Annotated in this window: 48 protein-coding genes (1 of these 48 running past the window's edge); 39 read left to right on the forward strand and 9 right to left on the reverse strand. The window is 70.3% G+C overall.

What is annotated here, in order from left to right; genetic code table 11:
* Positions 1-398: 398 nt before the first annotated feature.
* The 3 genes from ACFXJ5_RS10175 (at position 399) to clpX (ending at position 3,184) form a co-directional block, all read left to right on the forward strand.
* Positions 399-1,013, forward strand: a complete 615-nt coding sequence (locus tag ACFXJ5_RS10175) for an ATP-dependent Clp protease proteolytic subunit (protein ID WP_384629580.1) — start codon at positions 399-401, stop codon at positions 1,011-1,013.
* A 98-nt stretch (positions 1,014-1,111) separates the two neighbouring features.
* A complete protein-coding gene (locus ACFXJ5_RS10180; RefSeq protein ID WP_127359463.1) occupies positions 1,112-1,735 on the forward strand; it encodes an ATP-dependent Clp protease proteolytic subunit in 624 nt (207 codons plus the stop codon).
* A 162-nt stretch (positions 1,736-1,897) separates the two neighbouring features.
* Positions 1,898-3,184, forward strand: a complete 1,287-nt coding sequence (clpX, locus tag ACFXJ5_RS10185) for an ATP-dependent Clp protease ATP-binding subunit ClpX (RefSeq protein WP_384629582.1) — start codon at positions 1,898-1,900, stop codon at positions 3,182-3,184.
* 91 nt (positions 3,185-3,275) lie between these two features.
* On the opposite strand, the gene ACFXJ5_RS10190 is transcribed toward clpX, so the two are convergent.
* Positions 3,276-4,103, reverse strand: coding sequence for a hypothetical protein (locus ACFXJ5_RS10190; protein ID WP_384629585.1), 828 nt, complete (start codon positions 4,101-4,103; stop codon positions 3,276-3,278).
* A gap of 108 nt (positions 4,104-4,211) precedes the next feature.
* Entirely contained in the window at positions 4,212-5,099 is an 888-nt protein-coding gene (locus tag ACFXJ5_RS10195; protein ID WP_384629587.1) for a hypothetical protein, read from the reverse strand.
* A gap of 130 nt (positions 5,100-5,229) precedes the next feature.
* Here ACFXJ5_RS10195 and ACFXJ5_RS10200 point away from each other — a divergent pair, with 130 nt between their 5' ends.
* The 25 genes from ACFXJ5_RS10200 (at position 5,230) to ACFXJ5_RS10320 (ending at position 38,198) form a co-directional block, all read left to right on the forward strand.
* The gene (locus tag ACFXJ5_RS10200) at positions 5,230-7,848 is read left to right on the forward strand and encodes a valine--tRNA ligase (RefSeq protein ID WP_384629589.1); all 2,619 of its coding nucleotides are present in this window, start codon (positions 5,230-5,232) and stop codon (positions 7,846-7,848) included.
* Between the two features lie 316 nt (positions 7,849-8,164).
* The gene (folC, locus tag ACFXJ5_RS10205) at positions 8,165-9,658 is read left to right on the forward strand and encodes a bifunctional tetrahydrofolate synthase/dihydrofolate synthase (RefSeq protein ID WP_384630060.1); all 1,494 of its coding nucleotides are present in this window, start codon (positions 8,165-8,167) and stop codon (positions 9,656-9,658) included.
* A gap of 10 nt (positions 9,659-9,668) precedes the next feature.
* Positions 9,669-10,004, forward strand: coding sequence for a DUF4233 domain-containing protein (locus ACFXJ5_RS10210; RefSeq protein ID WP_384629592.1), 336 nt, complete (start codon positions 9,669-9,671; stop codon positions 10,002-10,004).
* A gap of 61 nt (positions 10,005-10,065) precedes the next feature.
* Positions 10,066-10,479, forward strand: a complete 414-nt coding sequence (gene ndk, locus ACFXJ5_RS10215) for a nucleoside-diphosphate kinase (protein WP_384629594.1) — start codon at positions 10,066-10,068, stop codon at positions 10,477-10,479.
* A gap of 315 nt (positions 10,480-10,794) precedes the next feature.
* The gene (locus ACFXJ5_RS10220) at positions 10,795-11,814 is read left to right on the forward strand and encodes a rod shape-determining protein (protein ID WP_127359461.1); all 1,020 of its coding nucleotides are present in this window, start codon (positions 10,795-10,797) and stop codon (positions 11,812-11,814) included.
* Between the two features lie 123 nt (positions 11,815-11,937).
* Positions 11,938-12,879 (forward strand): rod shape-determining protein MreC, encoded by a 942-nt coding sequence (mreC, locus tag ACFXJ5_RS10225; protein ID WP_384629596.1) that lies wholly within the window; start codon positions 11,938-11,940, stop codon positions 12,877-12,879.
* 98 nt (positions 12,880-12,977) lie between these two features.
* Positions 12,978-13,574: a rod shape-determining protein MreD gene (gene mreD / locus ACFXJ5_RS10230; RefSeq protein WP_384629599.1), complete on the forward strand. Its 597-nt coding sequence runs from the start codon at positions 12,978-12,980 to the stop codon at positions 13,572-13,574.
* A 190-nt stretch (positions 13,575-13,764) separates the two neighbouring features.
* Positions 13,765-15,987, forward strand: coding sequence for a penicillin-binding protein 2 (mrdA, locus tag ACFXJ5_RS10235; protein WP_384629601.1), 2,223 nt, complete (start codon positions 13,765-13,767; stop codon positions 15,985-15,987).
* The gene (rodA, locus tag ACFXJ5_RS10240; RefSeq protein WP_384629604.1) at positions 15,984-17,183 is read left to right on the forward strand and encodes a rod shape-determining protein RodA; all 1,200 of its coding nucleotides are present in this window, start codon (positions 15,984-15,986) and stop codon (positions 17,181-17,183) included. Before mrdA ends, rodA begins: the two co-directional genes overlap by 4 nt.
* A gap of 47 nt (positions 17,184-17,230) precedes the next feature.
* Entirely contained in the window at positions 17,231-18,748 is a 1,518-nt protein-coding gene (locus ACFXJ5_RS10245; protein WP_384629607.1) for a CHAD domain-containing protein, read from the forward strand.
* Positions 18,749-18,813: 65 nt separating this feature from the next.
* Entirely contained in the window at positions 18,814-20,739 is a 1,926-nt protein-coding gene (locus tag ACFXJ5_RS10250) for a TIGR03960 family B12-binding radical SAM protein (protein WP_384629610.1), read from the forward strand.
* A gap of 128 nt (positions 20,740-20,867) precedes the next feature.
* On the forward strand, positions 20,868-21,086 hold the full coding sequence (locus ACFXJ5_RS10255) for a type II toxin-antitoxin system VapB family antitoxin (protein WP_384629613.1): 219 nt from the start codon (positions 20,868-20,870) through the stop codon (positions 21,084-21,086).
* A complete protein-coding gene (locus ACFXJ5_RS10260) occupies positions 21,087-21,512 on the forward strand; it encodes a PIN domain nuclease (RefSeq protein WP_384629616.1) in 426 nt (141 codons plus the stop codon).
* A gap of 11 nt (positions 21,513-21,523) precedes the next feature.
* Positions 21,524-22,063 (forward strand): GNAT family N-acetyltransferase, encoded by a 540-nt coding sequence (locus ACFXJ5_RS10265; protein ID WP_384629619.1) that lies wholly within the window; start codon positions 21,524-21,526, stop codon positions 22,061-22,063.
* Between the two features lie 9 nt (positions 22,064-22,072).
* On the forward strand, positions 22,073-23,080 hold the full coding sequence (locus ACFXJ5_RS10270) for a hypothetical protein (protein ID WP_384629622.1): 1,008 nt from the start codon (positions 22,073-22,075) through the stop codon (positions 23,078-23,080).
* 154 nt (positions 23,081-23,234) lie between these two features.
* Complete coding sequence (locus ACFXJ5_RS10275; protein WP_384629625.1) at positions 23,235-24,008, forward strand: TIGR03936 family radical SAM-associated protein; 774 nt, start codon at positions 23,235-23,237, stop codon at positions 24,006-24,008.
* 146 nt (positions 24,009-24,154) lie between these two features.
* Positions 24,155-27,979, forward strand: coding sequence for a ribonuclease E/G (locus tag ACFXJ5_RS10280; RefSeq protein WP_384629628.1), 3,825 nt, complete (start codon positions 24,155-24,157; stop codon positions 27,977-27,979).
* A 366-nt stretch (positions 27,980-28,345) separates the two neighbouring features.
* Positions 28,346-28,666 (forward strand): 50S ribosomal protein L21, encoded by a 321-nt coding sequence (gene rplU / locus ACFXJ5_RS10285; protein WP_384629631.1) that lies wholly within the window; start codon positions 28,346-28,348, stop codon positions 28,664-28,666.
* Positions 28,667-28,680: 14 nt separating this feature from the next.
* Positions 28,681-28,938, forward strand: coding sequence for a 50S ribosomal protein L27 (rpmA, locus tag ACFXJ5_RS10290; protein ID WP_127354698.1), 258 nt, complete (start codon positions 28,681-28,683; stop codon positions 28,936-28,938).
* A gap of 126 nt (positions 28,939-29,064) precedes the next feature.
* Positions 29,065-30,501, forward strand: coding sequence for a GTPase ObgE (gene obgE, locus ACFXJ5_RS10295; protein WP_384629635.1), 1,437 nt, complete (start codon positions 29,065-29,067; stop codon positions 30,499-30,501).
* A gap of 368 nt (positions 30,502-30,869) precedes the next feature.
* Positions 30,870-32,330, forward strand: coding sequence for an FG-GAP and VCBS repeat-containing protein (locus ACFXJ5_RS10300; protein WP_384629638.1), 1,461 nt, complete (start codon positions 30,870-30,872; stop codon positions 32,328-32,330).
* Between the two features lie 257 nt (positions 32,331-32,587).
* On the forward strand, positions 32,588-34,084 hold the full coding sequence (locus ACFXJ5_RS10305; RefSeq protein WP_384629641.1) for an SDR family NAD(P)-dependent oxidoreductase: 1,497 nt from the start codon (positions 32,588-32,590) through the stop codon (positions 34,082-34,084).
* A gap of 146 nt (positions 34,085-34,230) precedes the next feature.
* Positions 34,231-36,348 (forward strand): hypothetical protein, encoded by a 2,118-nt coding sequence (locus ACFXJ5_RS10310; protein ID WP_384629644.1) that lies wholly within the window; start codon positions 34,231-34,233, stop codon positions 36,346-36,348.
* 136 nt (positions 36,349-36,484) lie between these two features.
* Positions 36,485-37,276: a class I SAM-dependent methyltransferase gene (locus ACFXJ5_RS10315; RefSeq protein ID WP_384629647.1), complete on the forward strand. Its 792-nt coding sequence runs from the start codon at positions 36,485-36,487 to the stop codon at positions 37,274-37,276.
* A 94-nt stretch (positions 37,277-37,370) separates the two neighbouring features.
* Positions 37,371-38,198, forward strand: coding sequence for a hypothetical protein (locus tag ACFXJ5_RS10320; protein WP_384629649.1), 828 nt, complete (start codon positions 37,371-37,373; stop codon positions 38,196-38,198).
* A 2-nt stretch (positions 38,199-38,200) separates the two neighbouring features.
* On the opposite strand, the gene rfbD is transcribed toward ACFXJ5_RS10320, so the two are convergent.
* From rfbD to ACFXJ5_RS10345, 5 genes are all read right to left on the reverse strand, one after another.
* A complete protein-coding gene (gene rfbD / locus ACFXJ5_RS10325; protein ID WP_384629650.1) occupies positions 38,201-39,085 on the reverse strand; it encodes a dTDP-4-dehydrorhamnose reductase in 885 nt (294 codons plus the stop codon).
* Positions 39,086-39,186: 101 nt separating this feature from the next.
* Positions 39,187-40,632 carry an FG-GAP-like repeat-containing protein gene (locus ACFXJ5_RS10330; RefSeq protein WP_384629653.1) on the reverse strand — a complete coding sequence of 482 codons (1,446 nt, stop codon included), beginning with the start codon at positions 40,630-40,632 and terminating at the stop codon, positions 39,187-39,189.
* 70 nt (positions 40,633-40,702) lie between these two features.
* The gene (locus tag ACFXJ5_RS10335; RefSeq protein ID WP_384629656.1) at positions 40,703-42,115 is read right to left on the reverse strand and encodes a VCBS repeat-containing protein; all 1,413 of its coding nucleotides are present in this window, start codon (positions 42,113-42,115) and stop codon (positions 40,703-40,705) included.
* Positions 42,116-42,195: 80 nt separating this feature from the next.
* Positions 42,196-43,185 carry a dTDP-glucose 4,6-dehydratase gene (gene rfbB, locus ACFXJ5_RS10340; RefSeq protein ID WP_127354705.1) on the reverse strand — a complete coding sequence of 330 codons (990 nt, stop codon included), beginning with the start codon at positions 43,183-43,185 and terminating at the stop codon, positions 42,196-42,198.
* Complete coding sequence (locus ACFXJ5_RS10345; protein ID WP_384629658.1) at positions 43,182-44,249, reverse strand: glucose-1-phosphate thymidylyltransferase; 1,068 nt, start codon at positions 44,247-44,249, stop codon at positions 43,182-43,184. Before ACFXJ5_RS10345 ends, rfbB begins: the two co-directional genes overlap by 4 nt.
* Before the next feature lie 184 nt (positions 44,250-44,433).
* Here ACFXJ5_RS10345 and ACFXJ5_RS10350 point away from each other — a divergent pair, with 184 nt between their 5' ends.
* From ACFXJ5_RS10350 to ACFXJ5_RS10360, 3 genes are all read left to right on the forward strand, one after another.
* On the forward strand, positions 44,434-46,446 hold the full coding sequence (locus ACFXJ5_RS10350) for a glycosyltransferase family 2 protein (protein WP_384629659.1): 2,013 nt from the start codon (positions 44,434-44,436) through the stop codon (positions 46,444-46,446).
* Positions 46,447-46,459: 13 nt separating this feature from the next.
* Positions 46,460-47,056 carry a dTDP-4-dehydrorhamnose 3,5-epimerase gene (gene rfbC / locus ACFXJ5_RS10355; protein ID WP_384629662.1) on the forward strand — a complete coding sequence of 199 codons (597 nt, stop codon included), beginning with the start codon at positions 46,460-46,462 and terminating at the stop codon, positions 47,054-47,056.
* A 153-nt stretch (positions 47,057-47,209) separates the two neighbouring features.
* Positions 47,210-48,508, forward strand: a complete 1,299-nt coding sequence (locus ACFXJ5_RS10360; RefSeq protein ID WP_384629665.1) for an alpha/beta hydrolase — start codon at positions 47,210-47,212, stop codon at positions 48,506-48,508.
* A 10-nt stretch (positions 48,509-48,518) separates the two neighbouring features.
* Here the strand turns inward: ACFXJ5_RS10360 and ACFXJ5_RS10365 are convergent, their stop codons facing one another.
* Positions 48,519-50,252, reverse strand: coding sequence for a hypothetical protein (locus ACFXJ5_RS10365; RefSeq protein WP_384629668.1), 1,734 nt, complete (start codon positions 50,250-50,252; stop codon positions 48,519-48,521).
* 191 nt (positions 50,253-50,443) lie between these two features.
* On the opposite strand from ACFXJ5_RS10365, the gene proB reads away from it, so the two are divergent.
* The 5 genes from proB to ACFXJ5_RS10390 all read left to right on the forward strand — a co-directional run bounded on the left by proB (position 50,444) and on the right by ACFXJ5_RS10390 (position 55,316).
* Entirely contained in the window at positions 50,444-51,571 is a 1,128-nt protein-coding gene (gene proB, locus ACFXJ5_RS10370) for a glutamate 5-kinase (protein ID WP_384629671.1), read from the forward strand.
* 100 nt (positions 51,572-51,671) lie between these two features.
* Positions 51,672-52,127: a hypothetical protein gene (locus ACFXJ5_RS10375; protein ID WP_384629674.1), complete on the forward strand. Its 456-nt coding sequence runs from the start codon at positions 51,672-51,674 to the stop codon at positions 52,125-52,127.
* Positions 52,128-52,216: 89 nt separating this feature from the next.
* The gene (locus ACFXJ5_RS10380) at positions 52,217-53,530 is read left to right on the forward strand and encodes a glutamate-5-semialdehyde dehydrogenase (RefSeq protein WP_384629677.1); all 1,314 of its coding nucleotides are present in this window, start codon (positions 52,217-52,219) and stop codon (positions 53,528-53,530) included.
* Positions 53,531-53,594: 64 nt separating this feature from the next.
* Positions 53,595-54,077, forward strand: a complete 483-nt coding sequence (locus tag ACFXJ5_RS10385) for an SCO2584 family spore wall biosynthesis protein (protein ID WP_384629680.1) — start codon at positions 53,595-53,597, stop codon at positions 54,075-54,077.
* Between the two features lie 102 nt (positions 54,078-54,179).
* Entirely contained in the window at positions 54,180-55,316 is a 1,137-nt protein-coding gene (locus ACFXJ5_RS10390; protein ID WP_384629683.1) for an SCO2583 family membrane protein, read from the forward strand.
* Here ACFXJ5_RS10390 and ACFXJ5_RS10395 read toward each other — a convergent pair.
* Positions 55,243-56,319, reverse strand: coding sequence for a M48 family metallopeptidase (locus tag ACFXJ5_RS10395; RefSeq protein WP_384629685.1), 1,077 nt, complete (start codon positions 56,317-56,319; stop codon positions 55,243-55,245). The genes ACFXJ5_RS10390 and ACFXJ5_RS10395 overlap by 74 nt on opposite strands.
* A 93-nt stretch (positions 56,320-56,412) precedes the next feature.
* On the opposite strand from ACFXJ5_RS10395, the gene ACFXJ5_RS10400 reads away from it, so the two are divergent.
* The 3 genes in view from ACFXJ5_RS10400 to ACFXJ5_RS10410 are tightly spaced (at most 42 nt apart) and all read left to right on the forward strand, a layout consistent with a single transcriptional unit that may run on beyond the window.
* Entirely contained in the window at positions 56,413-56,574 is a 162-nt protein-coding gene (locus tag ACFXJ5_RS10400) for a hypothetical protein (RefSeq protein ID WP_384629687.1), read from the forward strand.
* Positions 56,575-56,616: 42 nt separating this feature from the next.
* Complete coding sequence (gene nadD, locus ACFXJ5_RS10405) at positions 56,617-57,219, forward strand: nicotinate-nucleotide adenylyltransferase (RefSeq protein WP_384629690.1); 603 nt, start codon at positions 56,617-56,619, stop codon at positions 57,217-57,219.
* A gap of 17 nt (positions 57,220-57,236) precedes the next feature.
* A protein-coding gene (locus ACFXJ5_RS10410; RefSeq protein WP_384629693.1) for an LCP family protein crosses the window boundary here: on the forward strand, positions 57,237-57,671 show its start. Its footprint extends 1,191 nt past the window's final position; the window shows 435 of its 1,626 coding nt (coding positions 1-435); its start codon is at positions 57,237-57,239; its stop codon lies off the right edge, out of view.

Below are 57,671 nucleotides of genomic sequence, written 5' to 3' on the forward strand. Positions count from 1 at the left end.
GGAGCGGCCGGGGGGACGGCAGGAGGGGCGGTGTGGCGCAGGGTGGGGATCCTTGGCCCGTACCCTGCGCTCAGAGCGAACAGTTCCGCGTAGGGCCCCTCTTCTCTGCCGTCCTCGCACCGCTTCGCGGGCTTCGGACGGCTGCGCCGGACTCCGTCCGTCGTGCCGGGGTGGGGGCTGCGGGAGCGGCCGGGGGGACGGCAGGAGGGGCGGTGTGGCGCAGGGTGGGGATCCTTGGCCCGTACCCTGCGCTCAGAGCGAACAGTTCCGCGTAGGGGATTGCTGGGCCCGACCTGCGCGTTAGGGTCCGTAAGTACGAGGGCAGAGTGCCCTTCACTCAGCCCACGAGAAGACCCTGAGACGGCTTGACGGCCGTCCGACAACGAGCAGGTGGATACGTGACGCTTCCGATGCCTTCCGCCGCCGGCGAGCCGACCTTCGGTGGCCTCGGCGACCAGGTCTACAACCGGCTGCTCAATGAGCGGATCATCTTCCTCGGCCAGGCGGTCGACGACGACATCGCCAACAAGATCACCGCGCAGCTGCTGCTCCTTGCCACTGACCCGGACAAGGACATCTTCCTCTACATCAACAGCCCCGGCGGCTCGGTGACGGCCGGCATGGCCATCTACGACACCATGCAGTTCATCCCCAACGACGTGGTCACCATCGCCATGGGCCTCGCTGCCTCGATGGGCCAGTTCCTGCTGACCGCCGGCGCCCCCGGCAAGCGCTTCGCGCTGCCGAACACCGACATCCTGATGCACCAGCCGTCCGCCGGCCTCGCCGGCTCGGCCTCCGACATCAAGATCCACGCCGAGCAGCTGCTCCGTACGAAGAAGCGGATGGCCGAGCTGATCGCACAGCACTCCGGCCAGTCCGTCGAGGTCATCACCCGCGACTCCGACCGCGACCGGTGGTTCTCCACCGAGGCGGCCAAGGAGTACGGCCTGATCGACGACGTCATCACGCACGCCGCCAACGTGCCGGGCGGTGGCGGCACCGGGGCCTGAGCCCCGTCCCCGACATTCCGCCACCCAGCCCACTGCTCATCCCCAGGACGGTGAACGTGAACCCCAACAACATCCCCGGCGGCGGCCTCTACGACCGTATGACGCCCGCCGAGGCCCGCTACGTCGTTCCGCGGTTCGTGGAGCGCACCTCGCAGGGCATCCGCGAGTACGACCCGTACGCGAAGCTCTTCGAGGAGCGGGTGATCTTCCTCGGCGTCCAGATCGACGACGCCTCCGCCAACGACGTCATGGCGCAGCTGCTGTGCCTGGAGTCGATGGACCCCGACCGTGACATCTCGGTCTACATCAACAGCCCCGGCGGCTCGTTCACCGCGCTCACCGCGATCTACGACACGATGCAGTTCGTGAAGCCGGACATCCAGACGGTCTGCATGGGCCAGGCGGCCTCCGCCGCGGCCGTGCTGCTCGCCGCCGGCACCCCCGGCAAGCGGATGGCGCTGCCGAACGCCCGCATCCTGATCCACCAGCCGTACAGCGAGACGGGCCGTGGCCAGGTGTCCGACCTGGAGATCGCGGCGAACGAGATCCTGCGGATGCGCGCGCAGCTCGAGGAGATGCTCGCCAAGCACTCCAGCACGCCGATCGAGCAGATCCGTGACGACATCGAGCGCGACAAGATCCTTACGGCCGAGGAATCGCTGTCGTACGGTCTGATCGACCAGATCGTCTCGACCCGCAAGACCTCCTCCGCGGCGGTCTGAGGTCCGCGACTCACGCCCCTCTTGCGGGTGGCCGAGGTTGTGCACGTCACCACCCAGTCACCGCAAGGGGGGCCCGTACGGGGGTCCCGGCAAGGTACCGTCGATAGGCAAGCACCAGGACTCGTCGTAGCCGACGGGACCCAGGCGAAGGGGAAACACCTCGTGGCACGCATCGGTGACGGCGGCGACCTGCTGAAGTGCTCATTCTGCGGAAAGAGCCAGAAGCAGGTGAAGAAGCTCATCGCAGGGCCCGGTGTGTACATCTGCGACGAGTGCATCGACCTCTGCAACGAAATCATCGAGGAGGAGCTCGCAGAGTCCTCCGAAGTGCGCTGGGAGGACCTTCCCAAGCCGCGCGAGATCTACGAGTTCCTGGAGAGCTACGTCGTCGGCCAGGAGCCGGCGAAGAAGGCGCTCTCCGTAGCGGTCTACAACCATTACAAGCGCGTCCAGGCCGGCGAGAACTCCGGCGGCCGCGGCCATGACGACGGCATCGAACTCGCCAAGTCCAACATCCTGCTGCTGGGCCCCACGGGCTCCGGCAAGACCCTGTTGGCCCAGACCCTCGCCCGGATGCTGAACGTGCCCTTCGCCATCGCGGACGCCACGGCGCTCACCGAGGCGGGATACGTCGGCGAGGACGTCGAGAACATCCTGCTGAAGCTGATCCAGGCGGCGGACTACGACGTCAAGAAGGCCGAGACCGGGATCATCTACATCGATGAGATCGACAAGGTCGCCCGTAAGAGTGAAAATCCTTCGATCACCCGGGATGTCTCCGGTGAGGGCGTCCAGCAGGCCCTCCTGAAGATCCTGGAGGGCACGACGGCCTCGGTGCCCCCGCAGGGCGGCCGCAAGCACCCCCACCAGGAATTCATCCAGATCGACACGACGAACGTCCTGTTCATCGTCGGCGGCGCCTTCGCCGGCCTGGAGAAGATCATCGAGTCCCGGGCGGGTGCCAAGGGCATCGGCTTCGGCGCCACGATCCGCTCCAAGCGCGAGATCCAGGCCTCGGACCAGTTCCAGGAGGTCATGCCGGAGGATCTGGTCAAGTTCGGCATGATCCCCGAGTTCATCGGCCGCCTCCCGGTCATCACCAGCGTCCACAACCTGGACCGCGAGGCGCTTCTCCAGATCCTGATCGAGCCGCGCAACGCCCTCGTCAAGCAGTACGAGCGCCTTTTCGAACTCGACGGCGTGGAGCTGGAGTTCGAGCGGCCCGCCCTCGAAGCCATCGCCGACCAGGCCATCCTCCGTCAGACCGGCGCCCGCGGGCTCCGCGCCATCATGGAGGAGGTGCTGATGTCCGTGATGTACGAGGTCCCCTCCCGCAAGGACGTCGCCCGCGTCGTCATCACCGAGGACGTCGTCCACTCCAACGTGAACCCGACCCTGGTGCCGCGCGAGCCCCGCACCATCGGCAAGGGCGAGCAGAAGAGCGCCTAGCGCTCGTACGGCGCGTAGCGCAGATAAGCGAAAGGGGGGCGCCCGGAATTCTCCGGGCGCCCCCCTTCGTGCTGTTGCTGCGGGAGCCTGCTTACTTCGCGACGCGCACGTCGCTGCGGAACTTCGCCGTGGTCTCGGCCCAGCTGGTGACGGACGGGGCCGTCGGCACGCTGGTGGCGCTGGTCGAGGCCGTCCACATCACCAGTCCGACCGTGCTGTCGTCGCCCCACACGCAGAAGGGCGCCTTGTAGACGCCGTAGTCCTTCATGCCGCACTTCATGACGTCACCGTCGAAGCCGGCCGGCGTCTGCTTGGTCGAGCTGGAGCCGGAGACGGCCGCCGTCAGCATCGTGTCCACCACGGTGTTGGGATCCGAGACCGAGCCGTACACCCCGGCGAAGATGAGCTCGTTGCTGCCGCTCTTCCAGGCGCCGCTGATGGACGTGCCGTTCGAGATGCCGTTGTCGCTGCCGGTCGTCGTCTTCCCCAGCTGCGAGGCCATGGCGGGGTCCTTGGTGTACGAGCCGCTGAGCACGGTGTCCGGTGTCGTCAGCTTGTAGTCACCACCGCTGCTGCTGCCGCCGCCCGTCAGGAAGACCACACCGGCGCCGATCAGGGCGACCGCCACCACGGCGGCGACCACGATGCCGATGATCTTGCCCTTGCCGCCGCCACTGGGGGGCGGCGGCGGGGTGCCCCAGTCGGGCTGGCCGGGCTGCTGGCCGTACGGCGGCTGCTGGCCGTAGGGGCCCGGCTGCTGCGGGAAGCCGCCCGGCTGCTGCTGGGGCGGGTAGCCGTAGCCCGGAGCGGGCGCGGCGGGCTGGGCCGGCGGGGCCGGCTGCTGGGGATAGCCGGGCTGTCCCCCGTAGCCAGGCTGGCCGCCGTAACCCGGCTGCGGCGGCGGCTGGTTGTAGCTCATGCGAGATTCCCCTCGTGATACTTCTGTCTCGCAGACATCCTCGCGGATTGTTTACCCCGTCCTTACACCGGGGCTGTGCGGGATTTGTAACGGCCGTGCGGGAGGCCTTTATCTGATCTCGACCCGGGTATCCGTACGCACTTCGGCGGTGAGCGTCGCGGCGGCGTCGGTGGAGGTGCTGCCGGAGATCGCGGTCAGCGGATCGAGGTCCATCACCATGGCGACGGTGCTGGAATCGCCCCAGATGCAGACCGGGATGTTCAGTTGGGTGCTCGACGAACCCGTCGAGGCCACCGTGGTCCTGAAGATCTGACACTTCATCACCGCGCCGCCGTCGAGGCCCTCCGGGGTGACCTTCGCCGGGCTGCCGAGGGCCGATGCCTTGTCGTCCTCGTCCTTGATCGAGGCGGCCATCACCAGGAACAGTGCGTCGATCGCCTGCTCGGGCTGCGCCACCGTGCCGTAGACGCCGCCGAACTGCAGGGCCGCCTTGTTGGCGCCCTCGTAGTCCGCGGAGACCACGTGGGGATCGGTGATGCCGGGGAGCTGCTCGAGCTGTTTCTCGTCCTTCGAGCTCAGATCGCTGTCGTTCTTGCCCGATCCGGAGCGCGTGAAGGTCTCCGCGACCGTCGCCGGCGTCGTGAGCTTGTACTTCTTGCCGTCGTCGGCGCTGCTGCCGCTCCCGGTCCCGCTCCCGCCTTCGCTCGTGAGCGCGACGACGCCACCGCCGATCACGGCTGTCGCCACGACCGCCGCGATGACGATCCCGATCGTCCTCCCCCTGCCACCGCGCCGGGGCTGCGGTGGGGGAGGGACCGGCGGGTAGCCGCCGTACCCCGGCTGGGGCTGACCGTAGGGCTGCTGCGCGTACGGCTGCTGCGCGTAGGGGTTGGCCGGCGGCGCGGGGGGTGCCTGCGGGGGCTGCCCGTACGGGCCGGGCTGGGCGCCGTAGCCGTAGCCGTAACCAGGCTGGGGTGGCGGCTGGTGGTAACTCATCGGAGGAATCCCCTCGTTCACTCGGCCGGTCGGCCGTGGGGCGTCATCCTTCCGGATCACTCACCCCGCCCCTGCCGCAGGGCGGATACGGATTCGTAACGCGGCACGGCGCGCCCGTAGACTGAGCGTCGTGACCGAGAACACTCAGCAGCCAGCCAGCACCCCCGAACTGCCGACCCAGTACGCACCGGCCGAGGTAGAGGGGCAGCTGTACGAGCGCTGGGTAGAGCGCGGTTACTTCGAGGCCGACGCGAAGAGCGACAAGAAGCCGTACACGATCGTCATTCCGCCGCCGAACGTCACCGGCAGCCTCCACCTGGGCCACGCCTTCCAGCACACCCTGATGGACGCCCTCACCCGCCGCAAGCGGATGCAGGGCTACGAGGCGCTGTGGCTGCCCGGCATGGACCACGCCGGTATCGCCACCCAGAACAAGGTGGAGCAGCAGCTCGCCGAGGAGGGCAAGTCGCGCAACGACCTGGGCCGGGAGGCCTTCGTCGAGCGGGTGTGGCAGTGGAAGGAAGAGTACGGCGGCAGGATCCTCGGCCAGATGCGGCGGCTCGGCGACGGCGTCGACTGGTCGCGTGAGCGCTTCACCATGGACGAGGGGCTGTCGCGCGCCGTCCAGACGATCTTCAAGAAGCTGTACGACGACGGGCTGATCTACCGCGCCGAGCGCATCATCAACTGGTGCCCGCGCTGTCTGACCGCCATCTCCGACATCGAGGTCGAGCACGAGGACCGCGACGGGGAGCTGGTCTCGATCCGCTACGGCGAGGGCGAGAACGCGATCGTCGTCGCCACCACCCGCGCCGAGACGATGCTCGGCGACACCGCCGTCGCCGTCCACCCCGACGACGAGCGGTACCGGCACCTCATCGGCACCGAGGTCGAGCTGCCGCTGACCGGCCGCCGGATCCCCATCGTCGCCGACGCGCACGTCGACCCCGCGTTCGGCACCGGCGCGGTCAAGGTGACCCCGGCGCACGACCCCAACGACTTCGAGATCGGCCAGCGGCACGGCCTGCCCTCGCTGACGATCATGGACGACCACGCGCGGATCACGGTCCACGGCCCGTTCCAGGACATGGACCGGCTGGAGGCCCGCGACGCTGTGGTCGGCGCGCTGCGCTCGCAGGGCCGGATCGTCGCGGAGAAGCGTCCGTACGTCCACGCGGTCGGCCACTGCTCGCGCTGCAGGACGATCATCGAGCCCCGGCTGTCCCTGCAGTGGTGGGTCAAGGTCGACCCGCTCGCGCAGGCGGCGGGCGACGCGGTCCGCGACGGCCGGGTGAAGATCCACCCGGCAGAGATGTCGGGTCGCTACTTCCAGTGGGTCGACAACATGCACGACTGGTGCATCTCGCGCCAGCTGTGGTGGGGCCACCGCATCCCCGTCTGGTACGGCCCCGACGGCGAGGTCGTCTGCGTCGGCCCCGACGATCAGCCGCCCACCGGGGAAGGCTGGACGCAGGACGCCGACGTCCTCGACACCTGGTTCTCCTCCGGCCTGTGGCCCTTCTCGACCCTCGGCTGGCCGGAACAGACCCCGGACCTGGCGAAGTTCTACCCGACCGACGTCCTGCTGACCGGCCACGACATCATCTTCTTCTGGGTCGCCCGGATGATGATGTTCGGCCTCTACGCGATGGACGGCGTCGCCCCCTTCCACACCATCGCCCTCACCGGCCTGGTGCGCGACGAGCGCGGCAAGAAGATGTCCAAGTCCTTCGGGAACGTGGTCGACCCGCTCGACTGGATGGACAAGTACGGGTCGGACGCCCTGCGCTTCACCCTCGCGCGCGGCGCCAACCCCGGTACGGACGTGCCGATCGGCGAGGACTGGGTCCAGGGCTCCCGCAACTTCACCAACAAGATCTGGAACGCGACGCGCTTCGCGCTCATGAACGGCGCGACGGTGGACGGCCCGCTGCCGCCCGTCGAGGAGATGTCGGCGGCCGACCGCTGGATCCTGTCCCGGCTCTACGCGACCGTCGCCGAGACCGACGCGCTCTACGACGACTACCAGTTCGCGAAGCTCAGCGACGCCCTCTTCCACTTCGCGTGGGACGAGGTCTTCGACTGGTACGTCGAGCTGTCCAAGACCACGTTCATCGCGGGCGGCCGGCCGGCTCAGGTCTCCGGGCGCGTGCTGGGCGAGGTGCTCGACGTGCTGCTGCGTCTGCTGCACCCGGTGGTGCCGTTCGTCACCGAGACGCTGTGGACCACGCTCACCGGGCGCGAGTCGGTCGTCGTCGCCGACTGGCCCACCGACTCCGGCTTCCGCGACACCGCCGCGGAGACCGAGATCGGCGCCGTCCAGTCGCTCATCACCGAGGTCCGCCGCTTCCGCGCCGACCAGGGCCTCCAGCCCGGCCAGAAGGTCCCGGCCCGGCTTGAGCTCTCCGGCACCGGGCTCGGCGCCCACGAGGCCGCGGTGCGGCAGATCCTCCGCCTCCAGCCGGAGGGCGACGCCTTCACCGCGACCGCCACCCTCCCGGTGGCCGGCGCCACCGTCGGCCTCGACCTCTCCGGCACGATCGACGTCGAGGCCGAGCGCAAGCGCCTCGCCAAGGACCTCGCCGCCGCCGAGAAGGAAAAAGCCCAAGCCACCGCCAAGCTCGGCAACGACGCGTTCCTCGCCAAGGCCCCCGAGCCCGTCGTCGCCAAAATCCGCACCCGCCTCGCCGCGGCGGAGGCCGACATCGCCCGCATCACGACGCAGCTCGCGGCTTTGCCGCAGGCCTGACCGCCGGGTCGGGCTGGGGGGCTGCGCCCCCTTGCCCCCCAGTCAGGTTGGGGGTGGCCCGTTCCGAGGCGGAACGGGCTGGCCCAACCTGCCGGCACCCGACGACGGGCGCGCACCACGATGGTGAGTGGCCGGGGGTGGGTCGGCGGCCTCGCGTCCGCGGCCGGGTTGTGCCAGCCCGTTCCGCCTCGCGGAACGCTCTCCCACAACCCGCTGGGTCCCGGCGCGGACGTGGCCGACGCCGGGAAGGGGGCACCTGGTCCGTAGACTGGGGGTTGTGAGTACGCGCCCCGAGGATGACCCCCTTTCCGACGCCCTGTCCCTGTTCGGGGCCGGCGGTTCCGACGACGCCGACGAAGACCCGGAAGGGCGGGAGGCGGACCTTGCCGTGATCGAGGCGGGGAGCCGGACGCTGCGTGCCGGGGGACCGGTGCAGCAGGACGACGGGGTGCCGACCCGGCCCCAGGACCCCGAGGTGGACAAGGCCCTCCGCGACGTCGAGACGGAGCTGGCCGGGCGCTGGGGCGAGACGAAGCTCGAACCCTCGCTCGACCGGATGACGGCGCTGATGGACATCCTGGGCGAGCCGCAGCGCGCGTACCCGGCGATCCACATCACCGGCACCAATGGCAAGACGAGCACCGCCCGCATGATCGAGCAGCTGCTGCTGGGGTTCGAGCTGCGCACCGGCCGCTACACCAGCCCGCACGTGCAGTCGGTGACCGAGCGGATCAGCCTGGACGGCGCGCCGATCGCGCCGGAGAAGTTCATCGAGACGTACCAGGACATCAAGCCGTACGTCGAGATGGTGGACGGCTCGCAGAAGCACCGGATGTCCTTCTTCGAGGTGCTGACCGGCATGGCGTACGCGGCCTTCGCCGACGCGCCCGTCGACGTCGCCGTGGTCGAGGTCGGCATGGGCGGCAGCTGGGACGCCACGAACGTGGTGGACGGTTCGGTGGCCGTGGTGACCCCGGTCGCGCTGGACCACACGGACCGGTTGGGCGAAACGCCCGCCGAGATCGCCACCGAGAAGGCGGGGATCATCAAGAAGGACGCGACCGTCGTCCTCGCCCAGCAGCCGGTCGAGGCGGCCCAGGTGCTGCTGAAGAAGGCCGTGGAGGTGGACGCCACGGTCGCCCGCGAGGGCATGGAGTTCGGGGTCGCGCACCGCGAGGTGGCGGTCGGCGGGCAGATGCTGACGCTGCGCGGGCTGGGCGGCGAGTACGAGCAGGTGTTCCTGCCGCTGCACGGCGAACACCAGGCGCACAACGCGGCCGTGGCGCTGGCCGCCGTCGAGGCGTTCTTCGGCATCGGTACGTCGCACGCCCGCACCCTGGACATCGACACCGTCCGCGCCGCCTTCGCGACCGTCACCTCGCCGGGCCGCCTGGAGGTCGTACGCCGCAGCCCGACCATCGTGCTGGACGCCGCGCACAACCCGGCGGGCGCGCGGGCGGCCGCGGCGGCGGCGGCGGAGGCGTTCGGCTTCACCCATCTGGTGGGGGTCGTCGGGCCGAGCGGTGACAAGGACGTACGAGGGCTGCTGGAGGCCTTCGAACCGGTCTTCGCCGAGGTCGTGGTGACCCAGAACTCCACCTTCCGGGCGATGGACGTGGACGAGCTGGCGGCGCTCGCGGTCGAGGTCTTCGGCGACGACCGCGTGCAGGTCGAGCCCCGCCTCGACGACGCGGTGGAGGCGGCGATCACGCTCGCGGAGGAGAACGGCGAGTTCTCCGGGGCGGGCGTGCTGGTCACCGGCTCGGTGATCACGGTGGGAGAGGCCCGGCTGCTGCTGGGCCGGAAGTGAGCTGAGGACGATGCGGACCCTGTGCGCGAGCACGCTGATCGGTGAGTTCTTCGTGATCGGCTTCGCCGGTCTGGTGGCGATGAAGCAACCCGACCTGACGATGACCACCGTCTGGACGGTGAGCGGCATCGCGATGGCACTGTGCGTACTGCTCTGCGGAGTGATCACCCGGCCGGGTGGCCTGGCCGCCGGCTGGGTGCTGCAGGCCGGGTTGCTCGCCGCCGGCTTCGTCCTGCCGACGATGTTCTTCCTCGGCGCGGTCTTCGCGGGCCTGTGGTGGGCCTCGATCCACTACGGCCGCAGGATCGACGAGGCCAAGGCCAGGCACGCGGCGCAGGCCGCCTGAGTGCTCCCAGGTACGCCTTGTAATGTCGTCGTATCTCAGTCCCGCACCTAGGAGTAACCACGTGAGCCAGCGCAGCCTCGTCATCCTCAAGCCCGACGCCGTCCGCCGTGGCCTGGTCGGCGAGATCATCGGCCGCGTCGAGCGCAAGGCCGGCTGGAGCATCACCGCGCTGGAGCTGCGCACCCTCGACCGCGCCACCCTCGAGACGCACTACGCCGAGCACGTGGGCAAGCCGTTCTACGAGCCGCTGGTCGAGTTCATGCTCTCCGGCCCGGTCGTGGTCGCGGTCATCGAGGGCGAGCGGGTCATCGAGGGCGTACGTGCTCTGGCGGGCCCCACCGACCCGATCGCGGCGGCGCCGGGCTCCATCCGGGGTGACTTCGGCACGATCGTCCGGGAGAACCTGATCCACGCCTCGGACTCCGAGGAGTCCGCCGAGCGCGAGATCAAGATTTTTCACCCGGGTCTCGCCTGACCTCGGACGAATCCGCCCGATTCAGGGGCTGACGCCCGATCAGCTCAATGGGCGGCCGTAATTTTTTCGGCCGCCCACCTGCATATACGGTGCCCGGCAGGGAACCAATTCCGCCGACACGGCGTCACCATTACTGGGGAGTGCTGTGTGTTCTGATGACAATGGCGGCGGAACCCGGACGCCGCGCCCCGGCGGGCGCGACTACGATGGAATCTCCGCTCCTTGGGCGTCCTCGGGCGCCCCGCACCCGTCGCTTCCACCCCACCCCACACGCTCCAGCTCGGGAAGGCCAGACGTATCCTCATGGCGAACAACATGTCGTTCATCGGCCGTGATATGGCTGTCGACCTCGGGACCGCCAACACGCTGGTGTACGTCAGGGGTCGCGGGATCGTTCTCAACGAGCCATCCGTGGTCGCCATCAACACGAACACCGGCGGCATCCTCGCGGTAGGCGCCGAGGCGAAGAAGATGATCGGCCGGACCCCTGGCAACATCGTCGCGGTGCGCCCGCTCAAGGACGGCGTGATCGCGGACTTCGAGATCACCGAGCGCATGCTGCGCTACTTCATCCTCAAGATCCACAAGCGGCGCTATCTGGCCCGCCCCCGCGTGGTCGTCTGTGTCCCCTCCGGCATCACCGGGGTCGAGCGCCGTGCCGTGATCGAGGCGTCGACTCAGGCCGGTGCCCGCCAGGTGCACATCATCGAGGAACCGATGGCGGCCGCGATCGGCGCCGGGCTCCCGGTCCACGAGGCCACCGGCAACATGGTGGTGGACATCGGCGGCGGCACCACCGAGGTCGCCGTCATCTCGCTCGGCGGGATCGTGACGGCCCAGTCCATCCGGGTGGCGGGCGACGAGCTGGACAACGCGATCATCCAACACATCAAGAAGGAGTACTCGCTCCTTCTCGGTGAGCGCACCGCCGAATCGATCAAGCTGACCATCGGCTCGGCGTTCGACCTCAAGAAGGACGAACACACCGAGATCCGCGGCCGCGACCTGGTCTCCGGCCTGCCGAAGACCGTCGTGATCTCCGCCGCCGAGGTCCGCAAGGCCATCGAGGAGCCGGTCAACGCGATCGTCGACGCGGTGAAGACCACGCTCGACAAGTGCCCGCCGGAGCTGTCCGGCGACATCATGGACCGCGGCATCGTGCTGGCCGGCGGCGGCGCTCTGCTGCGCGGCCTGGACGACCGGCTGCGCCATGAGACGGGCATGCCGATCCACATCGCCGAGAACCCGCTGGACTCCGTCGCGCTGGGCGCCGGCAAGTGCGTCGAGGAGTTCGAGGCGTTGCAGGCCGTCCTGGACGCATCGCCGCGCAGATGACCTCGTACGATCCCTCGTACGGGTGATGGGACGCCGTCCGCGGCAGCCCGCCCGTACGCCGGATCGTTCTAGCTTCCGGCACAACATCAAAGACTCTGACGAGGAAGGCACGGACTCGCCCCCGTGAGGGACACACGAGAGAGCCGGCTTCTGCTGGTGCTGCTGGTGGCGATCGCGTTCGCGCTGATCACCGTGGACATCCGGGGCGGCGAGTCGTCGCCGCTGGACGGCGCCCGCTCGGCGGCGGCCGCCGTCTTCGGGCCGGTCGAGAACGGCGTCTCCGGCGCCGTCAATCCGGTGGGCAACGCCATAGCGGCGGTACGGGACTCCGGCGGCCGCAGCAGCCAGATCAGTGAGCTGGAGCGGGAGAACGCGCAGCTCAAGCAGGAGCTCGGCAGCAAGGACGTGACCCGCGCCCGGGCCAAGGAGCTGGACACGCTGCTGAAGACGGCGGCGTCCGGCCAGTACCGCGTCAAGGGCGCCCAGGTGATCGCCATAGGGGCGGCCCAGGGCTTCTCATGGACCGTCACGATCGACGCCGGCAGCGGCGACGGCATCCAGCGCGACATGACCGTCATCAACGGCGACGGACTGGTCGGCCGGGTCACCACCGTCGGCCCCTCCACCTCGACCGTACTGCTCGCCTGCGACCCGGACTTCACCGTCGGCACCCGGCTGGAGAAGACCTCCGAGCTGGGCTTCGCCACCGGCCAGGGCAACCGCGCGATGCGAGTCCAGCTGCTCAACGGCAAGGCCGACGTCAAGAACGGCGACCGGCTGGTCACCTTCGGCTCGCAGGCCGACAAGCCGTTCGTACCGGGGGTCCCGGTCGGCAAGGTCATCAAGGTGACCCCGTCGTCGGGCGACCTCACCAAGACCATCGAGGTCCAGCCGTTCGTGAGCTACACCCAGCTCGACATCGTCGGCGTCGTCGTGCAGGCCCCCCGTCAGGACCCGCGCGACTCGGTGCTCCCCGCCAAGCCCACCCCGGCCCCGACGGTCACCGTCACCGCCACCCCGAGCACCTCACCTTCCGCGAGCTCCAGCGCAACAGGGGGGAACTGAACCATGCGATCGCCGCGCCTGCCCGACCCCCGGTTCAGGCCAGAGATTCACCGGGCCGCGTGCCCGGCGCCCGCAGGACCTGCGGGAGGAGAGGCCCAATGAGGCGTGCAGTTCTGTCCACCGGACTCGTGGTCGTCGCCCTCGTCCTCCAGGTCTGCGTCCTGGCCCGCCTCCACCTGCCGGGCGCCGTCCCCGACCTCCTCCTGCTGACCGTCCTCGGCCTCGCCATCACGTACGGGCACGTGGGCGGCGCCCTCGTCGGCTTCGGCGCCGGCCTGCTCGCCGACCTCGCCCCACCCGCCGACCACGCCGCCGGCCGCTACGCCCTCGTGCTGTGCGTCATCGGCTACCTCGCGGGCCTCGCCAAGCCGGACACCGGCCAACTGCGCTCCGCCGCGGGCCCGATGTTCGTGGTCGTCGCCGCCGCCATCGGCTCCACGCTCCTCTACGCCCTCGTCGGCGCCCTCGTCGGCGACACCGCCGCCCAGCACGTCGGCCTCGGCAAGCTGCTCTTCACCGCCGCCGTCTACGACCTCCTCCTCGCCCCCTTCACCGTCCCCTGGATCATGGCCCTCGCCCGCAGACTCGACAACGACCCCCTCACCGAGGACGCCTCCGGCTTCGGCCCGGCGTCCCGTATCGGCGGCCAGCGCGGACTGTTCGGCGGAGTCGCGAAGGGCGGTCGGCGCCCGTGAGGCTGCATTCTCTCGGGGGACACCCCCCGTACCCCCCCGTACCCCTGCGTGAAGACCCGGCCGCTGTTCCGGCCCGGCGCGATATCGCGAGGCGAAACCCAGTGAAGACCTGCTCGCTCAGCGCAGCGTCCCGTATCGGCGGCCAGCGCGGTGGACTGTTCGGCGGAGTCGCGAAGGGCGGGCGGCGTCCGTGAGCAATATTCCGGAGACCGGCCGCACTCCCAGGATCACGATCCGGCTGGTGATCCTGCAGATGATCGTGCTGTCGCTGCTGCTGACGCTCGGCGGCCGCCTGTGGTACCTGCAGATCCGCAACGGCGAGGAGTACACCCAGGAGGCCGCCAGCAACAACGTCCAGGAAGTCGTCACGCCCGCAGTGCGCGGCTCGATACTGGACGACAAGGGCGTCCCCCTTGCCGACAACGAGACGCGCCTCGTGGTGTCCGCGAGCCGCACCGACCTGTTGAAGCAGAAGGACGACGGCAAGGCCGTGCTGGCCCGGCTGGCCGACGTGCTGGGGATGTCGGCCCAGGACGTACGCAACAAGGTCCGACTGTGCGACTCGAAGACCCCCAAGCCCTGTTGGAACGGCTCGCCCTACCAGTCGATCCCGATCACCGACAAGGCGACCACCCAGCAGGCCCTCCAGATCATGGAGCGCCGCGAGGACTTCCCCGGCATCACCGCCGAGCCCACCGCCGTACGCCGCTACGCCTCGCCCGGCGGCGCCAACGCCGCACAGGTGCTGGGCTATCTGTCGCCCGTCACGGACGACGAGATCGCCGCCGCCGAGAAGAAGGGCCAGTCGCTGCTGCGCTCCGACTCGGTGGGCCGCTCCGGGCTGGAGAAGACGTACGACAGCGAGCTGCGCGGCAAGGCCGGCGTCACCCGCTACAACGTGGACAACCTCGGCCGGGTCATCGGCAAGGCCGGTGAGACCAAGGCCCAGGCCGGCAGCACCCTGGTCACCAGCATCGACGCCAAGGTGCAGGCGGTCGCCGAGAAGGAACTCGCCCAGGCCATCAAGGACGCCCGCAAGACCTGGGACAAGGTCACCAACAGCTACTACAAGGCGGACTCCGGCGCCGTCGTGGTGATGGACGTGCACACCGGCCAGGTGGTCGCGATGGCCAGCCAGCCGACGTACGACAACAACGCCTGGGTCGGCGGCATCTCCGCCAAGGACTACAAGCAGCTGACCACCAAGTCCTCCAACTACCCGCTGCTCAACCGGGCCATACAGGGTCAGTCGGCCCCCGGCTCCACCTTCAAGGTGATCTCCACCTCCGCGGCGGTCAACGCCGGCTACTCCATCGACGGCCACTACTCCTGCCCGTCCTCGATGACCATCGGCGGCCGGCTCTTCAAGAACTTCGAGGGCGAGAGCGCCGGCGCCATCACCCTGGCCCACGCGCTGGAGATCTCCTGCGACACCGTCTTCTACGGACTGTCGTACGACCAGTGGCTCAAGGACGGCGGGACGAAGCCGAAGAAGCACACCAACGACTGGTTCTACAAGACCGCCAAGCAGTTCGGCCTCGGCTCCACCACCGGTATCGACCTGCCCGGCGAGGTCACCGGCCGGATCCCGGACCGCCAGTGGAAGCAGGCGTACTACGACGCCAACAAGACCTACTGGTGCAAGGTCGCCAAGAGCAAGAAGACCGACTACGCCAGCCAGATCGCCCGCGAGAACTGCACCGACGGCTATGTGATGCGCGCCGGTGACTCGGTCAACTACGCCATCGGCCAGGGCGACACCCTCGTCACCCCGATCCAGATGGCTCGGGTCTACTCCGCCATCGCCAACGGCGGCACGCTCTACCAGCCCAGCATCGGCAAGGCCATCGTCAGCGCCGACGGCAAGACGGTCACCAAGATCCAGCCCAAGGTCTCCGGCAAGGCGCCGGACACCAAGAAGACCCTGAAGTACATCAACCAGGCGCTCGCCGGCGTCGTCACCAGCGGTACCGCCGCCTGGCGCTTCGGCGGCTGGCCGCAGGACAAGATCACCCTGCACGCCAAGACCGGTACCGCGGAGGTCGCCGGCAAGCAGACCACCTCCTGGTTCACCACGTACTCCAAGGACTACGCGGTCATCATGACCATCTCCCAGGGTGGTACGGGTTCGGGCGGCTCCGGCCCCGCCGTCCGCAAGATCTACGAGGCGATGTACGGCGTCCAGAAGGACGGCTCCATCGACAACAAGAAGGCGCTGCTCCCGCACCCCACGACCACGCTGCCGAAGATCAACGGCGACGGCACGGTCAAGGCGTCGAAGGCCCAGAACGCCCAGAAGGCCTCGTACGACCTGCCGTTCCTGCCCTCGGGCAGCGGCGGCACCGTACAACTGGCCGCGCTGACCCCCGACCGAAGCGAGAAGTACCTGCTCGGGCGGAGGTACTGGTCATGAGCACGGTCCACAGCTACACCACGCGCCGGTTCACCCCCGAGCGCGGCACCTTCGGCAAGCTGCTCGCCCGCGACTCGATAGTGCGCCGGCTGGACTGGCCGCTGCTCGGCGCCGCCATCGCGCTGTCGCTGATCGGCACCGCCCTGGTCTTCTCCGCGACCCGCAACCGCACCGATCTCACCCACGGCGACCAGTACTACTTCCTGCTGCGGCACCTGCTCAACACCGCCATCGGCATCGGCCTCGCCACCGCCACCATCGCGCTGGGCCACCGCCGGCTGCGCGGCGCGGTGCCGGTGCTGTTCGGCCTCTCCGTCGTCCTGGTGCTGGCGGTGCTCACCCCGCTCGGCTCCACGGTCAACGGCGCGCACGCCTGGATCGTGCTCGGCGGCGGCTTCTCGCTGCAGCCGTCGGAGTTCACCAAGCTCACCATCATCCTGAGTATGGCCATGGTGCTGTCCGCCCGGGTCGACGCGGGCGACCGCATCCACCCCGACCACCGCACGGTCGCCCAGTCGCTCGGGTTCGCCGTGCTGCCGATGGCCATCGTCATGCTGATGCCCGACCTCGGTTCGGTCATGGTCATGGCCGTCATCGTCCTGGGCGTCCTCCTGGCCTCCGGCGCCTCCAACCGCTGGGTACTGGGCCTCATCGGCGCGGGCACGGCCGGCGCGGTCCTCGTCTGGAAGCTCGGTGTCCTCGACCAGTACCAGATCGACCGCTTCGCCGCCTTCGCCAACCCCGCCCTCGACCCCGCGGGTGTCGGCTACAACACCAACCAGGCCCGCATCGCCATCGGTTCCGGCGGCCTGCTCGGCAAGGGCCTGTTCCACGGCAGCCAGACCACCGGCCAGTTCGTGCCCGAACAGCAGACCGACTTCGTCTTCACCGTCGCGGGCGAGGAGCTGGGCTTCGTCGGCGCCCTCGTCATCATCGGGCTGCTGGGCGTCGTGCTCTGGCGTGCCTGCCGCATCGCCCGCAATGCGACCGACCTGTACGGCACGATCATCGCCGCCGGGATAATCGCCTGGTTCGCCTTCCAGGCCTTCGAGAACATCGGCATGACCCTGGGCATCATGCCGGTCGCCGGACTGCCGCTGCCGTTCGTGTCGTACGGCGGGTCCTCGATGTTCGCCGTGTGGATAGGAGTGGGGTTGCTGCAGGCCGTGCGGATGCAGCGACCGATGTCGGCCTGAGCGAACGCACCATTGCGGAGAGCTGAACGCGAGATTACGTTCCACGTATGGGCAACCGGGTGCTGGAGACCGAGCGCAAGTACGAAGCCGACACCGACGCCGAGCTGGTGGGCGAGCCCGATCTGACCGGCCTGCCAGGAGTCGCCGAGGTACGCACCCTCGAACCGGCCGAGCTCGACGCGGTCTACTTCGACACCGCCGACCTCCGGCTCGCCGCACACCGTACGACGCTGCGCCGCCGCACCGGCGGCGACGACGCCGGCTGGCACCTCAAGCTCCCCACCTCGCAGGCCGACACCCGCACCGAGGTGCACGCCCCGCTCGGCAAGTCCGCGAAGAAGATCCCGCGCAGGCTGGCCGCCGAGGTCGCCGTCCTCACCCGGGGCCACCCGCTGATCCCGGTCGTACGGCTGCGCAACACCCGCCGGCGGGTGCACCTGCTCGACGCCGACGGCCAGGCCCTGGCCGAGATCGCGTACGACCACGTCAGCGCAGAACCGGGCCCCGCCTGGACCGAGACCGAGGTCGAGCTGCTGGCCGGCAAGCCCGCCCTCCTCGACGCGGTCGAGGAACGCCTCACCGCCGCGGGGCTCCGCCGCTCCACCTCGCCCTCCAAGCTCGCCCACGCCCTCGGCGACCGGCTCGCCCACGCCAAGAAGCCGCCCGAGCCCCCCGCCACCCTCGACACGGCCGGGGACGCGGTCCTCGCCTACCTGCACGAACAGGTGCGCGCCATCACCGCCTACGACCCGGCCGTCCGGCGCGACGAGGAGGACTCGGTCCACCAGATGCGGGTCTCCACCCGCCGCCTGCGCAGCGCACTCAAGTCCTTCCGCCGCGAACTCGACCGCTCGGCCACCGACCCCGTCGGCGACGAGCTCAAATGGCTCGCCGCAGTCCTGGGCATGGAACGCGACCGCGAAGTGCTGGCCGAACGGCTCGCCCAGCGCCTCTCCGAACTCCCCGCGGAATTCGTCACCGACGAGGTGGGCGACCGCCTGCGCGGGGGCCCCGGCGCCTCGCACTTCGAGGCCCGCGAGGCCCTCCTGCGCGAGCTGAACGGTGACCGCTACTTCAGGCTCCTCGACACCCTCGACACCCTCGACGCCCTGCTGGCGGCCCCGCCCCTGCTCGACGGCGCGAAGGCTCCCGCCGCCGTGGCCCTCGCCAAGGCCATCCGCCGTGACCACCGCCGCGTGCGCCGCACCATCGAGCCCGCGCTCCGGCTCGACCCGGGCCGGGAGCGCGACCTCGCCCTCCACGAGGCCCGCAAGGCCGCCAAGCGCGCCCGCTACTCCAGCGAGGCGGGCGGGCCCGTCCTCGGCAAGCCCGCGGCCAAGCACACCAAGCGCATGAAGGGCATCCAGCAGCTGCTCGGCGAGCACCAGGACAGCGTCATCGCCCGCGAGGCCATCCTGCGACTCGCGGCCGAGGCCCGCGCCGACGGCGAGGACACCTTCCCCTACGGCGCGCTCGCCCAACTGGAGCGCGACCTCGCCGCCGACGTCGAGCGCCGCCTCCCCAGGGCCTGGCGCAAGGCGGACCGCGGCAAACTGGCGGGCTGAGCGCCCCCGCCGACGGGTTACGCTGGATGGTCAATCCCTGCCGCTCACGAAAGACACCACACCTGATGCCTGTCGAGTCGGTCTTCCCTCGCCTGGAAGCGCTTCTCCCTCACGTCCAGAAGCCCATCCAGTACGTCGGCGGAGAGCTGAACTCCACCGTCAAGGACTGGGACTCCTGCGACGTCCGCTGGTCGCTGATGTACCCGGACGCGTACGAGGTCGGACTGCCCAACCAGGGCGTCATGATCCTCTACGAGGTGCTGAACGAGCGCGAGGGCGTCCTCGCGGAGCGCACGTACAGCGTGTGGCCCGACCTCGAAGCGCTGATGCGCGAGCACGGGGTGCCGCAGTTCACGGTGGACGCGCACCGCCCGGTGAAGGCGTTCGATGTCTTCGGCCTGAGCTTCTCCACGGAGCTCGGCTACACGAACATGCTCACCGCCCTCGACCTGGCCGGCATCCCGCTGGAGTCCAAGGACCGTACGATCGACGACCCGATCGTGCTCGCCGGCGGCCACGCGGCCTTCAACCCCGAGCCGATCGCCGACTTCCTCGACGCCGCCGTCATCGGCGACGGCGAGCAGGCCGTCCTGCAGATCACCGACGTCATCCGCGCCTGGAAGGCCGAGGGCCGCCCCGGCGGCCGAGACGAGCTGCTCTTCCGGCTGGCCCGCACCGGCGGGGTGTACGTACCGAAGTTCTACGACGTCGAGTATCTGCCGGACGGCCGGATCGGCCGGGTCGTGCCCAACCGCTCCGGCGTGCCGTGGCGGGTGTCCAAGCACACCGTCATGGACCTGGACGAGTGGCCCTACCCCAAGCAGCCGCTGGTGCCGCTGGCCGAGACCGTGCACGAGCGGATGTCCGTGGAGATCTTCCGCGGATGTACGCGCGGCTGCCGCTTCTGCCAGGCCGGCATGATCACGCGCCCCGTGCGGGAGCGAAGCATCACCGGCATCGGCGAGATGGTGGAGAAGGGCCTGAAGGCGACCGGCTTCGAGGAGGTCGGCCTGCTGTCGCTGTCCTCCGCCGACCACAGCGAGATCGCCGAGGTCGCCAAGGGCCTGGCCGACCGCTACACCGAGGACAAGATCGGCCTCTCGCTGCCCTCGACCCGGGTGGACGCCTTCAACATCGACCTGGCCAACGAGCTGACCCGTAACGGCCGCCGGTCGGGTCTGACCTTCGCGCCGGAGGGCGGCTCGGAGCGGATCCGCAAGGTCATCAACAAGATGGTCTCGGAGGAGGACCTGATCCGGACCGTCGCGACCGCGTACGGCAACGGCTGGCGCCAGGTGAAGCTCTACTTCATGGCCGGCCTCCCGACGGAGACCGACGAGGACGTCCTCCAGATCGCCGACATGGCGAAGAAGGTCATCCAGAAGGGCCGCGAGGTCACCGGCCAGAACGACATCCGCTGCACGGTCTCCATCGGCGGCTTCGTCCCCAAGCCGCACACCCCCTTCCAGTGGGCCCCGCAGCTCGGCGTCGAGGAGACCGACGCCCGCCTGGAGAAGCTGCGCGACGCCATCCGCAGCGACCGCAAGTACTCCAAGAACATCGGCTACCGCTACCACGACGGCAAGCCCGGCATCATCGAAGGCCTCCTCTCGCGCGGCGACCGCCGCGTCGGTGCCGTCATCCGCGCCGTCTACGAGGACGGTGGCCGCTTCGACGGCTGGCGCGAGCACTTCTCGTACGACCGGTGGATGCGGTCGGTGGAGAAGGCGCTGCCCCCGCAGGGCGTCGACCTCGCCTGGTACACGACGCGCGAGCGCACGTACGAGGAGGTCCTGCCCTGGGACCACCTGGACTCCGGCCTCGACAAGGACTGGCTCTGGGAGGACTGGCAGGACTCGCTGGACGAGACCGAGGTCGAGGACTGCCGCTGGACGCCGTGCTTCGACTGCGGTGTGTGTCCGCAGATGGACACGCACATCCAGGTCGGGCCGACCGGGAAGAAGCTGCTGCCGCTGACGGTGGTGAAGTAAGAGGCCGTCGCTGTCGCCGCGTATGAGCCCCTGGCCCGAGATGGGCTGGGGGCTCATGTGTTCGACTGGTGCTGAAATGTTTCTGCTTGCCGCAGTGTTGGATATCCTGACGGTGGAGGTGGTTACGTATGGCCAAGACGGTGATTGACCTCAACGAGGAAGCATTGGCGCTTGCTGCGGAGATGCTGGGCACCAAGACCAAGAAAGACACGGTGAACGCGGCGCTCGAGGACATAGCGGCGCGCCTCAGGAGGCTACGCGCGATCGAGCGCATGCGACGGCTCGCTGAGAACGGCGCATTCGACAAGATGTTGGAACCTGGTTTCGAAGAGGAGGTCTCGCGCTAGATGGCGAGCCAGGGAGGGTTCCTGATCGACAAGTCGGCGGCTGCCAGGCTGTTCCGCGCCCAGCCTTTCGAGGAATGGGGTGGGATCCTGGAGCAGGGGCGCATTGGAGTCTGCGCGCCGACGGAGTTCGAAATTCTCTACTCTGCGCGGTCCTACGCGGAGTACGCCGAGACCAAAGAGACTCTGCGAGACCTGTACGGCTGGTACCCGGTGCCGGATGACGGCTGGCGGCGGCTTCTCGAACTCCACGAAAAGCTCGCGGCCGGCGGGCAGCACCGAGCTGCCGGCATGGCCGACCTCCTGGTCGCCGTCACCGCGATGCACCACCGCCTCACCCTCCTCCACTACGACCACGACTTCGAGACCATCGCCCGGCACAGCGACCTCGAGACGCGCTGGCTCGCCGACCCAGGCACCCTGGACTGAGGCAGACTGTATTGCCCGAGCTCATAGCCCCGGATATCCGCGTGCACGCCTCCTGTGTCGCCGCCATGGAGGAGTTCCGCGCCGAAGGGCGCGGCGCCCCCGGCGAGATCTCGTCGATCGGGCTCGCGATCCGCGAATACGGCGACCGGTGGCAGGACCCGGCCGTCTTCGCGGAATACGTCGCGCGGGTGCAGACCCTCACCCCCGACCCCATCGCGCTGTGCACCACCCTCTGGTACGTCGACGGCGACACCTACCTCGGCCGGCTGGCCGTCCGGCATGAACTCACCCCGCCCTGGGGCGACTTCATTGGCCACGTCGGTTACGACGTGCGGCCGAGCGCCCGTCGGCGCGGTCACGCCACGGCGATGCTGCGCGCGGCGCTGCCGGTGGCGTACGGGCTGGGGCTCGATCCGGTGCTGGTGACCTGCGATGTCCCAAACGTCGCTTCACGCAAGGTCATTGAGGCCTGCGGCGGCCAATTCGCCGACCAGATGGACGGCAAGCTGCGTTACTGGGTGCCCACTGGTGGCACGCCCGGCGTCAAGTAGCGTGCGCCCATGCATCAACGGGGGAAGCATGAGGTGGCGTCGGAGGGCGACGGCTGCCTGATCGCCGCGATACGGCTGCCGTTGCGGATCATCGCTCTGGTGATCGTGTTGCCGGTGCGCTTGGTGTGGGACGCGCTCGCTGCTGTGGGCCGGGCGCTCGAGCGGTACGTCCTCGCGCCGTTCGGGCGCGGCTTGGCATGGCTCGGCCGGTGGCTGGTCGTAGTTCCGGTGGTGGCGCTGTGGCGGTATGTGCTGGCGCCGGTCGGGCGGGGGATCGGCTGGGCTCTGCGGATGCTGGGCCTGGGGATGCTGTGGCTCGGGCGGGTGCTCGTCGTGCTGCCCGCCGTTGCGCTGTGGCGATATGTGCTGGCGCCGTTGGGGCGCGGGATCGCCTGGGCGTTGCGGATGCTGGGCGCGGGGCTCGTGTGGCTTGTGCGGGTCCTGGTCGTGGTGCCGGTGCTGGCGCTGTGGCGATATGTGCTGGCGCCGCTGGGGCGCGGGATCGCCTGGACCCTGCGGATGCTGGGCCTGGGGCTGGTGTGGCTCGGGCGGGTGCTCGTCGTGCTGCCGGTGGTGGCGTTGTGCCGGTACGTGCTCGCCCCGGCGGGCCGGGCCCTCGCGTGGACGCTGGGTGCGCTCGGGGCAGGGCTGGCGTGGCTCGGCCGGTGGCTGCTCGTGGTTCCGGTGGTGGCGCTGTGGCGGTACGTGCTGGCGCCGGTCGGCCGGGCGGTCGGCGCCGCGCTGGGCTGGGCCTGGCACGTCGCCGGGTACGTCAGCCGGGCCATCGGGCGGGCGATCAAGTGGCTCCTCTGGGTTCTCGTCGGCGCCCCGGTGGCATGGGCGTGGCGGAACGTGCTGCATCCGGTGGGGCGCTTCGTACGGCGTGAGCTGTGGTGGCCCGTGAAGCGGATGCTGGGCGAGGTCTGGCGTGCGAGCCGGGACGCGATGCGGTCGGCGCGGGCCGACGTCCGGCGGGCGCTGTTCGGGGCGGGGCCGAAGGACCGCACGGGGCGCTGATCCCGGGCCTGGGCCACGGCGCCCGGACGCACCCCTGCACCGCCCCGGGTAACCTGGAAGGTGACAGACAGCCCCACGCGGGGCCAACGTACATACGAAGGACTGAACGACACTGGGCAAGCGACAGCCCGAAGGCCCACCGCCCGCACCGACAGTGCAGCGCATTCGGTTGCGTTACACCAAGCGGGGCCGCCTCCGGTTCACCAGCCACCGCGACTTCCAGCGCGCCTTTGAGCGGGCGCTGCGTCGCGCGGAGGTGCCGATGGCCTACTCGGCCGGCTTCACCCCGCACCCGAAGGTGTCGTACGCCAACGCCGCACCCACCGGCGTGGGCAGTGAGGCCGAGTTCCTTGAGATCGCGCTCAGTGAAGCGTGCGACCCCGAGAAGCTGCGGGTGCTGCTGGACGAGTCGCTGCCGGCCGGGCTGGATGTGACCGATGCGGTGGAGGCCCGGACCTCGGGGCTTGCCGAGCGGTTGCAGGCTTCGGTGTGGGAGCTGCGCCTGGAAGGCGTGGAGCCCGCGGAGGCGGAGAAGGCGGTCGCTCTGTTCCTGGCCGCCGATGCCGTCGAGGTCGAGCGGATGACGAAGAACGGCGTGCGTGTCTTCGACGCGCGCGGCGCGGTGCGACGGCTCGAAGTGGTGGATCCGCAGGTCGCCACGGCCTCCGGGGACATGGTCGAACAGGGTGCCGATAGGCCAGTGGCAGGTGCTTGTGCGATACTGCGGCTGGTTGTTCGGCATTTGACACCTGCCGTACGACCCGACGACGTCCTGTCCGGCCTCCGTGTGACGGCCGACCTCGCGCCGCCGGTCCCCGTAGCGGTGACCAGGCTGGCGCAGGGGCCGCTCGACGAGGAGACCGGCACGGTGACCGATCCGCTCGCGCCTGATCGCGACGCCGCGACGGTGCCGGAGGATTCCGCGTAGGACTGTCGTCGTGGTGTGACGCGCGCGACCAGCGCGCTCACGTACTTGACGAGACTTTCGTCGGCCCGTCAGGGCGGCGCCGACGAGCAATACGACAGCTCCCGTGTGGCGCATGCGCCCGGGAGCACGACGGGAGAAATGCCCGCATGCTCGAACTGAACGAGCCCAACGAGGCGCCGCAGAACGACGCCACCGACAACGAACCGACGGCTGCCCCGCGCCGCCGTCGCCGCGCGGCCTCACGGCCCGCGGGACCACCGGCCGCGACCGCTGCGGCGGCAGCGCCCGAGAGCAGCGCCGCTGCTCCGGCCATACCGGCCGTCCAGGAGTCCGCAGAGGCTCCTGCGGCGGAGCCTGTGGAGCCGCCGAAGCGCCGCCGCGCGACCAGGAAGGCCGCGGCTCCGGCCGCAGCGCCGGAGGAGTCCGCCGAGACCGCTGAGGCCGCCGATGCACCCGCGGCGCCGAAGCGGCGCCGTGCCACCCGCAAGACGGCCGCGCCCGAGCCCGTGGAGGCCGAGGCGGCTGCCGTCGGCGACGCGCCGGCGAAGGCGCTGCAGGAGCCGGAGCCCGAGAAGCGGCCGGCCCCCGCGAAGCGCAGCCGCAAGCGTGCGGCCGCCCCGACGGCGTCCTTCCTGGCGGAGGACGACGGCTCGCGGCGGCTGAAGCCGGGCGCGCTGGCGCCCAAGGACAACGGCCAGGAGGAAGCCCCGGCCGCCGCTCCCGCCCCTGCTGCCGCTGCCGCTCCCGCCGAGGCGGCCGCGGAGGAGACTCCGGCCCGCGCCCGGCGCACCCGTAAGCGTGCCGCCGCGTCCGTGGAGCCCGTCACGTATCCGGCGAAGGCCGTGCGGGACGGCAACGGATGGGCCGTCGAGGTGGAGAACGCGTTCGAGATCCGCGGCTACGGCGAGACCGTCGAGCAGGCCCGTGCGAAGGCCGTGGAGGCCGTCGCCGAGGCCTTCGGCGTGCCGAGCACGTCGGTGAACGTCGAGGTCGCCGCCGCCGAGGAGCCCGAGGCCCAGCCCCAGCCGCAGCCCGAGGAGGAGACCCCGGCCCCCGCCCGTGGCCGCCGTCGGGTTGTACGGCCGCCGGTGGCGGTCTTCCAGCCGCCGGTGTTCCAGGCGCCGGAGGCCCCCGCGGTGCCGGCCGCCGCTCCCGCCGCCGAGGCGGAGGAGCGCGAGGAGCCCGAGGCACGGGACGTACGTGAGGTGCGCGAGGAGCGCGACGACGAGGAGTACCCGACCGGCTCGCGCCGCCGTCGCCGTCGTCGTGGCGCCCCGGCACCCGCGGCCGAGGCCGTGGAGGAGGCGACCGACGAGGCCGCCGAGGAAGCCGCCGAAGCCGAGCAGTCGCACGACGAGCACGAGGACGAGGGCGACGAGCGTCCGTCCCGTCGCCGTCGCCGTGGTGGCCGTCGCCGTCGCCGTGGCGAGGCCCCGGAGGGCGAGGAGGGCACCGCCGCCGAGGACGAGGAGTCCGAGGACGACGAGGAAGCCGCCGAGGCCGAGGGCGACCACGAGCACGAGGACGCCGAGGGTGCCGATGAGCACGGCAGCGTGAGCAGCCGTCGCCGCCGGCGTCGTCGCCGTCGCGGCGGGGAGTCCGCCGCCGAGGACGGCACGGGCGCCGATGACCCGGAGCGTACGGTCGTCAAGGTGCGCGAGCCGCGTGCCGCCGCCGCCAGGACCGGGCTGGAGGGCGGTACCGGCTTCGACGAGGTGCAGTCCATCAAGGGCTCGACCCGCATGGAGGCCAAGAAGCAGCGCCGCCGCGAGGGCCGCGAGCAGGGCCGCCGCCGGGTGCCGATCATCACCGAGGCCGAGTTCCTGGCCCGCCGTGAGGCGGTCGAGCGCGTGATGGTGGTCCGCGAGACCGGCGACCGCACCCAGATCGGCGTGCTGGAGGACGACGTCCTCGTCGAGCACTACGTCAACAAGGAGCAGGCCACCAGCTACGTCGGCAACGTCTACCTGGGCAAGGTGCAGAACGTACTGCCGTCCATGGAGGCCGCCTTCGTCGACATCGGCAAGGGCCGCAACGCCGTCCTGTACGCCGGTGAGGTCAACTTCGAGGCGCTCGGCATGGGCCACGGCCCGCGCCGCATCGAGTCCGCCCTCAAGTCGGGCCAGTCGGTCCTGGTGCAGGTCACCAAGGACCCGATCGGCCACAAGGGCGCCCGCCTCACCAGCCAGGTCTCGCTGCCCGGCCGCTACCTGGTCTACGTGCCCGAGGGCTCGATGACCGGCATCAGCCGCAAGCTGCCCGACACCGAGCGGGCCCGCCTGAAGACCATCCTCAAGAAGATCGTCCCCGAGGACGCGGGCGTCATCGTGCGCACCGCCGCCGAGGGCGCGAGCGAGGACGAGCTGGCGCGCGATGTCGAACGGCTGCAGGCGCAGTGGGAGGACATCCAGAAGAAGGCGAAGACCGGCAACGCCCCGGCGCTGCTGTACGGCGAGCCGGACATGACGGTCCGGGTCGTCCGCGACATCTTCAACGAGGACTTCAGCAAGGTCATCGTCAGCGGTGACACGGCCTGGGAGACCATCCACGGATACGTCTCGCACGTCGCGCCCGACCTGACCGACCGCCTGCAGAGGTGGACGTCGGAGGTGGACGTCTTCGCGACGTACCGGATCGACGAGCAGCTGCTCAAGGCGCTGGACCGGAAGGTCTGGCTGCCCAGCGGCGGCTCGCTGGTGATCGACAAGACCGAGGCGATGGTCGTCGTCGACGTCAACACCGGCAAGTTCACCGGCCAGGGCGGCAACCTCGAGGAGACCGTCACCAGGAACAACCTGGAGGCGGCCGAGGAGATCGTGCGCCAGCTGAGGCTGCGCGACCTGGGCGGCATCGTCGTCATCGACTTCATCGACATGGTCCTGGAGTCCAACCGCGACCTGGTCATGCGGCGCCTGCTGGAGTGCCTGGGCCGCGACCGTACGAAGCACCAGGTGGCCGAGGTCACCTCGCTGGGCCTGGTCCAGATGACGCGTAAGCGGGTCGGCCAGGGCCTGCTGGAGTCCTTCTCCGAGACGTGCGTGCACTGCAACGGGCGCGGCGTGATCGTGCACATGGACCAGGCGACGACCATCGGTGGTGGCGGCAAGCGGAAGCGCCGTCGTGGCGCCACCGAGGCCGAGGAGCCACTGTCGGCCGAGGCCGTCGAGGCAGCCGAGATCGAGGAGGCGGACGCCGAGGCGGACGAGGTGACCGAGCTGGAGCCGGTCGCGGTCGCCGAGGCGGACCTCGTACCCGCCGTCGGCGGCGACGAGGAGTGGTTCGGCAGCCCGGCCGAGGCCGAGGCGGCCGCGTCCCGGCGCAGTCGGCGTCGCGCGTCGCGCCGTGCGACCGCCCCGGTGAGCTCGCCGGAGCCCGCGCCCGAGGTGCCGGCCGAGATCGTCGTCGCGGCCACCCCGGAACCGGCCGCCGAGCCGGTCGTGGAGCCCGTCGCCGAGGCGGCCCCGGAGCCCGTTCCCGCGCCCCGTGCGCGGCGCCGGGCCACCCGTAAGGTCACCGCTCCGGCGGGCGCGCCGCCGGCCGCGGAGGCGGAGGTCGTCGTGGTCCCGGCCGCGTCCGCCGCCGAGCCCGCCGCCGTCGCGCCGGCCGAGCCGGAGCCCGTCACCGAGCCCGCCCCGGCCCCCGTACGCCGCCGCGCCACCCGCAAGGTGAGCGCCCCCGCCGGCCCGCCCAGCGCGTCGGCGGAGGCCGCCGTGGTCGTCGTACCGAGCGCCGAGGCGACCGCCACGGAGCCGGCGCCGGACGGCGAGGTCTCTGACTCGGCCGAGCCGGAGCCCAAGAAGCGGGCCCCGCGCAAGGCTGCCGCCAAGAAGGCGCCGGCGAAGAAGGCTGCCGCCAAGAAGACGGTTGCCAAGAAGACGGTCGCCAAGAAGACGACGGCCAAGAAGGCCGCCGCCAAGACCACGGCCGCTGCGGAGCAGTCGCCTGCGGCGGGCGTCTCGGCGGAAGCCTGACGCGCCACGGGCCGCACCGCGACCAGGCTCGGGCCCACGGGCCTGCGCCGTCGGGGTGCGGCCCGTTGCCGTGTGCGGGCGGGTGGGCCGCGCCCTCTCCCCAGACTCCGTCCGGTGGGGGCACCTCCCAGCCGCCAGGCTGGGGGAGGACCCCATCTCGCTTCGCTCGCCTCGGAACGCGCCACCCCAGCCTGCCGGAGGGCCCAGTTTGACCGGGCCCGGGGGGACCCGTAACCTTGACCTTCGGCGTTTCTGCGCCCACTCCTGAGCAAATCCCTCCCGGTTCCGCCGGGAGAGGCCCCCCATCGCACCACCCGGGACGGCTGGCATCAGGGGTACCGAATCGAGCTAGAGAGTGAGTTCCGCGTGTACGCAATCGTGCGCAGTGGCGGCCGCCAGCACAAGGTGGCCGTCGGCGATGTCGTAGAGGTAGACAAGATTTCCACCGGCAAGGTGGGCGACGCGGTCGAGCTCTCGACCCTGCTCGTTGTCGACGGCGACGCGGTCACCAGCGACCCGTGGGTTCTGGCCGGCATCAAGGTCCAGGCCGAGATCGTGGACCACCACAAGGGCCAGAAGATCGACATCCTTCGGTACAAGAACAAGACCGGCTACCGCCGTCGTCAGGGTCACCGTCAGCAGTACACGGCGATCAAGATCACCGGTATCCCCGCAGCTGCGAAGTAAGGGACTGAGGAGAGATGGCACACAAGAAGGGCGCATCGTCCACCCGGAACGGTCGCGACTCAAACGCTCAGTTTCTCGGCGTAAAGCGTTTCGGCGGCCAGGTCGTCAACGCCGGTGAAATCATCGTCCGCCAGCGCGGCACCCACTTCCACCCCGGCGCCAGCGTCGGCCGTGGCAAGGACGACACGCTGTTCGCCCTGGCCGCCGGTGCGGTCCAGTTCGGCACCAGCCGTGGTCGCAGGGTCGTGAACATCGTTCCGGTCGCCGAGTAATCAGCCCGTAGAGCGAACGTAGCGAACACGCCGAGGGCGGACGCTGTTTCTCCGTTTGGGGAAGCAGGTCCGCCCTCGGCGCGTTAGCAAGAGAACAATCCCGTACGTATCTGGAGGAACCCTGCCATGACCACCTTCGTGGACCGCGTCGAACTGCATGTCGCCGCGGGTAACGGGGGCCACGGCTGCGCCTCCGTACACCGGGAGAAGTTCAAGCCGCTCGGCGGCCCGGACGGCGGCAACGGCGGCCGTGGCGGCGACGTGATCCTGGTCGTGGACCAGGCGGTCACGACGCTGCTCGACTACCACCACAGCCCCCACCGCAAGGCCACCAACGGCAAGCCCGGCGAGGGCGGCAACCGCTCCGGCAAGGACGGTACGGACCTGGTCCTGCCGGTCCCGGACGGCACCGTCGTCCAGGACCGGGACGGCAATGTGCTGGCCGACCTGGTCGGTCAGGGCACCACCTTCATCGCCGGCCAGGGCGGCCGTGGCGGCCTCGGCAACGCCGCGCTGGCCTCGGCGCGGCGCAAGGCGCCCGGCTTCGCGCTGCTCGGCGTACCGGGGGAGGCCCGGGACATCGTCCTGGAGCTCAAGACAGTCGCCGACGTGGCCCTGGTCGGCTACCCGAGTGCGGGCAAGTCCTCGCTGATCTCGGTGTTGTCGGCCGCGAAGCCGAAGATCGCCGACTACCCCTTCACGACCCTGGTCCCGAACCTGGGTGTGGTCAACGCCGGCGCCACCGTCTACACCATCGCCGACGTCCCCGGCCTCATCCCCGGCGCCAGCCAGGGCAAGGGCCTGGGCCTGGAGTTCCTGCGGCACGTCGAGCGCTGCGAGGTCCTCGTCCACGTCCTGGACACCGCCACTCTCGAGTCCGACCGCGATCCGGCCAGCGACCTCGAGACCATCGAGGCCGAACTGCGGGCGTACGGGGGCGGCTTGGAGAAGCGGCCGCGTCTCGTCGTCCTCAACAAGGTCGACATCCCTGACGGCCAGGACCTCGCCGACATCATCCGCCCCGAGCTCGAGGCGCGCGGCTACCAGGTCTTCGAGGTCTCCGCGGTCTCCCGGCACGGGCTCAAGGAACTCTCCTTCGCCCTCGCCAAGATCGTCGCCGACGCGCGCGCCGCCAAGCCGGTCGAGGAAGCCACCCGCATCGTCATCCGGCCCAAGGCCGTCGACGACGCTGGCTTCACCATCACCGAAGAGGACGGCGTCTTCCGCGTCACCGGCGAGAAGCCCGAACGCTGGGTCCGCCAGACCGACTTCTCCAACGACGAGGCCGTCGGCTACCTCGCCGACCGCCTCAACCGCCTCGGCGTCGAGGAAGCCCTCGCCAAGGCCGGCGCCCGCGCCGGCGACGCCGTCGCCATCGGCGCCACCGAGGACGCCGTCGTCTTCGACTGGGAGCCCTCCCTCGCCGCCGGCGCCGAAATGCTCGGCCGCCGCGGCGAGGATCACCGCTTCGACGCCCCCCGTCCCGCCGCCCAGCGCCGCCGTGACCGCGACGCCGAGCGGGAGGACCCGGAGCGGGAGTTCGAGGGCTTCAACCCGTTCTAGCGGGGCCGGGTCACCCGGCCGGCCGCTCCGGGTCCCGGACGGGGTCCGGGCGGCCGCCCGATGCCTGTGAAGCCCCCTGGGGCTGAGCAGTGTGAGGGTGGCAGTGGGAGGTTCAGCTCACCGCTTCGACGCCCCCCGGTCCCGCCGCCCAGCGCCGCCGTGACCGCGACGCCGAGCGGGAGGACCCGGAGCGGGAGTTCGAGGGCTTCAACCCGTTCTGGCGGGGCCGGGTCACCCGGCCGGGCGAGCGTGCCCCTTCGCATGAGCCGAGACGGCAAAAGGCTGCGTCCGCACAACCTTTTATCTTGCTGTGAGGTCGAGTTGGGCGGGAGTTTCCTTCCCGGTCAACTCGACTTGAGGAGCAGCACGTGATCAAGCGCGGACTCGGCTTCGGGGCTGCCGTCGGGGCGATGGTGGTGGCCGCGGCATGGGGGGCGCCCGCCGCGCAGGCGCATACGGCGACGTCGTCGGCCCTGACGTTGCAGGACGACTTCAATGGCGACGGTTACGCGGACGTCGCCGTCACCGCGCCCGGCGCGACGGTCGGCGGGAGGGCGAAGGCCGGTTACGTGGCGGTGGTCTACGGTTCGGCCGGCGGCCTGGACAAGGCCACCCGACAGGTCGTCAGCCAGAACAGCGCCGGGATCCCCGGCACCGCGGAGTCGGGGGACGCCTTCGGGTCCGCGGTGACCAGCGCGGACCTGGACGGCGACGGCTACGCGGACCTCGTCGTCGGGGCGTCCGGCGAGGATGTCGGTGGCGTGACGGACGCCGGGACGCTGACCGTCGTGTGGGGCGGGAAGAAGGGGCTGTCCGGCGGGGCCGTCGCGCTGGTGGGTGGGGCGTACGACCGGAGCGGCTCATTGCTCACGGCAGGCGACTTCAATGGCGACGGCCACCAGGACCTGGCGTACCGGCTGGGCGGCGACCTCGGGGTGCTGTCGGGGCCGTTCAGCCGGAGCGGTGCCGATCCGGCCGCGAGCGGGACGGTGGAGCTGGACCCGGGGGCGGAGTACGACACGGGTCTGTACGCCACCGACCTCGTGGCGGGCGACATCGACGGGGACGGGGTGACCGATCTGGTCGCCGCGGTCTGGGCCCCGGAGAATCCGATCGACAACAGGGAAACCCGCTATCTGCCCGGCGTTTCGGGTAGCGGGCTCGCCGCCCCGGTGGCCCTGCGCACCCCGAGGGGCGGCCCGGTCGAGGCGACGAGCGTGGACGTCGGCGATGTCGACGGGGACGGCTACCAGGACGTGGTGGTCGGCCGCTGGGACGGCGGCGAGAGCGACGAGTGGACACCCGACGCCAAGGGCGGCAGCGTCGAGGTCATCCCGGGCACCGCTGCCGGGCCGGACGACGCGTCCATGTCCACGTACAACCAGGACACCCCCGGCGTGCCCGGCGCGGCCGAGACGGGGGACGGATTCGGCGCCGGCGTCACGGTCGGCGACATCAACGGCGACGGCTACGCGGACGTCGCCACCGGCATCCCCTTCGAGGACTTCGGCGGCAGGCAGGACGCGGGCACGGTCGCCCTGCTGCCCGGATCGGCGTCGGGGCTGACCGGCACCGGCGCGAAGGTGTACAGCCAGAACACGGCCGGGGTGCCAGGGACCGCTGAGGCGCAGGACCGTTTCGGCACCGCGGCCGCGGTGGTCGCCTCCAGGGGGCACGGCAAGGGCGAACTCGTCGTCGGCGACCCGTACGAGGACAGCAGCGCGGGCGCGGTCTGGGTGCTGCGCGCCCACGCGCCCTACGTCATCGGCGCGGGCACCCTCGGCACCGCCGCGGCCAAGGCCCGGCTCGGTGCGGGCTTCGACAAGTGATCAGCGAGCAGGGACAGATGGTGGCAAGTGGGAACAGATAGGGACATAACCATGCGCAGAGCCGCGTTCGGCACAAACGTGAAGGCTGTGTGGAATGTGTCACAGCCACTGTCTGTCGTTTGCCTGTGATCACCTGGGCGCGACAAGGTGAACCCATGGTTGCCGACGCGTTCCGCGTAGGGGGTGTTCGCCTTGCGAGGTGGTGACGCAGGGTGCGACCATCGGCCAGTCCCTCATTTTCTCAAGGTAGGTCGTCTGTGTCCGAGCACATAGCCAAGCCCCGCACCACAGCCGTGGTTCTGGCCGGCGGAACCGGTCAGCGCGTCGGTCTGTCGATCCCGAAGCAGCTGCTGAAGATCGCCGGCAAGGCGGTCATCGAGCACACGCTCGCGATCTTCGAGGCTGCGGAGGACATCGACGACATCTTCGTACTGATGGCGCCGGGCTATGTGCCGGAGGTTGAGAAGATCGTCGCCAAGGCCGGGCTGACGAAGGTCACCAGGATCATCGAGGGTGGTTCGACCCGCAACGAGACCACCGAGCGGGCGATCGCCGCGCTGAGCGACGGGCTCGCCGAGGGCGAGGACCGCAACGTCCTCTTCCATGACGCGGTGCGTCCGTTGCTCTCGCAGCGCGTCATCAGCGACTGCGTCGCAGCCCTCGCGCGCTACAAGGCGGTCGATGTCGCCATCCCGTCGGCGGACACCATCATCGTGACCCGCACCCACGGCGCGGACGGCGAGTTCATCACCGACGTCCCGGACCGGTCGCGGCTGCGGCGCGGGCAGACCCCGCAGGCGTTCAAGCTCTCCACCATCCGCCGGGCCTACGAGGTCGCCGCCGGCGACCCGAACTTCCAGGCGACCGACGACTGCTCGGTCGTGCTGAAGTACCTGCCCGACGTGCCGATCTACGTCGTCCCCGGCGACGAGTACAACATGAAGGTCACGCAGCCGGTCGACGTCTTCATCGCCGACAAGCTGTTCCAGCTCGCCTCGCAGAGCGCGCCCGACCAGGCCGACGAGGCCGCGTACCGCGAACTGCTCGAAGGCAAGACGCTGGTGGTCTTCGGCGGCTCCTACGGCATCGGCGCCGACATCGCCGAGCTCGCCGAGAAGTACGGCTCGAACGTCTACCCGCTGGGCCGCTCGACGACCGGTACGCACGTCGACAACCCCGAGCACGTCGACGACGCGCTGTCGAAGGCGTACGCGGAGACCGGACGGATCGACTACGTCGTCAACACCGCCGGCGTGCTGCGCATCGGCAAGCTGGCCGAGACCGACAACGCCACGATCGAGGAAGCGCTGCGGGTCAACTACCTCGCGCCCGTCCAGATCGCGCGGGCCTCGCACAAGTATCTGGCCGAGACACGGGGGCAGTTGCTCCTCTACACCTCCAGCAGCTACACCCGCGGGCGCGCCGAGTACAGCCTGTACTCCTCCACCAAGGCGGCCATGGTGAACCTCACCCAGGCCCTCGCCGACGAGTGGGCGGCCGACGGCGTTCGCGTCAACTGCGTCAATCCGGAGCGCACGGCAACGCCCATGCGCACCAAGGCCTTCGGCCAGGAGCCGGAGGGGTCGCTGCTGTCGTCGGAAGCCGTCGCGCGTACCTCACTGGACGTCCTGGTGTCGGGGCTCACCGGCCATGTGATCGACGTCCGGCAGCAGGACCCCACCAGGGGTGCGGCCAGTGCCTCCGGGTTCGAACATGCCCTGGCGACGGTTTTGGCACAGGGTGAGGACGTATAATACGTTCTGCGCACTGAGAATTCATGGGTCCCTGGTTATGCCGATTCGAAGGTCGGATATCGCCAGGGACCCGATCTGTTGACGACGAGTTTCACAATCCGCCGTAAATGAGACCAGCTTCACCAAATCCCAGGAGTAAGCCTCCCGTGATATCGACCGCCGTCCGGCTGGCCCGGGTGGGCAACCGCTCAGAACTGGCCGCCGCGCTGCTCATGGCGCTGAGCTACCCGAGCATGGTGCTCGCCGCCCTGCTCCCGAGCCTGCCGCTCTTCGTCGTGGCGCTCGCCGTGAGCTACCTCGCCGACTGGTATCTGAACCAGCGGAAGGTCTACCTCCTCACACGGCTGAGCAAGGCCCGCGCCGGCGTGTCGATCCGGTTCCTCGCCCGCGAGCTGATGGTCATTCTCTTCCTGGCCCGGTCCGTGCCGGCGGACCACGTGGTCTCCTACGTGGCGATCACCGCCTTCCTGCTCTTCTACGCACTCCAGGCCCCGCACAGCGTTCTGCTCACGCTGATCCGCAACCGCCGCAGGCTGCCCTTCGCCACCCGCAACATCGACCTGACCGGGCTGTCCATCCCGGACGCACCGTCCGTCCGTCTCACCAACCGTGCCGCGGAGAAGATGTTGCACCTGGACCTCGCTGCCGTGGTCGGGCTGCTGGTCTCGGTCGGGACCGGGAAGGCCGTGTACGGCGTCGCGGGCGGCGCCGTCACGTTCGGGCTGGGTGCGCTCTACGTGCTGGCCCTGATGCCGTACCTGAGCCCCAAGCGGCTGCCCGTCGGCACCGACAAGGCGCTGGCCTTCATGGACCGCTGGCTGCGCTCCTACCAGCCCACCACGGTGCTGTACTTCTCCGGCTCCCCGGACTCGGCGTACCAGGTCAACATGTGGCTGGAGACCATGGCCGACCTCGACGGGCGTCCGTTGGTCATCCTTCGCGAGCGCTTCATCCTGCCGCAGCTCGCCGACACCGCGGTGCCGGTGCTGTGCGTGCCCAGCGCGGTACACCTGATGAACATGGATCTGTCGACGATCCGGGTCGCCCTCTACCCCGCGAACGTCGGCAAGAACATCCACATGCTCCGCGAGCCCGGCGCCAAGCACGTCTTCGTCGGCCACGGAGACAGCGACAAGCTCGCCAGCGTCAACCCGTTCAGCAAGGCGTACGACGAGGTGTGGACGGCCGGCAAGGCCGGCCGTGACCGCTACGCGCTGGCCGATGTCGGTGTACGCGACGAGGACATCGTCGAGGTCGGCCGCCCCCAGCTGGCCCGCATCCGGCCCTGGACCGGGAGCGTCCCGGACGGATGCATCCCGACCGTGCTCTACGCGCCCACCTGGGAGGGCTGGACCGACGACCCGGGCAACACGTCGGTGATCCTGGCCGGCGAGAGCATCGTGCGCCGGCTGGTCGAGGCCGAGCAGCCGGTCCGGGTGCTCTACAAGCCGCACCCCTTCACCGGCACGGTCAGCCCGAAGGCCAAGCGGGCGCACGAGCGCATCGTCGCCCTGATGGACAAGGCCGCCGCCAAGCGCGCCGCCGACCCGCGGTTCGCCGCTCAGGCCGCCGCAGGCGCCTCCGAGCAGGCCGAGGCCCGGGCCGAGCTGGTCCGTATCGAGGCCGCGCTGGCCGAATTCGGCGACACGAGCAAGGAGATCACCGACGACGCGGAGGCCTCGCGTGACGCCGCGGCCGATCACGAGCGGGTCGCCGAGGCGGCCCGGCTGCGCGACGCGTGGAACGCCGCGTACTGGCGGTCCTTCGGCACCTGGGAGCACAAGGTCGTCAGCGGCCCGATGCCGCATCTGTACGACTGCTTCAACGTCTCGGACGCGATGGTCTCGGACATCTCCAGCGTGGTCTCCGACTTCATCGCCACCGGCAAGCCGTACGCCATCACCGACTCCGCGGGGCTCGGCGAGACGGAGTTCAAGCGGCAGAACACCGCCGCCCGGGCCGCGCTGATCCTCGACAACAAGGCCAAGCGGATCGGCGAACTCGTCACCGCGGTCACCGATCCCGCCGAGGACCCGCTGACCCTGGCCCGTAAGGACCTCAAGGAGTACCTCCTGGGCCCGGACGAGCCCACGTCGCTGGTGCGCTTCAACACTGCCGTACAGGACCTCGCAGCCAGGGCGGAGGCCCGCCTGGCCCGTCAACTGCTGGTGGGCGAGGAGCAGCCCGGCGCCGACACCGACATGAACGTGGAGACGGGGTCGGAGGCCGACGCCGAGGCCGAGACCTCCACCGAAGCGGTCTGACGCACGGCGCGATGCCGGGTCGCCCACGCGGGCGGCCCGGCATCTCCATTTCTCAGCGAAGAAAAAACGTTTCGAACAGGCGTGGGTGGGCACAAGCGCGGGAATCATCGTGGATTTCCGGAGAAGGGGCTCGTCAGTGCACCGTCACGACTTCCTGCGTCAGCTGCATCACGTGTACAAACCGCGCAATTACCTTGAAATCGGAGTCAATGACGGCCGGAGCCTGGCATTGTCCCGGGTGGCCTCGGTCGCCGTGGATCCGGCCTTCAAGGTCGTCACGGACCTCAGCTGCGACGTCCACCTCGTCAAGGCCACCAGCGACGACTTCTTCGCCCGCAAGGACCCGCTGCTGCACCTGCGCCCCGGCCGCAATCCCTTCCGTGCGTTCGCCCGCAAGGACCCGCTGGCGTGGTTCGGCGACCCGGTCCTGGAGTTGTCGTTCATCGACGGCATGCACCTCTTCGAGTACGCGCTGCGCGACTTCATGAACGTCGAGGAGCGCTCCCGCTGGTCCAGCGTGATCGTCCTGGACGACATGCTGCCCCGTAGCGTCGACGAGGCCGCCCGCGACCGGCACACCGACGCCTGGACCGGTGACGTCTACAAGGTGGCCACCGTCCTGCGGCAGCACCGCCCGGACCTGCTCGTCGTCCCCGTGGACACCTCCCCGACCGGCGTGGTGCTGGTCTTCGGCGCCGACCCGGACAGCACCGTGCTGCGTGATCAGTACGACAGCCTCCTGACGGAGTACGTCGTCCCCGATCCCCAGGACGTGCCCGACGAGGTGCTGACCCGCAAGACCGCGGTGGCGCCGGAGGCGATCCTCGGCGCCGACTTCTGGCCCGCCCTGTCCCGGGCCCGCAACGTGCGCCGGCCGCGCTCCGCGTTCGCCGCGCTCCGCCGCCGGATCGAGTCCCTGACCGAGTGATGAAGTCCCGGTGACATGCGGGCAACCAAAAGGGTGCGGGGTTGGTCGAACACACAACAGTTCCGGCCAACCACGTCCGTTTCGGGGAGACTTCGTGCACGCTCTTACGGTTCTCAGATCCGCCGTCGCCACCGGGGCGCTGGCGTCGGTCACGATGCTGCCGGCGACGGCCGCTGCCGCCGACGACACCTCGGCCTCGCCGACGCCGTCCTCGTCCACGTCGTCCGCGTCGGCGTCCCCCACGCCGACCACGTGCACAGTGATCGACGACGACAGCCTGGACGTGTCCCTGAGCGGTCTTCCGGTCGAGGTGACCGCGGGCGGCGACTGGGGGCGGTTCACCGTCCTGGTGCACAACAGGGGCACGCACACCATCGACGATGCCGCACCGTCGATCTCGCTCAGCCCGTACGACAGGGACGAACTCTCCGACTTCGACCTGCAGTTCCAGGACCCGGACAGCGGCCGGTGGAAGGAGATCACGGTGTCGAGGGACCCCGGCAGCCCCTTCACCTACGTGACCGTCGTGCCGGGTGCCACCACGCAGGTGCCGGTACGCGTCCGGGCCTCGGCTGACGCACCGGCCGGGGGAGCGCTCGTCATGGTCTACGGGAAGTGGGACAACGGCGACGGCACCTGCGGCACCTCCGACGGTGACCAGGGCGACATCAACCTGACGGCCGCGTCCCCGACGGCGTCCGCCAGCCCGGCGCCGTCCGGGTCGGCCAGTTCGTCGGCCTCCCCTTCGGCCTCTCCGTCCACGACGTCCGGCACCGGCACGCAGACCGCGTCGAGCAGTGCCCTCGCCGACACCGGTTCCCCGTCCGCTCTGCCCGCCCTCGCCATGACCGGAGGCGCCGCCCTGGCCGTGGGCACCGGGGCCCTGGTGGTGGTGCGGCGGCGCCGGAACACCACGCGGTAGGCCTAGCCCCGCTCGGCCGCCAGCAGCGCCGGGAAGGCCTCGTGCAGCGCCTCGCGCCAGTCGCGGATCGGCTCGACGCCGGCGGCCCGCCAGCGGTCGTGGCCGAGGACGCTGTACGCCGGGCGGGGGGCCGGGCGGACGAAGGCGTCACTGGTCGTCGGGCGGACCCGCTCCGGGTCCGCGCCGAGCAGCTGGAAGATCTCCCGAGTGAAGCCGAACCAGGTGGTCTCGCCGCCACTGGTGCCGTGGTAGATCCCGGCCGGGGCGTCACCCGCCAGCGCCGACCGCCCGAGCCGGACCAGCCGGTCGGCGAGGTCGACCGTCCAGGTGGGCTGGCCGCGCTGGTCGTCGACCACGTCGAGGGTGTCCTTGACGCCCTCCAGCTTGATCATCGTACGGACGAAATTGCCGCCGCCCGCGCCGTACAGCCACGCCGTGCGCACCACATACCCCGCGCCGGGGAGCGCGGACAGCACCGCCTGCTCGCCGGCCAGCTTGGTGCGGCCGTACGCGCTGCGCGGGGCGGTGGGGGCGTCCTCGGCGTACGGCGAGGTGCCGTCGCCCGCGAAGACGTAGTCCGTGGAGACCTGGAGCAGCTTGGCGCCGGACTTGGCGCAGGCTTCGGCGAGGTGCCGGGCACCGTCGCCGTTGATCCGCAGGGCGTCGGCCTCGCGGGCCTCCGCGTCGTCCACGGCGGTCCAGGCGGCGCAGTTGACCACGACCGCCGGGCGGTGGGCTTCGACCGCGTCGAGCACGGCGTCCGGGTCGGTGATGTCGAGGCCCGCTCGCTGCAGGCCCACCGCCTTGTCGCCGTCGAAGGCGAGGCGCGCCAAGAGGTCCTGGCCGAGCATCCCGCCCGCTCCGGTGATCAACCAGCTGCTGCTCATGCGTTTCCTGATCCTTGTTCCGTACGTCGGCTCGCCGCCCTGGACCCTTTGACGCTACCGCAGGCCCAGGCCGCCTTCCGCCGCGGTGCGGCCCGCTCCGGTCATCCGAGGGCGATGCCGAAGTGGCCACCCTTGTAGGGCGCGCCGATCGTCTTGCCGCCGAAGGCGATGGCCGCGTCGGAGGTCAGTCCGGAGGGGCGGCCGCGCAGCAGCCAGACGGTGCCCTGCCCGGCGTTCCTGGACGATGAGTCGGCGAGATCCTTGGACGAGGAGACGGCGAGGTCGGCGTAGCCGTTGGCGTTCACGTCGAGCAACTGGACGGTGCCCCCGAAGGAGTCCCCGAAGTAGTCGTGCTGTTCGGCGGTGCCGGGCACGCCCGGTGTGTCCTGGGTGAGCTCCTGAGCGCCGGAGCCGGTGACCTGGCCGCGGCGGCCTCGCAGCAGGATGACGGCGCCTGAGTTCGCTGCCTTGCCCACCCGTTCCCCGGGGGCGCCCACGGCGATGTCATCTCGGCCGTCGCCTGTGACGTCGCCCACGGCCACCGAGGCGCCGAAGCCGTTGGCCGTACGGGCGCCGGGCACGCCGGACGTGCTCTGGGTAATTGTCGTCCAGCGGGAGGCGGGTGAGATTCCGGCGGCCGAGCCGTAGCCGATGACGAGCTGCTGCTTCCAGGCGGCCCCGGCGACGAGGTCGGCGTAGCCGTCGCCGTTGACGTCGCCGAGGGCCACTGCGCCGCCCTGCGGGACGTGCCGGTCGGGGGCCGGCCGGAGCCCCGCCGCACTGCCGAGGTAGACGTCGACGCGGAACTGCGCCGGGCCGCTGCCGGTGCCCGCGGTGACGGCCAGGTCCGCGCGCCCGTCGTGGTTCACGTCGCCGGTGGCGGCCGCGTCCACCTGGTAGATGGGGTCCGAGGGGGTGGCGAGCGTCGAGGTCGCCGTGGGCTTCGCGGTCCGGGAGACCGGCCCGTACCAGACGGTCTCGGTCGTGCCGGACGGGCCGTCGTCCAGGGAATGGGCGGTGGCGAAAAGCGCCATGTCGAGGTGACCGTCGCCGTTGAAGTCACCCAGCGCGGACAGCGTTTCGGGGTGCGGAAGCCCGGTCGGCGACGACAGGCCCTGCTTGCCGCCCCACACGACAACCATCCCGGAATTCGGAGCCCTGCCGATGACGAGGTCGGCGTAGCCGTCGCCGTCCAGGTCGCCCTTGGCCAGCTCCATACCGAACAGGCCGCCGATCCTGGGGCCCCCGTGCACCCCGGGCGTGGCCGGGCTGATGATCGTACGGTGCGAGGCGGACAGCCCGTGCGCGGAGCCGTACATGACGGCTACGTACCCGGCCTCGTTCCGCCCGTCGACGGTGGCGTACGGGGCCCCGACGGCGAGGTCCGCGTAGCCGTCGCCGTTGAAGTCCGCGTTGACGGAGACCTTGTGCGTACCGGCCCCGGAGGACGCGGCCTTGGCGGGGGAGCCGGTGCCGCAGGCGAAGAGGGCGACGAGTCCGCCGGCGGTGACCAGTGCCGTGAGTGCTGAGCGGACGCGGTCGGACATACGACAGCCCTTCCCTCGGTGACTTTCCGGTGAACGGTGAGGCGCCGGCCTCCCTGGGCCCTCGCCCACGTCACCCGAGCGTGAAGCCGAACCATGCCTTGGCGTAGGGGGCGCGGATCGTCTTCCCGCCAAAGGCGAAGGCGGCGTCGGAGGTGAGCCCGGTCTTCGTGCCGCGCAGCACCCATACGGCGCCGTTCCAGCTGTTCTCCCGCAGGGCGGCGGCGGCGAGGTCGGCGCGGCCGTTGCCGTTGATGTCGAGCAGCTGGACCTGGCTGCCGAACTGGTCGTTCGCCTCGGCGGTGCCGGGGACACCGCTGGTGTTCTGGCTGAACGACTGGGCGTTCCTGCCGGTGAGTCCGGATTTGCTGCCACGCAGCAGGACGACGTCACCCGCGTCCGCCTTGCCGTCGACCTGGCTCCCGGGAGCGCCCACCGCGACATCGTCGATGCCGTCGCCGTTCACATCGCCCACGGACAGGGAGGTACCGAAGCCGTCGTCGGACCTCTTCCCGGGAACCCCGGCGGTGCTGCGGGTGATCCTCGTCCAGGCGGATCCGGTGGGGAGGCCGGCCGCCGAGCCGTATCCGACGATCACGTAGGCGTTGGTGGCGTCCCCGGCGATGAAGTCGTCGTAGCCGTCGTGGTTCACATCACCCAGCGTGGCGGTGTCGGCGTAGGGGATGTCCCTGTCGGAGGTGGTCCGCAGACCGGAGGCACTGCCGTAGTAGAGCTCGGTTCCCGTGCCGCCTTCACCGGTGTAGTCGGCCAGTGCCAGGTCGGCGTAGCCGTCGCCGTTGACATCCCCGCTCGCGGCCGATTGCACTTCGTCGAGGCGGGTGGAGGAGGCGCCGAAGGTGGAGGTCGAAGCGGGCTTTCCGGCCCGGGAGACCGGGCCGTACCAGACGACCGTGTCGGTGCCTGACGGATCGTCGTGCCCGGTGTGGGTGGTCTGGAAGAGCGCCAGGTCGGTGTGGCTGTCGCCGTTGAAGTCGCCGGTCCGGGAGAGCGAGCGGTAGTGGGGGATCGCGGTGCCTCCGGACAGCCCGCCCTTGCCGCCCCAGACGATCACCGAACTGTCCTCGCCCAGGCTGCTGATGACGAGGTCGGCGTATCCGTCTTCGTCCAAGTCGCCCTTGGACACGGCATAGCCGAAGCCCAAGCCCTCCTGGGGGTCTCCCGGGATCCCCTGCGTCGCGCGGCTGATCACGGTGCGGTGCGAGGCGGACAGTCCGTGGGCGGAGCCGTACATCACCGTCACGTACCCGGCGTCGGTGAGTCCGCCGACCGTCCCTCTGGGGGCGCCGACCACGAGGTCGGCATAGCCGTCGCCGTTGAAGTCCTCCTGTACGGAAGCCCTGACGGTGCCGGCGCCGGATGTGGCGGCCTTGGCGGTGGAGCCGGTGCCGCAAGCGATCAGGGCCCCCGCCGCGGTCACCGCCGTCAGCGCCGTCATCGTCCAGCGGGATCGGACTCGGGCAGACATACGGCAACCCTCTCTTCGGTGGCGTTACGGTGAACAGGACCAGCCACTGCCCGAGAGGGTTGTACGTAGAGCAGCTTTCGTCAGCTGAGTGCCGCGCGCTCCTTGAGCGGCTCCCACCAGTCGCGGTTGTCGCGGTACCAGGCGACGGTCTCGGCGAGGCCGGTCGCGAAGTCCTTGCGGGGCTCGTAGCCCAGCTCGGTGCGGATCTTGGTGCAGTCCACCGAGTAGCGGCGGTCGTGGCCCTTGCGGTCCGTGACGTACTCGACGCTGGTGTCCCAGTCGGCGCCGCAGGCTTCCAGCAGCAGCCCGGTGAGCTCCTTGTTGGACAGCTCGGTGCCGCCGCCGATGTTGTAGACCTCGCCGGCCCGGCCCTTTGTGCGGACCAGGTCGATGCCCTGGACGTGGTCGTCGATGTGCAGCCAGTCGCGGACGTTGCCGCCGTCGCCGTACAGCGGGACCTTCTTGCCGTCCAGCAGGTTGCTGATGAACAGCGGGATGACCTTCTCGGGGAAGTGGTGGTGCCCGTAGTTGTTGGAGCAGCGGGTCACCCGCACGTCGAGGCCGTGCGTGCGGTGGTACGACAGTGCGATCAGGTCGCTGGACGCCTTGGCCGAGGAGTAGGGCGAGTTGGGCTGCAGCGGGTGGGTCTCCGGCCAGGAGCCCTCGTCGATGGAGCCGTAGACCTCGTCGGTGGAGATGTGCACGAAGGTCTTGATGCCGGCCCGGTGGGCGCCGTCGATCAGGGTGTGCGTGCCGACCACGTTCGTACGGACGAACTCGGCGCCGCCGTCGATGGAACGGTCCACGTGCGACTCGGCGGCGAAGTGCACCACCTGGTCGTGCTCGGCCATCAGCTTCCCGACCAGCTCGGGGTCGCAGATGTCGCCCTGCACGAAGCCGAAGCCCGGGTGGTCGCGCACCTCGTCGAGGTTGGCCGGGTTGCCCGCGTAGGTGAGCTTGTCCAGCACGGTTATCGCCACATCGCCCGGACCCTGGGGGCCGAGGAGGGTACGGACGTAGTGCGAGCCGATGAAGCCGGCGCCGCCGGTCACCAGAATCTTGGTCGTCATGAAGAGATCTGCACCTTGCTGTGGTCGCCGAGGACGAGACGGTGGGCTGCGGGATTGCGGGGCGCGGGGGTGACCTCGACGTTGCGGCCGATGAGTGAGGCCTCGACCCGGCGCACGCCGCTGATGGAGGACTCGCGCAGGACGATGGAGTACTCGACCTCGCTGTCGTCGATCCGGCAGCCCTCGGAGACCGAGGTGAACGGGCCGATGTACGAGTCGCTGATCACCGAACCGGGGCCGATGATGGCCGGTCCGACGATCCGCGATCCGCGGACCTCGGCGCCGGCGTCGATCCGCACGCGGCCGATGATCTCGCTGGCCTCGTCGACGGTGCCCTCGATGCTGGGCTCGACCGTCTCCAGGACCGAACGGTTCACTTCCAGCATGTCGGCGACGTTCCCGGTGTCCTTCCAGTAGCCGGAGATGGTCGTCGAGCGGACGTCCTGCTGCTGGTCGATCAGCCACTGGATGGCGTGGGTGATTTCCAGCTCGCCGCGCCAGGAGGGCTTGATGCTGCGGACGGCCTTGTGGATGGCGGGCGTGAACAGATACACGCCGACCAGCGCGAGGTCGCTCTTGGGCTCCTTCGGCTTCTCCTCCAGCCCCTTGACGCGGCCGCTCGCGTCGAGCTCGGCGACGCCGAAGGAGGTCGGGTTGGGCACCCGGGTGAGCAGGATCTGCGCGTCGGGGTGCTCCGAGCGGAACTCCTCCACCAGGCCGGTGATGCCGCCGACGATGAAGTTGTCACCCAGATACATCACGAAGTCGTCGTCACCGAGGAAGTCCTGAGCGATCAGGACCGCGTGGGCCAGACCGAGCGGCTTCTCCTGCGGGATGTATGTGACATTGATCCCGAGTTTGGAGCCGTCCCCAACGGCTTCCCGGATCTCCTCCGCGGTGTCGCCGACGATGATTCCGACCTCGGTGATGCCGGCGTCGGCGATCGCCTCCAGCCCGTAGAACAGCACGGGCTTGTTGGCCACGGGGACCAGTTGCTTCGCCGACGTATGGGTTATCGGACGCAGGCGGGTGCCCGAGCCACCGGAGAGTACGAGAGCCTTCATGGCAGGCATCTTAACGGGCGCTTCTCGTCAAGCGACGTGCCGTGTGTTCTGTCACAGTTCGGCAAACCATCGCGGAGAGTTTGTCATCGATTCGTGTCCCGGCTGCCCTTCGGCGGGGGTACGGGCCTCGCGTTCACCCGTTAGCCTGGCCCGGACGAATGTCCGGAGCGCAGAAAGAAGACACATGCCCGTCAAGGTGAGCGTGGTGATCCCGGTCTACAACCCGGGCAAGTACATCGAGGACTGCATCGCCTCGCTGCTGCGTCAGAGCCTGCCCGACGACGAGTACGAGGCGATCTTCGTCAACGACGGCTCCACCGACGAGACACCTGCGCTCCTGGACCGGATGGCCGCCGAACACCCGCACATGCACGTCATCCACCAGGAGGCGTCGGGCTGGTCCGGCAAGCCCCGGAACACCGGCATCGCGGCCGCCAAGGGCGAGTACATCCAGTTCGTCGACAACGACGACTGGCTCGGCGACGAAGCTCTCGAGCGGATGTACAACTACGGGGTCGAGAACAAAGCCGACGTGATCGTCGGCAAGATGGCCGGCAAGGGCCGTCCCGTCCCGCTGGAGCTGTTCCGCAAGAACCGCCCGCACGCCAATGTCGAGAACGCCCCGCTGATCGACAGCCTCACCCCGCACAAGATGTTCCGCAAGGAATTCCTGGACCGGCACAACCTCCGGTACATGGAGGGGCGCCGCCGCCTGGAGGACCACGTCTTCGTCACCGAGGCGTATCTGCGGGCCGAGAACGTCGCCGTGCTCAGCGACTACCTCTGCTACTACCACGTCAAGCGGGACGACGCCTCCAACGCCGGCTTCCAGCGCTTCGACCCGGTCGGCTACTTCAAGAACCTCCGCGAGGCCCTGGACGTCGTCGAGAAGCTCACCGAGCCCGGCCCCCTGCGCGACCGCCTCTTCCGGCGCTGGCTGCGCAACGAGATGGTCGAGCGGATGCGCGGCCAGCGGCTGCTGAAGCTGCCCGCCGACTACCGCCAGGAGCTCTTCGACGAGATCCACAAGGTGGTCGTCGAGCGCTTCGGCCCGGGCGTCGCCGCGGGCATGCAGCCGACCCAGCAGATCGTCGCCGGACTGATCGCCGCCAACCGTCTCGGCGACCTCGAGGAATTCGCCCAGTGGGAGTCCGGGATCAAGCCGTCCGGCACCCTGGAGAGCCTCGGGTGGGAGAACGGCCGGTTGAAGATAGGTTTCACCGCCGAGTACCGGTCCGGTGGCGAACCGATCACCTTCCGTAACGACGGTGACAAGGACCTGCTCGCCCCGCCGCTACCGCAGTCCAGTCTGGACGCCATCGCCCTGCTGGGCGCGGACACCTCCGCGCCGCTGGGCAGGTCCAAGGCGGACCTCGTCGTCCGTGACCGCGAGACGGCCGCGGAGTTCTTCCAGCCCGTCGAGCTGACCCGTGACAAGGTCGCCGTCGAGGGCCGTGACGCCTTCTTCCGGCAGGTCCTGCGCGCCACCGCACAGGTCGACCCGCTGACCGCGGCGAACGGCGCGGAACTGGGCGCCGGCATCTGGGACGTCCTGATCCGGATCAGCTCCTGCGGCTGGACCAAGGAGACCCGCCTCGGTTCCGTACGCACCGACCAGGCCCGCCACGGACGCGGCGCCGCCCTGCTCGGCTCCCCTGAGCAGCTGGTTCTCCCGTACTGGACCGACCCGCACGGCAACCTCTCGCTGGACGTCGGCCAGAAGACCAACCGGATCGCGTACGAGTTCGCCGGGCTGACCCCCGCCGATGTCACCGTCACGCAGGACCCCGCCCGGCTCACCGCCCCCCTGCCGCTGCACGTGCAGGCCAGGAGCGAGGTCGCCCTGAAGCTGACGGACGTCGAGGCGAAGCGCACGGTGGCCGTGCCCGCGGTGCTCACCGACCGCCCGGCCGGCGGAGCCGAACTGACCGCAGACCTCCCGCTCGGCGAGCTCACCGGAGCCCAGTGGCGGCTGGAGCTGACCCTGCCGTCGGCCGGCAAACCGAAGTCCGTGGCGCTCCCGCTGGCGCTTCAGGTCCCCGGGGACGGCGGCGCCATCGTGGTCAAGCCCGTCGCGGCCGCTGCCGAGGACCTGGCCGCCAAGGGCCCCGAGCGGGGCAAGCCCGCCCCCCAGCCGGGGCAGCGGTCCGCCCTGCGCGGCGCGGTCGGCAAGCTGCGCCGCGCCCTGAAGAAGTAAAGGACTCAGAGAAATGCGACCACTGGGCATCGAAGGCGCTTGGGTACTGGAGCCGAAGGTCTTCCCCGACGACCGCGGCAGCTTCCACGAGTGGTTCCGCGGCGCCGAGTTCCGTGAGGCGACCGGCCAGGACCTCACCCTGGCCCAGGCGAACTGCTCGGTCTCCAAGCGGGGCACCCTGCGGGGCATCCACTTCGCCGACGTGCCGCCGAGCCAGGCCAAGTACGTCAAGTGTGTGCGCGGCGCGGTCATCGACGTCATCGTCGACATCCGGGTCGGTTCGCCGACGTACAAGCAGTGGGAGGCCGTTCGCCTCGACGACGAGACCCACCACGCCGTCTACCTGTCGGAGGGCCTCGGCCACGCCTTCTTCGCCCTGACCGACGACGCCACCGTGGTCTACCTCTGCTCCGAGGGCTATGCCCCCGGGCGCGAGCACGGCATCCACCCGCTCGACCCCGACCTCGCCATCGACTGGCCGGCCGGCATCGAGCCGCTGCTGTCCCCGAAGGACGAGCAGGCACCCACCCTGGCCGAGGCAGAGGCTCAGGGCCTGCTCCCCGCGTACGAGGACTGCGTCGAGTACCGGAGCCGACTGCGCCGCGTGTGACACCCGCTCATGCGTCTGACGGGCCCTTCCTGGGAAACCAGGAAGGGCCCAAGTCGTTGACCCATAGGGCGCTCACGAGGGAACGCGGAACTCTCTGCAGTCCTCCTCCTGTGCGAAGGAACAGCGCAGACACGGGAAGAGTGGCCGAGTGGCATGGGTTTGACCAGCGGGACAACGGTGTATGTGACGGCGGCACTGGCAGCGGTCTGTGTGGCGCTACTGGTATGGCTGTGGCCACGGCTGGCCAGGCCGGGGTTGCACCAGGTGCTCGGGCGGCTGGCGGCCATCGGGGTGACCCAGGTGACGATCGTCGCCGCCTTCGCGTGTGCGGTGAACTCGTCGTACCAGTTCTTCGGTTCCTGGAACGAGCTCTTCGGCAATGTCGACACCGCGCCCGTCGGCGTGACGGGCGCGGCCGACCTGAACGGCAACGGCACGGTGTACGGCAGCGTCGGCAGCGTCAAGGGGTCGCTGATACAGCCCGCCGGCGATGAGCAGCTGAGCCGGGTCAGCGGCCTGCCCACCGGCCCCGCCGCCGAGAACGGCCGGGTGGAGTCGATACGGGTCATCGGCCGCCGTACGGGTGTGGTCGACCCGGCGTTCGTCTACCTGCCGCCGCAGTACTTCCAGAAGGCGTACCACCGGCAACGCTTCCCGGTGATCGTCGCGCTCAGCGGCTACCCGGGCAGCATCTTCAACCTCGCGCAGTACCTGCGGGTCTCGCAGACCGCCGGAGCGCTGCAGAAGAGCGGTCAGATGCAGCCGACGATCATGGTCATGATCCGGCCGACCGTCGCCCCGCCGCGCGACACCGAGTGCGTCGACGTCCCGGGCGGACCGCAGACCGAGACCTTCCTGGCCAAGGACCTCCCGGAGGCCCTCAAGTCCGTCTACCGGGTCGGCCACGACGCCAGCGCCTGGGGCGTGATGGGCTACTCCTCCGGCGGCAGCTGCGCCCTGCAACTGACGATGCGCAACCCCCGTGTCTACACCGTGGCCGCCGCCCTGTCGCCGGACTACAAGGTCAAGGACGATCCCACCACCGGCAACCTCTTCGGCTCCGGTCCCGGCCGCGTCGGCCGTGTCAACGGGCACGACCTCATGTGGCGTCTCAAGCACCTGCCCGCGCCCCAGGTCTCGGTCCTGGTCGCCAACAGCAAGCACGGCGAGCGGGGCTACGCGCAGACCATGGCCTTCGTCAAGGCCGTCAGGGCGCCCATGCGCGTCGTGTCGATACTGCCCGCCAACGGCAGCCACAACTTCCCGACCTGGGTGCGGGAGATGCCCGCCGCCCTGAAGTGGATGAACCAGCAGCTGACCTTCCCCCAGGACGTCGTGCCGCGGCCCCACCACACGAAGGGCACGGTGGCCGCGGTCCACCCCAAGCCGGGCCGCAGCACCGTAAGGGCCGCGGGCACCGACCCGGCGACGACTGCCGGACCGGGCAAGTGAGGGACTGCCGCTACCGCTTCGGTACGTGGATGTCCGCGCTGCTCAGCGTCTGCGGCCGGTCCGTGAAGGCCCTCAGCCGTACCCGCAGGTGGGTCCGGTTCGGGATGGGGAAGCGCCCGTTGGCGGGCACCAGGACGTAGCGCGCCGACTGGTGCGGGGCCAGCACGGACGGGCCGCTGCGGACGGTCCAGTAGGCAGAGGTGCCCTCGCCGGTGCTCGTCGCGAAGTTCGGGGTGAGGGCGGTGTCACCGTTGTTCGTCGCCTGCACGGTGAGCGTGCTGATACCGCCGCCGGCAGCCCCCACGGTGCCGATCGCCAGCCGCAACGGCGGCGCGCTCGCGGCGGCGATCGCCACGCAGGCGGCGGCGGGAGCCAGCACCGCCGCCGCCAGGGCCGCGCGGGCCGCCCGCCGCCGGGGCTGCGACAGCCGGCCCAGCGGCAGCCGGGGCTGCCAGGCCGAGGCGAAGGCGGAGCCGGGGGCGGTGGCGGCGGCCGCGATCCACAGCGGGGTCATCATCAGGTAGTAGCCGTCCTGCGACCGCGTGGCCAGGTAGAACGCACACCACGGCAGAACGGTGGCGGCCGGCCCCAGCCGCCGTACGAAGAGAACGAACAGCACGAGCAGCCCGACGGCCAGCAGCATGCTGCCGTACGAGTAGAAGTCCAGCCGGCTGCTGCCGTTGGTGAAGTAGTACGAGAGGCCCATGATGCCCTGGCCGTGCAGCACCCCGTGCTGGGTGAACGGCAGCGCCAGGCCCGTCAGCCAGGCCCGCGGGCTCTGGATGACGAAGTACGCGTTGGCGGCGAGCGCCACGACCGCCGCGATCCCGGTGAAGCGCGCGACCACGGCGAGCGCGGTCCGCGCCGGGAGTTCGCCGCGCCGTACCGCGTACACCCCGGCCAGCAGGAACGGCGTGAGGAACCAGGGCAGTTGCTGGGTCGCGCAGGCGGCCCCGAGGCAGACGGCACGCGCGATGTCCGAGCGGCTGAGCCGCCCCCCGGCACCGATCGAGGGCCAGCGGACCACGACCGGGATGAGCAGGACGAGCGCCGGGATGGCCGGGTAGCCCATGGCGGCGTACATCTTCAGCATGGGGAAACCGAGGCAGACCGCCGTCGCGGCGGACCGCCACGGCGTGGGCAGCATCACCCAGAGCGCCACGGCGCCGATGATCAGCAGGAGCGTCGGAACGAGAGTGATGGCCTTGGCGCCGATCAGCACGTAGGCGGGGGCGTTGAGCAGGACCGTCAGCGGCGGGTACGCGAAGGAGTAGTCGGCGCCGCCGGACATCGTCTTCGTCACCCCGACGTGGCTGCGCTCGAAGACCCACGGCCATTCCTGCCCGTACACCAGATGCCCGTGCACCAGCTCGTGCGTGGCCTGGGTCATCAGCACCGTCTCGTCGTTGAGTCCGTTGCTGAGGGCGTACGAGCACAGGGCCAGCATGATGCCGAGCAGCAGCACCCCCGCGTCGACCAGCACCAGAGCGCGGCGGCGGCGCACGACGAGGGCGAGGATGCCGAGGATCAGGATTGCGGCGTAGCCGAGCGTGATGGCCCCGCCGATCGCCGGTCGTGTGGCGATCGCGGTGGACCAGTCGTTGCGCGTGCCGATGAACAGGCTGATGACGGCGAGCAGCGTGATCGCGCGGTGCAGCGCCGCGGGCACAGTCGGCGTTGGCGCTTCCGAGGGGACCGGTGCGGCCTCGGGGACAGCGGCGGCGGTGCCGGCCGTCTTGTTCATGCGGGGTCCACCTCGGGCGGGCGAGTCGTGATCAGATGAAGGGTGCTCCGGTAGTGCGAGCTCGTCATCTTATCCGTGTCGTCAGCCGATTTTTCCGGCGCTGCGGCGCTGCCGTCCGCCCACCGATACGCATACGCGGCCGGACATCGTCCTCGCGTAGATTGCGAGGACGGAGCCAGGAAGGGACGCACGTGGCAGGCGTGAGGCAGGACGTGGTCGGGGCCCACAGGATCGTGGTCAAGGTCGGTTCGTCGTCGTTGACCACCGCGGCCGGGGGGCTGGACGCGGACCGGGTCGACGCGCTCGTGGACGTTCTCGCCAAGGTGCGGGGGAACGGCGCGAAGGACATAGTCCTGGTCTCCTCCGGCGCCATCGCCGCCGGGCTCGCCCCGCTCGGCCTCACCAGGCGCCCCCGTGACCTGGCCCGCCAGCAGGCCGCCGCCAGCGTCGGCCAGGGGCTGCTGGTCGCCCGCTACACCGCGTCGTTCGCGCGCCACGGCGTACGGGTCGGCCAGGTGCTGCTCACCTCCGACGACGTCAGCCGCCGCTCGCACTACCGGAACGCGTACCGCACCCTCGACCAGCTTCTCGCCATGGGCGCGCTGCCGATCGTCAACGAGAACGACACCGTCGCCACCGACGAGATCCGCTTCGGCGACAACGACCGGCTGGCCGCCCTGGTCGCCCACCTCGTCCGGGCCGACCTGCTGGTGCTGCTGTCGGACGTGGACGGACTGTACGACGGTGACCCCAGCAACCCCGGCGCCTCGCGCATCGACGAGGTCGCGGGGCCCGAGGACCTGGACGGCATCTCCATCGGCAGCAGCGGCAAGGCCGGCGTCGGCACCGGCGGCATGGTCACCAAGGTCGAGGCCGCCCGGATCGCCACCGGGGCCGGCATCCCCGTCGTCCTCACCTCCGCCACCCACGCCGCCGACGCCCTCGTCGGGCGCCCCACCGGCACCCTCTTCCACCGCACCGGCAAGCGCTCCGCGGACCGGCTGCTGTGGCTCGCCCACGCCTCGACCCCGCTCGGCGCGCTCATCCTCGACGACGGCGCCGTCCAGGCCGTCGTGAAGGGGCGCAAGTCCCTGCTGCCCGCCGGAATCGCGAGCATCGAGGGCCAGTTCGCCGCCGGCGACCCCGTCGAGCTGCGCGACGAGGCCGGCCACGCCGTCGCGCGCGGCCTGGTCAACTTCGACGCGGCCGAGCTGCCGCGGCTGCTCGGCCGCTCCACGCACGATCTCGCCCGCGAACTCGGCCCGGCGTACGAACGTGAGGTCGTACACCGCGACGACCTCGTACTCCTGCACTCCTGACGGCGCCCATCCGTGGTTACTTGGTGAAAACCGCCCCGCGGCCGCCCTCGTACTGGTCAACTTTGATGCGAGGACGAAAGCGCCGACAGGGAGGCCACCGGTGAGACGAGGGCGTCCAGGGGTACCGCCCCGGGGGACGGCGGAGCGCACACTCGTCAGCGTCGACGGGACCGGTGCTGCCGCCGCCACGGAGCCGGTGCCGCAGTCACGGCCGCAGCCCCGCCTGTGGCACGTCACCCTCAGCGTCTCCGGCGCCGAGGCCCCGCTGTCGGAGGTCCGGCGGGCGCTGGAGCAGCTCGCCCACGACCATCCCTTCCTCCTGACCAGCCGCTACGCCGGCGACCACGCGGAGATCCGGTACTGGGAGGAGGCCCGCGACCTGCACGACGCGGCCGCCATCGCCCTGCGCCTGTGGGGCGAGCACCGCTCCACGGCCAATCTGCCGCCCTGGGAGATCGTCGGCCTCGAGGTCATCGACCGCGAGACCTACCACCACCGCATCGCCGAGGGCTACGGCCCCGCCCCCGCCACCCCCGTCGGCGTCCACCCCTACTGACCCGGCACAGGGCCCCTGCCGGTGCCGGCCGGTCTCAGCCGGTGGAAAGCCGCACCGGGGGCACCGTCCGCGGCCGTACTCTGAAGGGCATGAGCAGCAGCCACGATCTCGCCTCGTCCCTGCCGTCCCCGTGGCCGGAGTCCCCGGTCCTGCGCGCCGCCTACCGCGCTCGCTCGGCCGCCGCGGACCTGGCGCCGATGCCGCGGTCCCCGAAGGACGACGCGCTGCTGGCGATCGCGGACGCGCTGGTCGTCCGTACGAGGGAAATCGTCGCCGCCAACGCCGAGGACATCGCACGGGCCCGCGAGGCGGGCACCAGCGAGACGGTCGTCGACCGGCTGACGCTCACGCCGGAGCGGGTGCGGGCGATCGCCAACGACGTACGGGACGTCGCAGGGCTGCCGGACCCGGTGGGCGAGGTCGTGCGGGGGTCGACGCTGCCGAACGGTCTTGACCTGCGCCAGGTGCGGGTGCCGCTCGGCGTGGTCGGGATCATCTACGAGGCCCGCCCCAATGTCACCGTCGACGCCGCCGCGCTCTGCCTGAAGTCGGGCAACGCGGTGCTGCTGCGCGGCTCCTCCTCCGCGTACAACTCCAACCACGCCCTGGTCACCGTCCTGCGGGACGCGGTCGGCGGGGCGGGCCTGCCGGCGGACGCGGTGCAGCTGGTGCCGGGGGAGAGCCGGGAGTCCGTGCACGAGCTGATGCGCGCCCGCGGCCTGGTGGACGTACTGATCCCGCGCGGCGGCGCGTCGCTGATCAGGACGGTCGTCGAGCAGTCGACGGTGCCGGTGATCGAGACGGGCACCGGCAACTGCCATGTGTACGTCGACGCCCAGGCCGACCTCGACATGGCGATCGAGGTGCTGATCAACTCCAAGGCGCAGCGCCCCAGCGTGTGCAACGCCGCCGAGACGCTGCTGGTCCACCAGGACATCGCCGACGCCTTCCTGCCGCGCGCGCTGGACGCCCTGGCCGAGGCCGGGGTGACCGTGCACGGCGACGAGCGGGTCCTCGCGCTGGCCGAGAAGTCCGGGACGAAGGCGAAGGTCGTGGCCGCCACGACCGACGACTGGGAGACCGAGTACCTGTCCTACGACATCGCGGCGGCGGTCGTGCACTCGCTGGACGCGGCAGTGGCGCACATCCGGCTGTGGTCCTCGGGTCACACCGAGGCGATCGTGACGAGCTCCCAGCCCGCGGCCCGTCGATTCACCCAGTTGGTGGACTCGGCGGCGGTGGCCGTGAACGCCTCGACCCGCTTCACCGACGGCGGTCAGTTCGGCTTCGGCGCGGAGATCGGCATCTCCACGCAGAAACTCCACGCGCGCGGTCCGATGGGCCTGCCGGAGCTGACCTCCACGAAGTTCATCGTGACCGGCGACGGCCACATCCGCAGCTGATTCGCAGCGTATTCTCAGCCGATTTCCCTGCCCAAAGCGACGTTCCGGGCCCTATTCTGGACGGGTGCCGGACGATGTGGGGCCAGGCCGTCCGTTCCCGGACGGTGACGACCACGGTGGCGCGGACGACGAGTTCGCGTCCGTGGTGCTCGATGAGGCCTTCATACAGTCCGCCGCCTTCCACGAGCCCAGCCACAAGGAACGCATGGCGGCCCGGGCCCGCGTCGGCGGCGTCGAGGACGAGCCGGGCGAATGGGATCCGCTGGAATCCCCCTACGGCCACGACGACGGCGAGCTCGACCCCGAGGACGCCGAGTACGAGGAGCTGTACGCCCAGCGCAGTCCCTACCGGGGACACACCCGCTGGCACCGTACGGTCGCCTGGGTGCTGGCCGTCCTCATGGGCATCGGCGTGGTCGCACTGACGTTCGCAGCGGTCTACCGGGGCGCGGGCGGCGGCCGTCAGCCGGCCACCATCCAGCCGTCCCCCACGGGCCACATCGGGGCCCCGCCGACTGCGCCGGTGGCCGTCAGCCCCACGCGCTGAGCCGGTGCGCGAGCAAACCCACTGACCAACGCACTGCCATTCGACCAAAGTTGTCTCGTACCAGGGCGTTTATAAGTGGTCTGAGAGACCTACGCTTGTGGTATGGCCGGTCCTGGAGACCCACCTGCGGGGAACCCCGAAGGCGTTCCGGGAGGTGGGGACGACGAATACCGATCCGTCGTCTTCGACGAATCGTTCGTTCGCGCTGCCCGGATACAGGAGTACTCGGCCCGCGAGCGGCTCGACGGCACCGCCCGGGCCGTGCGCATCCGCCGCATCTGGTCCCGTGGCGGCGCTCCCCGGCAGGCCCTGATCCTGGTCCTGCTGATCGCGATGGCCTTCGGCACCGCCATCTACCTGGGCATTCGCAATCCGTACCAGCAGCCGGTCACGCCCGCCGCCGACCAGCTCCGGATCACCCTGATCCCGCTCGCCCCCACCGGGGTGGTTCCCGCCGCGGACCAGGCGCAGCCCTTCGCGGGGTCCCCGGCCGCCGACTACCGGATCGGCGCCGTAGGCGTCACCCTGCCGGCCGCCCACCGCACAGGGCATTTCACCGAGGACCAGGTCATGCAGGCGCTGACCAGTGCGAAGGACTACCTGGTCGCCTCGGCGATAGACCCCGGAGCGCTCACCGGCGGCGATGTCCGCACCGTCCGGTCGCTGCTCGCCCCCGGGCAGCTCGCCCAGTTCGACCGCAGCCTGGAGCGGCCCGCCGATGACGGCCGGCAGGCGGCGACGGGCTGGCTGGTGCGCTTCGACCCCACCCGGATCAAGCTCGCCGACGAGGAGGTGCGGGTGCAGGGCAGCATGGTCGCGAGCGAGGTCAGCGACGACCTGCTGGAGGTCGTCACCGACCACACTCTGGTGTACGCGGTTCGCGACGCCACCGGCGCGGCGAGCACGGCCTCGCTCTTCACCGTCCGGCGCGAGCTGCGCTTCCGCTTCGACCGCGACGACCTGCGCGACCGGCACGTCGAGCTGGTCCAGTCCTCGACCGAGGCCGGTCCGCAGTCCTGCACGACACCGTCGGTGGGCTACTTCCAGCCGCTGCTGGCCGGCCAGCAGGCGCCGGCCCGGACCGGGACCGACCCCTTCAACCACGATCACCAGCTGACCTCGGTGTGCGGTGTGCTGGCCCCGGAGGCCTCGGCCTCGGCCTCGGTCAGTCCTCAGGCGACTCGGACGGCGGCGAGTCCTGCGGCGGGTTCTGGGTCGGCGACCCCGGCGTCCCGGTGAACTTGTCGCGAAGCTTCCCGCCGAGGTCCCCGGCGCCGGACGAGATGTCGTTGATCAGCCGCATCAGCGGGTCCTTGCTGGTCTTCACCGTCCCGGCGTAGTGGTTCGCCGACTCCTTCCAGGCGTCCGAGACCGAGGTGTCCTTGTCCTCGGCGCGCCGGGCGTAGTGGCCGTCCATGATCCGCTGGTAGTCGCGGCTGGCCTCCCACTTCTTCAGCTCGGCCGCCCGCACGGTGGTGAAGGGGTGGGTACGCGGCAGCACGTTCAGGATCTTGAGCACGGAGTCGCGCAGGTCGCCCGAGGCCTCGTACTCCTCGGCCTGCTTCAGGAACGCGTCCACGTTCATCTCGTGCAGATGATTGCCGCCGGCGATCTTCATCAGACCGCGCATCGAGGCCCGCAGATCCTGGCCGACCAGCAGCCCGGCGCGGTCCGCCGACAGCTCGGACTTGCGGAACCACTCGCGCAGGGCCGTGATGATCGCCATGATCGCGAGGCCGCCCAGCGGGATCCACGCCACCCGCAGTGCCAGCGTGGTCAGGAACAGCAGAATCGTGCGGTAGACCGAGTGGCCGGACAGGGCGTGCCCCACCTCGTGGCCGACCACGGCCCGCATCTCCTCCTCGTCCAGGAGCTCCACCAGGCCGGTGGTGACGACGATGAGCGGCTCGTCGAGCCCGATACACATCGCATTGGGCTGCGGGTCCTGCGTCACGTACATCGCCGGGACCTTCTCCAGGTCCAGGATGTAGCAGGCGTCCCGCAACATGTCGTTGAGATGGGTGAACTGCGCGTCGCTCACCCTGACGGAGTCCGACAGGAAGAGCAGCCGCAGGCTGCGCTCGGGGAGCAGGCCGCTGAGCGCCTTGAAAACCGTGTCGAAACCGCTGAGCTTGCGCAGCGCCACGAGCGCCGAGCGGTCGGCCGGGTGCTCGTACGCACGCGAGGAGATACCGGGAAAGCGGCGGCGATTGCGCCCCGGCAGATTGTTCGACTCGGACATATTGGCCAGACCCCCTGATTGCCAATCGGTACACAGTGAGGACGCGCGAAGCCGACGCGAAGTTCCTTCCGCGTCGCCCGTACGATGTCGTCCATGACTTCATACGTCGCAGCCGCCGCCCTGAACACCCTCGCCGAAAGTTCGAACGGCAGCTCGAACCATGAGAGCCTCAGCCCGGTCCTCACCGGCGGCGGCGCCCTGTTCGTCCTGCTTCTCCTGCTCTGGATCACTACGCGTTTCAACCGGGACCGCTGATCCGGGTAGCGGCCTCAGCAAGTGCAAGTAGGCTCAGGCCGCATGGGAGAGCAGGAACCGCCGGTGAAGAAGCGGCTCGGCGTGATGGGTGGCACTTTCGACCCCATCCATCACGGTCACCTTGTCGCGGCGAGTGAGGTCGCCAGTCTGTTCCACCTCGACGAGGTGGTCTTCGTGCCGACCGGCCAACCGTGGCAGAAGACCGACCAGAAGGTGTCGCCCGCCGAGGACCGGTATCTGATGACGGTGATCGCTACCGCCTCGAACCCGCAGTTCTCGGTGAGCCGCAGCGACATCGACCGTCCGGGGCGTACGTACACCATCGACACGCTCCGGGATCTGGCCGCCCAGCACGGCGAGGCGGACCTCTTCTTCATCACGGGTGCCGACGCCCTCAACCAGATCTTCTCCTGGCGCGACGCCGAGGAGCTGTTCTCCCTTGCGCACTTCATCGGCGTGACCCGCCCCGGGCACACGCTGGCCGACCCGGGCTTCCCGGAGGGCGGGGTCTCCCTGGTCGAGATCCCCGCGCTGGCGATCTCCTCGACGGACTGCCGCGGGCGGGTGGCCAAGGGGGAGCCGGTCTGGTACCTCGTGCCGGACGGGGTCGTGCGCTATATCGACAAACGCAAGCTGTACAGGTAATCGGTGGAGGGGTCCACGTGAACGACGCACACCCCCGTTGGCAGTACGCCGAGGGACAGGAGCCGTACCCCCAGGACCCCCAGGACCCTTACCCCCGGTACTCCCAGTCGCCGGACGCGTACGGACAGCAGCCGCAGGAGCAGTACCCCGCCTACGGCGACGGATACGACCCGTACGCGCAGCCGCCACAGCAGCCGCAGCAGCAGGGCTACGCGGAGCCGTACTACCCGCCGCAGGAACAGCAGCAGTACCAGCAGGGGTACATCCCGCAGCAGCCGCAGTACGAGCAGTACCAGCAGCCGTACGAACAGCAGCCGCCGCCGCAGCCGCAGCAGGCTCAGCCGCAGCAGTCGTACTTCGAGAGGCCTCTCCGGGAGGAGCCGGCCGCCGAACGCGACTACCGGACCGAGCAGTTCGCCTTCGTCGACGAGGACGACGAGGAGTCCGAAGAG

Source organism: Streptomyces sp. NPDC059373 (assembly GCF_042751495.1).
Lineage (GTDB): Bacteria > Actinomycetota > Actinomycetes > Streptomycetales > Streptomycetaceae > Actinacidiphila.

What these genes read in the sequence shown, in the direction of transcription:
- ACFXJ5_RS10180 (WP_127359463.1), top strand. Translation starts at nt 1,112, where the DNA reads ATGACGCCCGCCGAGGCCCGCTACGTCGTTCCGCGGTTCGTGGAGCGC.
- mreD (WP_384629599.1), top strand. Translation starts at nt 12,978, where the DNA reads ATGAGGCGTGCAGTTCTGTCCACCGGACTCGTGGTCGTCGCCCTCGTC.
- rfbB (WP_127354705.1), bottom strand. Translation starts at nt 43,185, where the DNA reads ATGACGACCAAGATTCTGGTGACCGGCGGCGCCGGCTTCATCGGCTCG.
- ACFXJ5_RS10195 (WP_384629587.1), bottom strand. Translation starts at nt 5,099, where the DNA reads ATGAGTTACCACCAGCCGCCACCCCAGCCTGGTTACGGCTACGGCTAC.
- ACFXJ5_RS10365 (WP_384629668.1), bottom strand. Translation starts at nt 50,252, where the DNA reads ATGAACAAGACGGCCGGCACCGCCGCCGCTGTCCCCGAGGCCGCACCG.
- rfbD (WP_384629650.1), bottom strand. Translation starts at nt 39,085, where the DNA reads ATGAGCAGCAGCTGGTTGATCACCGGAGCGGGCGGGATGCTCGGCCAG.
- ACFXJ5_RS10210 (WP_384629592.1), top strand. Translation starts at nt 9,669, where the DNA reads ATGCGGACCCTGTGCGCGAGCACGCTGATCGGTGAGTTCTTCGTGATC.
- ACFXJ5_RS10335 (WP_384629656.1), bottom strand. Translation starts at nt 42,115, where the DNA reads ATGTCTGCCCGAGTCCGATCCCGCTGGACGATGACGGCGCTGACGGCG.
- ACFXJ5_RS10345 (WP_384629658.1), bottom strand. Translation starts at nt 44,249, where the DNA reads ATGAAGGCTCTCGTACTCTCCGGTGGCTCGGGCACCCGCCTGCGTCCG.
- ACFXJ5_RS10400 (WP_384629687.1), top strand. Translation starts at nt 56,413, where the DNA reads ATGACTTCATACGTCGCAGCCGCCGCCCTGAACACCCTCGCCGAAAGT.
- ACFXJ5_RS10280 (WP_384629628.1), top strand. Translation starts at nt 24,155, where the DNA reads ATGCTCGAACTGAACGAGCCCAACGAGGCGCCGCAGAACGACGCCACC.
- ACFXJ5_RS10395 (WP_384629685.1), bottom strand. Translation starts at nt 56,319, where the DNA reads ATGTCCGAGTCGAACAATCTGCCGGGGCGCAATCGCCGCCGCTTTCCC.
- ACFXJ5_RS10245 (WP_384629607.1), top strand. Translation starts at nt 17,231, where the DNA reads ATGGGCAACCGGGTGCTGGAGACCGAGCGCAAGTACGAAGCCGACACC.
- ACFXJ5_RS10390 (WP_384629683.1), top strand. Translation starts at nt 54,180, where the DNA reads ATGGCCGGTCCTGGAGACCCACCTGCGGGGAACCCCGAAGGCGTTCCG.
- ACFXJ5_RS10220 (WP_127359461.1), top strand. Translation starts at nt 10,795, where the DNA reads ATGTCGTTCATCGGCCGTGATATGGCTGTCGACCTCGGGACCGCCAAC.
- obgE (WP_384629635.1), top strand. Translation starts at nt 29,065, where the DNA reads ATGACCACCTTCGTGGACCGCGTCGAACTGCATGTCGCCGCGGGTAAC.
- ACFXJ5_RS10255 (WP_384629613.1), top strand. Translation starts at nt 20,868, where the DNA reads ATGGCCAAGACGGTGATTGACCTCAACGAGGAAGCATTGGCGCTTGCT.
- ACFXJ5_RS10330 (WP_384629653.1), bottom strand. Translation starts at nt 40,632, where the DNA reads ATGTCCGACCGCGTCCGCTCAGCACTCACGGCACTGGTCACCGCCGGC.
- rodA (WP_384629604.1), top strand. Translation starts at nt 15,984, where the DNA reads ATGAGCACGGTCCACAGCTACACCACGCGCCGGTTCACCCCCGAGCGC.
- ACFXJ5_RS10270 (WP_384629622.1), top strand. Translation starts at nt 22,073, where the DNA reads ATGCATCAACGGGGGAAGCATGAGGTGGCGTCGGAGGGCGACGGCTGC.
- ACFXJ5_RS10260 (WP_384629616.1), top strand. Translation starts at nt 21,087, where the DNA reads ATGGCGAGCCAGGGAGGGTTCCTGATCGACAAGTCGGCGGCTGCCAGG.
- nadD (WP_384629690.1), top strand. Translation starts at nt 56,617, where the DNA reads ATGGGAGAGCAGGAACCGCCGGTGAAGAAGCGGCTCGGCGTGATGGGT.
- rfbC (WP_384629662.1), top strand. Translation starts at nt 46,460, where the DNA reads ATGCGACCACTGGGCATCGAAGGCGCTTGGGTACTGGAGCCGAAGGTC.
- ACFXJ5_RS10380 (WP_384629677.1), top strand. Translation starts at nt 52,217, where the DNA reads ATGAGCAGCAGCCACGATCTCGCCTCGTCCCTGCCGTCCCCGTGGCCG.
- ACFXJ5_RS10190 (WP_384629585.1), bottom strand. Translation starts at nt 4,103, where the DNA reads ATGAGCTACAACCAGCCGCCGCCGCAGCCGGGTTACGGCGGCCAGCCT.
- rpmA (WP_127354698.1), top strand. Translation starts at nt 28,681, where the DNA reads ATGGCACACAAGAAGGGCGCATCGTCCACCCGGAACGGTCGCGACTCA.
- ACFXJ5_RS10250 (WP_384629610.1), top strand. Translation starts at nt 18,814, where the DNA reads ATGCCTGTCGAGTCGGTCTTCCCTCGCCTGGAAGCGCTTCTCCCTCAC.
- ACFXJ5_RS10350 (WP_384629659.1), top strand. Translation starts at nt 44,434, where the DNA reads ATGCCCGTCAAGGTGAGCGTGGTGATCCCGGTCTACAACCCGGGCAAG.
- ACFXJ5_RS10360 (WP_384629665.1), top strand. Translation starts at nt 47,210, where the DNA reads ATGGGTTTGACCAGCGGGACAACGGTGTATGTGACGGCGGCACTGGCA.